General features: G+C 74.2%; 51 protein-coding genes and 1 tRNA gene (2 of these 52 cut by a window edge). 36 read left to right on the forward strand and 16 right to left on the reverse strand.

The annotated features are described in order from the left end of the window. Both ACYVHQ_RS11280 and ACYVHQ_RS11285 read left to right on the forward strand, forming a co-directional pair. Window positions 1-296, forward strand: partial view of a hypothetical protein gene (locus ACYVHQ_RS11280; RefSeq protein WP_460513049.1) — the 3' end only. 1,528 nt of this gene lie to the left of the window's left edge; only the last 296 of its 1,824 coding nucleotides appear in the window; its start codon lies beyond the left edge, outside the window; it ends in the stop codon at window positions 294-296. After that, window positions 293-928: a hypothetical protein gene (locus ACYVHQ_RS11285; protein ID WP_460513051.1), complete on the forward strand. Its 636-nt coding sequence runs from the start codon at window positions 293-295 to the stop codon at window positions 926-928. The genes ACYVHQ_RS11280 and ACYVHQ_RS11285 overlap by 4 nt, the downstream gene beginning before the upstream one ends. 89 nt (window positions 929-1,017) lie before the next feature. On the opposite strand, the gene ACYVHQ_RS11290 is transcribed toward ACYVHQ_RS11285, so the two are convergent. Further along, window positions 1,018-3,561: a glycosyltransferase gene (locus ACYVHQ_RS11290; protein WP_460513053.1), complete on the reverse strand. Its 2,544-nt coding sequence runs from the start codon at window positions 3,559-3,561 to the stop codon at window positions 1,018-1,020. 135 nt (window positions 3,562-3,696) lie between these two features. Here ACYVHQ_RS11290 and ACYVHQ_RS11295 point away from each other — a divergent pair, with 135 nt between their 5' ends. Further along, window positions 3,697-4,461: a polyprenol monophosphomannose synthase gene (locus ACYVHQ_RS11295; RefSeq protein WP_460513055.1), complete on the forward strand. Its 765-nt coding sequence runs from the start codon at window positions 3,697-3,699 to the stop codon at window positions 4,459-4,461. A gap of 54 nt (window positions 4,462-4,515) precedes the next feature. Here ACYVHQ_RS11295 and ACYVHQ_RS11300 read toward each other — a convergent pair whose 3' ends face one another. From ACYVHQ_RS11300 to ACYVHQ_RS11310, 3 genes are read right to left on the reverse strand one after another with little or no spacing between them, the layout of a single operon-like run. Continuing rightward, window positions 4,516-5,817 carry an exopolysaccharide production protein gene (locus tag ACYVHQ_RS11300; protein WP_460513056.1) on the reverse strand — a complete coding sequence of 434 codons (1,302 nt, stop codon included), beginning with the start codon at window positions 5,815-5,817 and terminating at the stop codon, window positions 4,516-4,518. Beyond that, window positions 5,814-7,145, reverse strand: a complete 1,332-nt coding sequence (locus tag ACYVHQ_RS11305) for an O-antigen ligase family protein (protein ID WP_460513058.1) — start codon at window positions 7,143-7,145, stop codon at window positions 5,814-5,816. The genes ACYVHQ_RS11300 and ACYVHQ_RS11305 overlap by 4 nt, the downstream gene beginning before the upstream one ends. A 56-nt stretch (window positions 7,146-7,201) precedes the next feature. Then, complete coding sequence (locus tag ACYVHQ_RS11310; protein WP_460513060.1) at window positions 7,202-8,401, reverse strand: acyl-CoA dehydrogenase family protein; 1,200 nt, start codon at window positions 8,399-8,401, stop codon at window positions 7,202-7,204. Window positions 8,402-8,558: 157 nt separating this feature from the next. Between ACYVHQ_RS11310 and manA the strand changes: the two genes are divergently transcribed. From manA to ACYVHQ_RS11335, 5 genes are all read left to right on the forward strand, one after another. Further along, entirely contained in the window at window positions 8,559-9,725 is a 1,167-nt protein-coding gene (gene manA, locus ACYVHQ_RS11315) for a mannose-6-phosphate isomerase, class I (RefSeq protein ID WP_460513062.1), read from the forward strand. Between the two features lie 97 nt (window positions 9,726-9,822). Next, entirely contained in the window at window positions 9,823-10,794 is a 972-nt protein-coding gene (galE, locus tag ACYVHQ_RS11320) for a UDP-glucose 4-epimerase GalE (protein WP_460513064.1), read from the forward strand. Between the two features lie 173 nt (window positions 10,795-10,967). Continuing rightward, window positions 10,968-11,294, forward strand: coding sequence for a WhiB family transcriptional regulator (locus ACYVHQ_RS11325; protein ID WP_460513066.1), 327 nt, complete (start codon window positions 10,968-10,970; stop codon window positions 11,292-11,294). A gap of 56 nt (window positions 11,295-11,350) precedes the next feature. Further along, complete coding sequence (locus tag ACYVHQ_RS11330) at window positions 11,351-14,185, forward strand: glycosyltransferase (protein WP_460513068.1); 2,835 nt, start codon at window positions 11,351-11,353, stop codon at window positions 14,183-14,185. Beyond that, complete coding sequence (locus ACYVHQ_RS11335; protein WP_460513070.1) at window positions 14,178-15,587, forward strand: DUF5719 family protein; 1,410 nt, start codon at window positions 14,178-14,180, stop codon at window positions 15,585-15,587. The genes ACYVHQ_RS11330 and ACYVHQ_RS11335 overlap by 8 nt, the downstream gene beginning before the upstream one ends. A 42-nt stretch (window positions 15,588-15,629) precedes the next feature. Here ACYVHQ_RS11335 and ACYVHQ_RS11340 read toward each other — a convergent pair whose 3' ends face one another. Further along, window positions 15,630-16,076 carry a hypothetical protein gene (locus ACYVHQ_RS11340; RefSeq protein WP_460513072.1) on the reverse strand — a complete coding sequence of 149 codons (447 nt, stop codon included), beginning with the start codon at window positions 16,074-16,076 and terminating at the stop codon, window positions 15,630-15,632. 36 nt (window positions 16,077-16,112) lie between these two features. Here ACYVHQ_RS11340 and ACYVHQ_RS11345 point away from each other — a divergent pair, with 36 nt between their 5' ends. Together ACYVHQ_RS11345 and ACYVHQ_RS11350 are read left to right on the forward strand one after the other, a co-directional pair. After that, window positions 16,113-16,313 carry a DUF3499 family protein gene (locus ACYVHQ_RS11345; RefSeq protein ID WP_460513074.1) on the forward strand — a complete coding sequence of 67 codons (201 nt, stop codon included), beginning with the start codon at window positions 16,113-16,115 and terminating at the stop codon, window positions 16,311-16,313. 2 nt (window positions 16,314-16,315) lie between these two features. Then, window positions 16,316-17,746: a phosphomannomutase/phosphoglucomutase gene (locus ACYVHQ_RS11350; RefSeq protein WP_460513076.1), complete on the forward strand. Its 1,431-nt coding sequence runs from the start codon at window positions 16,316-16,318 to the stop codon at window positions 17,744-17,746. Between the two features lie 69 nt (window positions 17,747-17,815). Here ACYVHQ_RS11350 and ACYVHQ_RS11355 read toward each other — a convergent pair whose 3' ends face one another. Further along, window positions 17,816-18,697, reverse strand: coding sequence for an RDD family protein (locus ACYVHQ_RS11355; RefSeq protein WP_460513078.1), 882 nt, complete (start codon window positions 18,695-18,697; stop codon window positions 17,816-17,818). 108 nt (window positions 18,698-18,805) lie between these two features. On the opposite strand from ACYVHQ_RS11355, the gene ACYVHQ_RS11360 reads away from it, so the two are divergent. Continuing rightward, entirely contained in the window at window positions 18,806-19,804 is a 999-nt protein-coding gene (locus ACYVHQ_RS11360) for a stage II sporulation protein M (RefSeq protein WP_460513080.1), read from the forward strand. Between the two features lie 41 nt (window positions 19,805-19,845). On the opposite strand, the gene ACYVHQ_RS11365 is transcribed toward ACYVHQ_RS11360, so the two are convergent. The 5 genes from ACYVHQ_RS11365 to ACYVHQ_RS11385 form a co-directional block, all read right to left on the reverse strand. Next, complete coding sequence (locus ACYVHQ_RS11365; RefSeq protein ID WP_460513082.1) at window positions 19,846-21,138, reverse strand: DUF58 domain-containing protein; 1,293 nt, start codon at window positions 21,136-21,138, stop codon at window positions 19,846-19,848. 1 nt (window position 21,139) lies between these two features. Further along, window positions 21,140-22,093 (reverse strand): AAA family ATPase, encoded by a 954-nt coding sequence (locus ACYVHQ_RS11370; protein WP_460513084.1) that lies wholly within the window; start codon window positions 22,091-22,093, stop codon window positions 21,140-21,142. Window positions 22,094-22,171: 78 nt separating this feature from the next. Next, window positions 22,172-23,344 (reverse strand): DUF4350 domain-containing protein, encoded by a 1,173-nt coding sequence (locus ACYVHQ_RS11375; RefSeq protein WP_460513086.1) that lies wholly within the window; start codon window positions 23,342-23,344, stop codon window positions 22,172-22,174. After that, entirely contained in the window at window positions 23,341-23,973 is a 633-nt protein-coding gene (locus ACYVHQ_RS11380; protein WP_460513088.1) for a DUF4129 domain-containing protein, read from the reverse strand. The genes ACYVHQ_RS11375 and ACYVHQ_RS11380 overlap by 4 nt, the downstream gene beginning before the upstream one ends. Continuing rightward, the gene (locus tag ACYVHQ_RS11385) at window positions 23,970-25,232 is read right to left on the reverse strand and encodes a hypothetical protein (RefSeq protein WP_460513090.1); all 1,263 of its coding nucleotides are present in this window, start codon (window positions 25,230-25,232) and stop codon (window positions 23,970-23,972) included. Before ACYVHQ_RS11385 ends, ACYVHQ_RS11380 begins: the two co-directional genes overlap by 4 nt. A gap of 170 nt (window positions 25,233-25,402) precedes the next feature. On the opposite strand from ACYVHQ_RS11385, the gene mtrA reads away from it, so the two are divergent. The 6 genes from mtrA (at window position 25,403) to secA (ending at window position 34,128) form a co-directional block, all read left to right on the forward strand. Continuing rightward, complete coding sequence (mtrA, locus tag ACYVHQ_RS11390; RefSeq protein ID WP_460513093.1) at window positions 25,403-26,083, forward strand: MtrAB system response regulator MtrA; 681 nt, start codon at window positions 25,403-25,405, stop codon at window positions 26,081-26,083. Window positions 26,084-26,091: 8 nt separating this feature from the next. Then, the gene (gene mtrB / locus ACYVHQ_RS11395; protein WP_460513095.1) at window positions 26,092-27,759 is read left to right on the forward strand and encodes an MtrAB system histidine kinase MtrB; all 1,668 of its coding nucleotides are present in this window, start codon (window positions 26,092-26,094) and stop codon (window positions 27,757-27,759) included. Continuing rightward, the gene (locus tag ACYVHQ_RS11400; RefSeq protein ID WP_460513097.1) at window positions 27,756-29,477 is read left to right on the forward strand and encodes an LpqB family beta-propeller domain-containing protein; all 1,722 of its coding nucleotides are present in this window, start codon (window positions 27,756-27,758) and stop codon (window positions 29,475-29,477) included. Before mtrB ends, ACYVHQ_RS11400 begins: the two co-directional genes overlap by 4 nt. 92 nt (window positions 29,478-29,569) lie before the next feature. Then, on the forward strand, window positions 29,570-30,355 hold the full coding sequence (locus ACYVHQ_RS11405) for a phosphoribosyltransferase family protein (RefSeq protein WP_460513099.1): 786 nt from the start codon (window positions 29,570-29,572) through the stop codon (window positions 30,353-30,355). 95 nt (window positions 30,356-30,450) lie between these two features. Then, window positions 30,451-31,152 carry a ribosome hibernation-promoting factor, HPF/YfiA family gene (gene hpf, locus ACYVHQ_RS11410; RefSeq protein WP_460513102.1) on the forward strand — a complete coding sequence of 234 codons (702 nt, stop codon included), beginning with the start codon at window positions 30,451-30,453 and terminating at the stop codon, window positions 31,150-31,152. 147 nt (window positions 31,153-31,299) lie between these two features. Continuing rightward, window positions 31,300-34,128 (forward strand): preprotein translocase subunit SecA, encoded by a 2,829-nt coding sequence (secA, locus tag ACYVHQ_RS11415; RefSeq protein WP_460513104.1) that lies wholly within the window; start codon window positions 31,300-31,302, stop codon window positions 34,126-34,128. Between the two features lie 66 nt (window positions 34,129-34,194). Here the strand turns inward: secA and ACYVHQ_RS11420 are convergent, their stop codons facing one another. Then, complete coding sequence (locus ACYVHQ_RS11420) at window positions 34,195-34,632, reverse strand: Rv3235 family protein (protein WP_460513106.1); 438 nt, start codon at window positions 34,630-34,632, stop codon at window positions 34,195-34,197. Window positions 34,633-34,807: 175 nt separating this feature from the next. Here ACYVHQ_RS11420 and ACYVHQ_RS11425 point away from each other — a divergent pair, with 175 nt between their 5' ends. Next, on the forward strand, window positions 34,808-36,301 hold the full coding sequence (locus ACYVHQ_RS11425) for a sensor histidine kinase (protein WP_460513108.1): 1,494 nt from the start codon (window positions 34,808-34,810) through the stop codon (window positions 36,299-36,301). Between the two features lie 88 nt (window positions 36,302-36,389). Here the strand turns inward: ACYVHQ_RS11425 and ACYVHQ_RS11430 are convergent, their stop codons facing one another. Next, window positions 36,390-36,638, reverse strand: coding sequence for a WhiB family transcriptional regulator (locus tag ACYVHQ_RS11430; RefSeq protein WP_460513110.1), 249 nt, complete (start codon window positions 36,636-36,638; stop codon window positions 36,390-36,392). Between the two features lie 170 nt (window positions 36,639-36,808). Here ACYVHQ_RS11430 and ACYVHQ_RS11435 point away from each other — a divergent pair, with 170 nt between their 5' ends. After that, window positions 36,809-37,270 carry a hypothetical protein gene (locus tag ACYVHQ_RS11435; protein ID WP_460513112.1) on the forward strand — a complete coding sequence of 154 codons (462 nt, stop codon included), beginning with the start codon at window positions 36,809-36,811 and terminating at the stop codon, window positions 37,268-37,270. A 4-nt stretch (window positions 37,271-37,274) separates the two neighbouring features. Here ACYVHQ_RS11435 and bcp read toward each other — a convergent pair whose 3' ends face one another. Beyond that, window positions 37,275-37,754 carry a thioredoxin-dependent thiol peroxidase gene (gene bcp, locus ACYVHQ_RS11440; protein ID WP_460513114.1) on the reverse strand — a complete coding sequence of 160 codons (480 nt, stop codon included), beginning with the start codon at window positions 37,752-37,754 and terminating at the stop codon, window positions 37,275-37,277. A gap of 117 nt (window positions 37,755-37,871) precedes the next feature. Between bcp and ACYVHQ_RS11445 the strand changes: the two genes are divergently transcribed. Further along, window positions 37,872-37,947, forward strand: a tRNA-Lys gene (locus ACYVHQ_RS11445). Between the two features lie 71 nt (window positions 37,948-38,018). Here the strand turns inward: ACYVHQ_RS11445 and ACYVHQ_RS11450 are convergent. Continuing rightward, window positions 38,019-39,539 (reverse strand): amino acid permease, encoded by a 1,521-nt coding sequence (locus ACYVHQ_RS11450; protein WP_460513116.1) that lies wholly within the window; start codon window positions 39,537-39,539, stop codon window positions 38,019-38,021. 433 nt (window positions 39,540-39,972) lie between these two features. On the opposite strand from ACYVHQ_RS11450, the gene ACYVHQ_RS11455 reads away from it, so the two are divergent. From ACYVHQ_RS11455 to ACYVHQ_RS11475, 5 genes are all read left to right on the forward strand, one after another. Continuing rightward, a complete protein-coding gene (locus tag ACYVHQ_RS11455; RefSeq protein ID WP_460513118.1) occupies window positions 39,973-41,289 on the forward strand; it encodes a quaternary amine ABC transporter ATP-binding protein in 1,317 nt (438 codons plus the stop codon). Further along, entirely contained in the window at window positions 41,286-42,158 is an 873-nt protein-coding gene (locus ACYVHQ_RS11460) for an ABC transporter permease (protein ID WP_460513119.1), read from the forward strand. Before ACYVHQ_RS11455 ends, ACYVHQ_RS11460 begins: the two co-directional genes overlap by 4 nt. An 80-nt stretch (window positions 42,159-42,238) precedes the next feature. Continuing rightward, entirely contained in the window at window positions 42,239-43,150 is a 912-nt protein-coding gene (locus tag ACYVHQ_RS11465; RefSeq protein ID WP_460513121.1) for a glycine betaine ABC transporter substrate-binding protein, read from the forward strand. A gap of 220 nt (window positions 43,151-43,370) precedes the next feature. Further along, window positions 43,371-43,604 (forward strand): hypothetical protein, encoded by a 234-nt coding sequence (locus ACYVHQ_RS11470; protein WP_460513123.1) that lies wholly within the window; start codon window positions 43,371-43,373, stop codon window positions 43,602-43,604. 102 nt (window positions 43,605-43,706) lie between these two features. Further along, window positions 43,707-44,951, forward strand: coding sequence for a mechanosensitive ion channel family protein (locus ACYVHQ_RS11475; protein ID WP_460513125.1), 1,245 nt, complete (start codon window positions 43,707-43,709; stop codon window positions 44,949-44,951). 70 nt (window positions 44,952-45,021) lie between these two features. Here the strand turns inward: ACYVHQ_RS11475 and ACYVHQ_RS11480 are convergent, their stop codons facing one another. Beyond that, complete coding sequence (locus tag ACYVHQ_RS11480) at window positions 45,022-45,198, reverse strand: hypothetical protein (RefSeq protein ID WP_460513127.1); 177 nt, start codon at window positions 45,196-45,198, stop codon at window positions 45,022-45,024. Window positions 45,199-45,310: 112 nt separating this feature from the next. On the opposite strand from ACYVHQ_RS11480, the gene ACYVHQ_RS11485 reads away from it, so the two are divergent. From ACYVHQ_RS11485 to ilvD, 11 genes are all read left to right on the forward strand, one after another. Continuing rightward, window positions 45,311-46,489 carry an SLC13 family permease gene (locus ACYVHQ_RS11485; RefSeq protein ID WP_460513129.1) on the forward strand — a complete coding sequence of 393 codons (1,179 nt, stop codon included), beginning with the start codon at window positions 45,311-45,313 and terminating at the stop codon, window positions 46,487-46,489. After that, entirely contained in the window at window positions 46,486-47,256 is a 771-nt protein-coding gene (locus ACYVHQ_RS11490) for a fructosamine kinase family protein (protein WP_460513131.1), read from the forward strand. The genes ACYVHQ_RS11485 and ACYVHQ_RS11490 overlap by 4 nt, the downstream gene beginning before the upstream one ends. 96 nt (window positions 47,257-47,352) lie before the next feature. After that, entirely contained in the window at window positions 47,353-48,840 is a 1,488-nt protein-coding gene (locus ACYVHQ_RS11495; protein WP_460513133.1) for an alpha,alpha-trehalose-phosphate synthase (UDP-forming), read from the forward strand. Continuing rightward, window positions 48,837-49,616, forward strand: a complete 780-nt coding sequence (gene otsB / locus ACYVHQ_RS11500; RefSeq protein ID WP_460513135.1) for a trehalose-phosphatase — start codon at window positions 48,837-48,839, stop codon at window positions 49,614-49,616. Before ACYVHQ_RS11495 ends, otsB begins: the two co-directional genes overlap by 4 nt. A 140-nt stretch (window positions 49,617-49,756) precedes the next feature. Next, window positions 49,757-52,744 (forward strand): Na+/H+ antiporter subunit A, encoded by a 2,988-nt coding sequence (locus ACYVHQ_RS11505; RefSeq protein ID WP_460513137.1) that lies wholly within the window; start codon window positions 49,757-49,759, stop codon window positions 52,742-52,744. After that, the gene (locus ACYVHQ_RS11510) at window positions 52,741-53,262 is read left to right on the forward strand and encodes a Na(+)/H(+) antiporter subunit C (RefSeq protein WP_460513139.1); all 522 of its coding nucleotides are present in this window, start codon (window positions 52,741-52,743) and stop codon (window positions 53,260-53,262) included. The genes ACYVHQ_RS11505 and ACYVHQ_RS11510 overlap by 4 nt, the downstream gene beginning before the upstream one ends. After that, the gene (locus ACYVHQ_RS11515) at window positions 53,259-54,824 is read left to right on the forward strand and encodes a Na+/H+ antiporter subunit D (RefSeq protein ID WP_460513141.1); all 1,566 of its coding nucleotides are present in this window, start codon (window positions 53,259-53,261) and stop codon (window positions 54,822-54,824) included. Before ACYVHQ_RS11510 ends, ACYVHQ_RS11515 begins: the two co-directional genes overlap by 4 nt. Beyond that, window positions 54,824-55,414, forward strand: coding sequence for a Na+/H+ antiporter subunit E (locus ACYVHQ_RS11520; RefSeq protein WP_460513143.1), 591 nt, complete (start codon window positions 54,824-54,826; stop codon window positions 55,412-55,414). The genes ACYVHQ_RS11515 and ACYVHQ_RS11520 overlap by 1 nt, the downstream gene beginning before the upstream one ends. Next, window positions 55,411-55,674, forward strand: a complete 264-nt coding sequence (locus ACYVHQ_RS11525) for a monovalent cation/H+ antiporter complex subunit F (protein ID WP_460513145.1) — start codon at window positions 55,411-55,413, stop codon at window positions 55,672-55,674. Before ACYVHQ_RS11520 ends, ACYVHQ_RS11525 begins: the two co-directional genes overlap by 4 nt. Beyond that, window positions 55,671-56,177 carry a monovalent cation/H(+) antiporter subunit G gene (mnhG, locus tag ACYVHQ_RS11530; protein WP_460513147.1) on the forward strand — a complete coding sequence of 169 codons (507 nt, stop codon included), beginning with the start codon at window positions 55,671-55,673 and terminating at the stop codon, window positions 56,175-56,177. Before ACYVHQ_RS11525 ends, mnhG begins: the two co-directional genes overlap by 4 nt. Before the next feature lie 82 nt (window positions 56,178-56,259). Next, window positions 56,260-56,517, forward strand: the beginning of a protein-coding gene (ilvD, locus tag ACYVHQ_RS11535; protein WP_460513150.1) for a dihydroxy-acid dehydratase. 1,455 nt of this gene lie beyond the right edge of the window; 258 of the gene's 1,713 nt are visible here — the first part of the coding sequence; the start codon lies at window positions 56,260-56,262; its stop codon lies beyond the right edge, outside the window.

The following is a 56,517-nucleotide window of genomic DNA, read 5'->3' on the forward strand; positions in this document are numbered from 1 at the left end:
TCACGAGCACCGCTCCCGGCGTCGTCACCGCCTCGGGCTGGGCGATCGATCCCGACACGGCGTCCTCCATCGTCGTGCACCTCTACGTCGACGGCCGACCCGTCACGGGGACCCTGGCCGATCGTTCCCGGACCGACGTGGCCCGGGCCCGCCCGGGCTACGGAGCCGCGCACGGTTTCTCGGCCGGCCTCACGGGCGTGAGGGCCGGTGACCATCGCGTCTGCGCCTACGGGATCAACGTCGGCATCGGGTCGAACGCGCAGATCGGCACGTGCCGGACGGTCACGGTCCGATGACCCGTCGATCGTGGATCGTCGTCGGTGCGGTCGTCCTGGTCCTGGTGCTCGCCGGCGTGGGGATCGCGGTCGCGAGGTCGGGCGGCGACGACGCGGCTCGAGGGCCCTCCGGTCCGCCGAGCCCGAGCCCGAGCGTGACGGCGGCCCCCGGGTCCGCCGCGCCGGAGGAGCCGGACGAGGAGCCGACGGCGGGGACCGACCCGACGGGAGGCGAGGAGGAGGACGACGCGTCCGCGTCGCCCGAGGAGCCGGTCGTGCCCGAGGAGCAGCCCGCGACCCCTCCGACGGCGGCCGCGACGGCGGCCCCGGACGGTGCTCCCGCGGCGTCGTTGCGCGAGGTCACGGTGACCGTGCCGAACGCGTCCTACGACCCGTCGACGCATGCGATCGCGGCGGCCGGGATCGTGGACGACGTGGTCGAGACCGGAGGGCGTTGCACGCTCGTGGCGACCTCCGGCGGAGCCCGCGCGACGGCGACGGCGACGGCCCGGGGGGACGCGACGGCCACCTACTGCGGCACCGTCAGCCTCTCGACGGCCGATCTGGCCCCCGGGACCTGGAGCGTCGTCGTCGAGTACCTGTCGGCCACCGCCCGGGGCGCCTCGGCTCCCGTGCCGGTGCAGGTCGGCTGATCACGCCCGGGGCGTCCGTCGCCGGGACGACCCTCGTCGGGACGGGCCCCAGGAGGGCTGTCCCGACGGTGGCGAGACCTCGCCGCGGCTCAGCGGGGCGGCAGGAGGCGTCGCTTGACGCGGCTCGTCACCGCTCCGACCCCGCCGTGGCGGAGGTAGAAGACGGCCCTGCCGACGTCGTGCCGCAACCCGTGACGCTGGGGCGGTCGCGTGGTGATCAGCTTCTTCGACGGCGTCGCGGGTCCCGAGGGGGCGGTGCTGCGCCGAGGTGCAGCGTCGGCGGCCTTGACGGGGTGGCGGCAGAACTCGAGCAGGGGCGCGAGCGCCTTCTCCCACTCGAAGCGCGACCGCGCGGCCTCGACGGCGGCCCGGGCCGAGGCGGCGACGTCGGCGTCGTACAGGACGCTCTCCAGGGCGGCGGAGAGGGCGGGCACGTCGAGCTCGGGCACGGCCGCGCCCAGGCCCTCGCTGGCGACGAGGTCGCCGAACGTGTCGCCCTCGGTGCTGACGATCGGCAGGCCCGTCCAGAGGTAGTCGAGGATCCGGGTGCGGAAGGAGAACGTCGTCTCGACGTGCGTGAAGTGGGTGGAGACGCCCGCGTCGGCCTCGAGGAGGTAGTTCTGCCGGTCCTCGTAGTCGACCCACGAGTCGTTGAGGAAGACGTTGACGTCGAGGACGCCGAGCTCCCGTGCCAGCTCCCGGGTCTCCCGGACGATCGCCATCTCGGGGACGTCCGGGTTGGGGTGCTTGGTCCCCATGAAGAAGAGGCGCACGTCGTCGCGGCGCTGCGCCAGGTCGGCGACCGCGCGGACGAGCGTGCCCGGGTCGAACCAGTTGTAGAGCCCGCCGGCCCAGACGAGGACCTTGTCGTCCTCGCCGATGCCCGGCACGACCCCGCGCAGGGCACGGCGCGTGTGGACGGGCTCGACGGCGGGGAGCCCGAAGGGGGCGATGGCGATGAGGCTGTCGAGGCTCTCGTCGCGCGAGTAGTTCCAGGCGTTGATGCGACCCATGGCGGCGAGCTGGCCGAGCCAGAACATGCGCTGGCGGTCGGACGCGCAGAGGAAGAAGTCGCCGAGGCCGATCTGCTCGTTCAGCGAGTCGGCGGCACCGAGGATCTGGTCGTCCCAGTCGTCGCGCGACTTCTCGCGGCCCTGCTCGAGCTGCTCGAGGTGCATCGGGTCGTAGATGTCGACGACGAGGACCTTCTGCGTCGCGGCGAGCACCTCGAACTGCTGCAGCGCGTAGCCCTGGACGACGACGACGTCCGCCCAGGCCTCGTGGCGGGCCATGGCCGCCGGGAAGTGCGGTGAGACGACCTCGATGTCGAAGGGAGCGTGCATCTCTTCTGCGGAGGTCAGGCTCACCACGCGCACGTCGTGCTCGGCGGAGAGCAGCGTGGCCATGTTCCAGACGCGGATCGCGGGCCCGGCCATCTTCTTGCCGAACGAGTCGCCGGTGACGATGAGGATCCGGCGGCGCGTCGAGCCGTCGCGGTCGGCCTGCTGCTCGTCGCCGGCCGCGGCGAAGGCGCCGGTGAGGACGTCGAAGGCGTTCGTGACGGCGTCGTAGCCGTCGAGGTAGCGGGGGACCTCGGCCAGGGGTGCGTCGGTCGTGCCGAAGAGCGGCGCGAGCGCGCGGTCCTCGACCGTGCGGCGGGCCTGCAGGTCCCGACGGGTCTCGGTCAGCGAGGGCAGGTCGTCCACGAACGCGTCGATGGCGAACACGCCGGCGGCGCTCGTCTTGGGCATCGAGAGGTCGGGCTCGGAGTCGTCGCCGGGCACCCGGAGGTCGAGGACGCCGGAGTCCACGCCCCCGCGGGCGAGGGACCGTCGGACCACGAGGGCGAGGGCCGCGGGCAGGGCCTTCGCCAGGGCCTCCTCGCCGAGGTTCTTGTAGATCGTGTAGAGCGCGTTGCGCTCGAGCAGGTACATCTCGCGGAAGTCGCCGTAGGCCTTCATGGAGGCGTGGTGCTTGTGGTACGCGAGCGAGCGGGGCTGGTACCGCACGCGGTGACCGAGGAGGTTGAGCCGCCACCCGAGGTCGACGTCGTCGTAGAACATGAAGAGGCGCTCGTCGAAGCCGCCCACCTCGAGGAACACGTCGGCGCGGACGAAGAGGGCCGCGCCCGTGCCGAAGAGCACGTCGCGCTCGGCGTCGTGCGAGCCGTCGTCGGGCTGCAGGTAGTGCGGCTTGTGCCCCATGCCGAACCAGCTGACGGCCCCGTCGACGAAGTCGACCTTCTCGCCCTCCCAGTCGAGGACCTTCGAGGCGACGGCCGCGACGGCGCGGTGGGCGTGGAAGGTCTCGACCGCGGCACGGACCCAGTCGCGGTGCGGGCGGGCGTCGTTGTTCAGGAAGGCGACGAACTCGCCGCTCGACTTCGCGACGCCCAGGTTGCTGCCCCCCGTGAACCCGAGGTTCTTGCGGGACCTCACGAGGACCACGTCGGGGTGCGCAGCCCGGATGCGGGCGGCGCTGTCGTCGCCCGATCCGTTCTCGACGACGACGATCTCGAGCCGGTCGGCGGGCCAGTCGACCTGCTGCAGCTCGGAGATGCAGGTGATGGTGTCGTCGGCACCACGGAAGTTGACCAGGACGACGGAGACGACTCCGGGACGGCGATCGGTCACGGTGCACCCTTCGGACGATGACGTGGACGGTCCATGCTAGCGGGGCCCGTCCGGGGCGGCGGGGGCGGCGAGCCCGTCCCGACCGCGGCGCATATAGGCTCGACGGGTCTCCGTCCCCGATCAGCGAGGTCGCCCGTGCTCGATCCCCAAGATGCGGCCTGCCTGGCCATCGTCCCCACCTACAACGAGGCCGAGAACCTCGGCCGCATCGTGGCCCGCGTCCTCGAGGCGGTCCCTACGGCGCACGTGCTCGTCATGGACGACGCCAGCCCGGACGGCACGGGCCGGATCGCCGACGAGCTGGCGGCCGCCGACGAGCGGGTCTCGGTCCAGCACCGCGCGGGCAAGCAGGGCCTGGGGGCCGCGTACGTCGCCGGCTTCCGGTGGGGGCTCGACCGTGGGTACCGCGTCCTGGTCGAGATCGACGCCGACGGGAGCCACCCCGCGGACGTCCTGCCGACCATGCTCCGCGTGCTCGATGGCCCCGCCCGCCCGGGGCTCGTCATCGGGTCGCGCTGGGTGCCGGGCGGCTCGGTCGTCAACTGGCCGCGGCGCCGGGAGTTCCTGAGCCGCGCGGGCAACCTGTACAGCCGGCTCGCGCTCCGCATCAGCGTCCGGGACGCGACGGCGGGGTTCCGTGCCTACCGGGCGGACGTCCTCGCGGCCATGCCCCTGGAGCGGGTCGCCTCGCGCGGGTACTTCTTCCAGGTCGACATGACGCTCCGCACCCTCGACGCCGGTCACGCCATCGTCGAGGTGCCCATCGAGTTCCGTGAGCGCGAGGCCGGGGTGTCGAAGATGAGCGGTGGCATCGTCCGCGAGGCGATGCTCAAGGTGACCGTCTGGGGCGCGCAGCGCGCGTGGCGCCGCCTGCGCGGTCGTCCCGTCCGGGCGGACTGAGCGTTCGGCGCCGTCGGGCGGGGCGACCGTCCGCGTGGCGGGGAGCCCCGGCCCTCAGCCGACCTGCGAGGCGGCGAGCCGTGACCGCCACGACCGCTTGCGGGCGGCGATCGTGGCGCAGGCGACGAAGAGCATCAGCGTGCCCTCGAAGAGCACGAAGCTCTCGGCGAGCGACACGACGCCGATGAGCAGCAGCACGAGGGCCGGCCAGGCGTAGGCGACGATGGGGTGGCCGGAGGCCGTGGTCCAGGAGCGCACGAAGGCCAGCGCCCCGGCGACGACGAGCACGAGCACGCCCGCGAGCCCGAGCTGCAGGGCCACGTCCCAGAACGCGTTGAGGCCGGTCTCGTGCGGTCGGCCCTCCGGGCCGGTGAGCACCACGAACGGGAACACGTCGACGGGCCACTGACCGACCCAGCCCCAGCCCTGGATCTCGTGCACGGAGACCAGCCCGCGCATCCTGGCCCAGAGGTCGGTCCGGGTGGTCACGTCGCCCGTGGCCCCGAGGGCGGCGAACAGGCGGCGGCGACCGGCCCAGGCCAGGAGGGCCCCGACCACGACGAGGCCGGCGAGGACGACCTGGAGGACGTCCCGGCGCGGTCCGGGCGTGCGGCGCAGGGCGGCCAGGGCGACGGCGGCGACGACGAGCACGAGGGTGGCGGCCAGGGCCACCGGGCTGCGCGAGAAGCCGAGGGTCACGACGGCGAGGACGAGGCTGCCCGTGGCGACGGGGCGGGGCACCGAGCGCGTGAGCCACTCGACGGCGAAGGTGACGAGGGCGAGGGCCGCGAGGAACCCGAGGGCGTTGCGGGTGCCCGCGATGCCCTGGATGGGTCCGCCGTAGGCCAGGTCGCCGCGGACGCCGAGGAACGGGAAGGGGGCGTCGACGAGGATCCCGCTGAGCACCTCGATCGCGAGGGAGGCGACGAGGAGGATCCGGAGGGCGTCGCCCGCCGCCCGCACGACCTGCACGAGGTCCCGGCCGAGGGCGAGGTAGAGGCCGAGCAGGCCGAACCCGACGGCGTACGCGGTGCCGCCGATCGAGATCCAGGTGTAGCGGCTCCAGAGCACGCTGAGCGCCATGAGGCCGAACAGCGCCAGGAGCGACACCGGGAGGATCCCGTGCCACTCGATGCGGTGCCGCGCGCCGAAGAGCGAGAGCCCGGCGAGGACCACGAGCGACCCGAGCACGGCGAGCGACCCGGGCCAGCCCATGAGGGCGCGCACGGTGTGGGTCGAGAAGCCGTAGAGGACGATCGCGACGGCGAGCGCCTGGCTGAACTGGCCCCCGGCCGAGAAGCCGATCCAGGCCGACAGGTACCGGCGGGCGGGGTCGCGGCGGGTGCCGTCGGTCACGCCGGCGCCCCGGCGCGGTCCTCGGCGGTGACGGGCCGGTCGTGCTCGGTCCAGCCGAGGTGGTCGCGCCGGGTGACGACGACGAGCACCGTGAGCAGGGCCGCGCCCCACTCCATGATGAGCCGCGACTCGCCGAGGCCGTGCACGAGCAGGGCGGTGGTGAGCAGCAGGGGCAGGAGGTCGAGGGCCGTCCAGCGCGTCGCGCGCTCGGCGTCGAGCATGCGACGGTCGGTGGCCCACCACCAGGCGCGCAGGACGAGGCCGACCAGCAGCAGGGCGAAGAGGGCCAGGCCGAGCCAGCCGAGCTGGAACCACACGTCGAGGTAGGCGTCGTGGGCCTGCAGGTACGAGACGCCGTTGCGGTCGGCCAGGCCGTCGAAGGGCGCCACCCACGGCACCCAGTAGCTGACCCAACCCCAGCCGAGCACGGGGCGCTCGCGGCCCAGGCCGAGCACGGCGGACCAGATGTCGAGCCGGCCGGTGAGGTCGCTGCTGCGGCCGGCGAGGGCGAGCAGCGGTCCGCGGGCGACGAGCGCGGCGGCGGCGGCCGCAGCGGCGGTGACGAGGGCGACGAGCACGATCCGGCCCCGGCGCCCCTCGGGTGCCCGCCGCACGAGCAGGGCGACGAGCAGCACGGCGGCGACGGCGACGCCCACGACGCCGACCGTCGCCGAGCGCGTGAGCGCGAGGGCGAGCACGGCGCTGCCGACGCCCACGACGGCGACCGGGCGCGAGATGCTGCGCGAGGCGGCCTCGCAGGCGGTGACGACGAGCGCGAGCAGCGCGACCACGGCCAGGAGGTTCGCGTTGCCCTGCAGGCCCTGGATCCGCCCGCCCTCGAAGAGCAGGTCGCGCGACCAGTAGAAGGCGTCGGGCACGTCGGGGCCGCAGGAGTAGTAGACGGGGCAGAACGGGCGGCGCACGGCGACGGCGACGACCAGCTCGAAGAGCAGGGAGGCCACGACGAGGGCGCGCAGCGCGCGACCGAGCGCGACGACGATCAGCGGCCAGGGCAGGAGGCTCGCCACGGCGAGCGCGCCGGCGAGCGTCGCGAGGGTGAGGACGAGGCCGAGCGCCGTCGCGCCGGGGTAGGCGGACCACGCGATCGACGCGACGAGCACGACGAGGAGGGCCACGCCCCTCCTGCTGACCGGCCTCAGCGCCGCGCGGTGGCGCCACGCGACGACGGCGGAGACCACGGCGAGGACGCCGCAGACGACCCCCCAGCCGACGAAGCCGGTGGCGTTGCGGAGGACGTCCCCGCCGAAGAGCACCAGGAAGGCGAGCGTCGCGAACGCGGTGCCGCGGCGGTGGTCGTCCGGGATCATGCCCACAGGTTAGCGTCCGTGCCCGCGGGCCCCGCCCGCGGACCCTGCCGGTGGCGTCACACGAAGGCGGCGTGCCCGGTGATGCTCCGGCCGACGATGAGGGTGTTCATCTCGCGCGTGCCCTCGTAGCTGTAGAGCGCCTCGGCGTCGGCGAAGTGCCGGATCACGTCGTTCTCGAGCACGATGCCGTTGCCGCCCATGACCTCGCGGGCCCAGGCGACGGTCTCGCGCATGCGGGCGGTGGTGAAGGCCTTGGCGAGCGAGGCGTGCTCGTCGCGCTGCGTGCCCTCGTCGAGCAGCTGCGAGACCCGCACGACCATGGCGATCGACGCGGTGATGTTGCCGAGGCACTTCACGAGGAGGTCCTGCACGAGCTGGTGGGCCGCGATCGGCTTGCCGAACTGCACGCGCTCCTGGGCGTAGGCGAGCGCCGCCTCGTAGGCGCCGATGGAGTTGCCGACGGCGGCCCAGGCCACGTCGGCGCGCGTCAGGCGGAGGACGGCGGCCGTGGCGCGGAACGAGTCCGCCTGCTGCAGGCGGTCGCGCTCGTGCACCCGCACGCCCGTGAGGGTGATGTCGGCGTTCTGCACGATGCGGAGGCTCTGCTTGTCCTCGATCTTGGTCGCCACGTAGCCGGGGGAGTCCGTGCGCACGAGGAACCCCTTCACCTGGCCGTCCTCGGTGCTCTTGGCCCAGATCACGGTGACGTCGCTGAACGTCGCGTTGCCGATCCAGCGCTTGGCCCCGTCGAGCACCCACTCGTCGCCCTCCCGACGGGCGGTGGTCCGGAGCCCCTGGGCCGAGTCCGACCCGGAGAGCGGCTCGGTGAGCCCGAACGCCCCCACGAGCTCGCCGCTGGCGAGGCGCGGCAGCCACTCGGCGCGCTGCTCGGGCGAGCCCCCGACGGCGACCGAGCCCATGGCGAGCCCGTTCTGCACGCCGACGAAGGTCGCGACGCCGGCGTCGACGCGGGCCAGCTCGAGCGCCACCCAGCCACGGAACACCGACGAGTTCTCGAACGGCCGGGTCTCCTCCCACGGCATGCCGAACAGTCCGAGGTCGGCGAGGCCGCGGACGACCTCGTGCGGGAAGGTCGCGTCGCGCCAGTGCTGCCCCACGACCGGTCGGACCTCGCGGTCGAGGTACTCGCGCAGGTCGGCGAGGAGCGTGCGCTCACGGTCGGTGAGCATCCCCTCGAAGCCGTAGAAGTCGCTGGTCAGGGTCGGTGCGCCCTGCGTGGTCGTCGTGGTGGACATTCCTGCTCCGTCGCGGTCGTGTCGGTGGTCCTGCGGAGCCTAGGCAGCTCGCGGCGGCGCGTCGACGGCGTTGGTAGATTCGTGCACCGGCGCCCGGTGCTCGTCCGGGCCCTTTGTAGAGCGGCCCCAAGCGGGCCCCGCACGTGAGGTCTCGCCCATGTTCCTGCCCATCACCAACACGCCCCGCGACTACGCCTGGGGCTCCCGGTCGGCGATCTCGGACCTCCTGGGCCGGACCCCGACGGGGCGGCCGGAGGCCGAGCTGTGGCTGGGAGCGCACCCGGGCTCGCCGAGCGTCGTCGTCGCCCCGGCCAAGGTGGGCGGCGCCGACACCCTCGCCGACTGGATCGCGGCCGAGCCGGCCCGGGCGCTCGGGCGCGGCCGCGACGAGCTGCCGTTCCTGCTCAAGGTGCTCGCGGCGGACGCCCCGCTGTCGATCCAGGCGCACCCCACCCCCGAGCAGGCGCGCGAGGGCTTCGACCGCGAGGAGGCGGCCGGGGTCCCGCTCGACGCCCCGCACCGCAACTACAAGGACCGCTCGGCCAAGCCCGAGATCATCGTCGCCCTGAGCGACTCGTTCGACGCGCTGAGCGGCGTGCGGCCCGTGGCCGAGATCCTCGCCGACCTCGACCTCGTCGACGCGGGCACGGGGCGCCTCGCCGCGCTCCGCGGCAGCGTCGCGGAGAGCTTGTCGGCCACGCTCACCTGGCTCTTCGACGGGGGCGACGAGTCCCGCGGGGTCGTGGCGTCGGTCGTCGAGCTCGCGGCCGCGGTCCCCGAGCCGACCCCTGGCGTGCGCACCGTGTCGGAGCTCGCCGAGCGGTACCCGGGCGATCCGGGCGTCGTCGTCTCGCTCCTCCTGCACCGCGTCACCCTGGCCCGCGGCGAGGCGCTGTTCCTGCCCGCGGGCAACGCGCACGCCTACCTCGGCGGCGTCGGCATCGAGCTGATGGCGCCGTCCGACAACGTGCTGCGCGGAGGCCTCACCTCGAAGCACGTCGACGTGCCCGAGCTGCTGCGCGTGCTCACCACGGAGCCGGGCCCGGTCCCGCGCCTGGAGCCGGTGGCGGTCGCGCCGGGCGTCGAGCGCTTCGCCCCCGACGGCACGGGCTTCGCCCTGCTGCGGGTCGTGCCGCAGCGGCGCGGGGCGGTCGTCGAGATCGACGGCCCGAGCATCCTGCTCGTGACCGAGGGCGAGCTCGAGGTGACGGGCCAGGACGGCTCCCTGCGCCTCGGCCGAGGGGAGGCCGCCTACGTCACCCCGGACGAGGTGCGGCTCACGGTCCGCGGTGGCGGCACGGCCTTCGTCGCCACGCCCGCCTGACCCGGCCCCGGGTCGCGCAGGTCCGGCGCGGGGCCTCCCGTCCGGCCCTCGGAGCGCCCCGTCGGCCCGGGCGGCACGGCGACGCTAGGGTCGGACCATGTCGTGGTTGGTCACCGGCGGTGCCGGGTACATCGGGTCCCATGTCGTCCGCGAGCTGCGGGGGGCGGGCCTCGAGGCCGTCGTGCTCGACGACCTCTCGAGCGGCGTCGGGTCGTTCGTGCCGGAGGGGGTCCCCTTCGTGCGGGGCTCGATCCTCGACCGAGACCTGGTCGTCGACACGATCGACCGCCACGGCGTCACGGGCGTCGTGCACGTGGCCGGGTACAAGTACGCGGGCGTGTCGGTCCAGCGTCCCCTGCACACGTACGAGCAGAACGTGACGGGCACGGCGCGCCTGCTCGAGGCCATGGCCGACCGCGGCGTCGACCGCGTCGTCTTCTCGTCGAGCGCCGCCGTCTACGGCACGCCCAGCACCCCGACGGTGACCGAGGGCACCGCGAAGTCGCCGGAGTCGCCCTACGGCGAGTCGAAGCTGATCGGCGAGTGGCTGCTCCGCGACCAGGGCGTCGCGTCGGGGCTCCGGCACACGAGCCTGCGCTACTTCAACGTGGTCGGCTCGGGGTCGGACGACCTCTACGACGCGAGCCCGCACAACCTGTTCCCGCTGGTCTTCGACGCCCTGCTCGAGGGCCGCACGCCGCGCATCAACGGCGACGACTACGACACCCCGGACGGCACCTGCGTGCGCGACTACGTGCACGTGTCCGACCTGGCCGTCTCGCACGTCGCGGCGGCCCGTCGGCTCGACGCGGGCGAGCCCGTCGAAGCCGCCTACAACCTCGGGTCAGGAGGCGGCGCCTCGGTCCGCCAGATCATGGACGCGGTCGCGGAGGGCACCGGCATCGCCTTCACGCCCGAGGTGGCGCCGCGCCGCCCGGGCGACCCCGACCGGATCGTCGCCGACGGTGCGCTGGCCGCGCGCGACCTCGACTGGGCGATGCGGCACTCGCTGCTCGACATGGTGACGAGCGCGTGGTCGGCGAGGCAGGCCGCCGCAGGACGCTCCTGACCGTCGGCAGGGCGGGTCGGCCGGATCGTACCCCGACACGCCGAGGCGGGCTCCGCTCCCTGAGGGGGAACAGGGTTTATCGCGCTCGACTTGACGTGCACCGAGTGACACCGGTGTAATTACACCGTCGCGGCCGTGCAGGGCGGTCGCCTGGCGACGAGGGGAGATGTGCTGTGGCTGTTCCTGGGAACCGACCCGGAGTGCCCGACGACTGGCACGTCGACCCGATCGCGCTCGGCGTGCCGGGCGTGCGCCGTGCCGTCGACGTGATCGACGACGAGGACCCCTTGGCCTGGCAGGTGGACTCGCTCTGCGCCCAGACCGACCCGGAGGCCTTCTTCCCCGAGAAGGGCGGCTCCACGCGCGACGCGAAGAAGATCTGCGCCTCCTGCGACGTGCGGGCCCAGTGCCTCGAGTACGCGCTGCGCAACGACGAGCGCTTCGGCATCTGGGGCGGCCTCTCCGAGCGAGAGCGCCGCAAGCTCCGCAAACGAGCCTGAGCACCTCGGCGCGGCGGTCGAGCGACCCCTGCGACGCGACCTAGGCTGCACAGGTCATGCAGCCGAGAGTCACCGCGATCCTCGTCGCCCCCGGCGGGGCGACCCACCTCGACACCACCCTGGACGGTCTGTCGCGTCAGACCCGACCGCCCGAGGCGCTCGTGGTCGTCGACACGGGAGGCCCGGGCTCGGCCGCTGGGCGCCTCACGCTCAGCGGTGCGGCCCAGCTCGTCACCGCGCCCTCGGCCCGCACCTTCGGCGCCGCCATCGCGCGCGCCGTGGCCGTGCTGCCGCCGAGCGAGGCGGCCGACGACGAGTGGCTCTGGCTGCTCGGCCACGACAACGCCCCCCGCCCCGAGGCCCTGGCCACCATGATGTCCACGGTCGAGGTGTCGCCGAGCGTCGCCGTGGCCGGCCCGAAGCTCCTCGACCACGACGACCCCGCCGTCATCGTCGGCTACGGCGAGACGGTCACGCGCTACGGCGCGTCCCTGCCCCTCGTCGACGGCGAGCTCGACCAAGGACAGCACGACGCGCGCGACGACGTGCTCGCGGTCGCGGCCGGCGGCATGCTCGTCCGCCGCAGCGCCTGGGCGGCCCTCGGCGGCTTCGACCCCGGCCTGCCGCACGTCGACGCCGCCCTCGACCTCTGCGTGCGCGCGCGGCTCGCCGGGCACCGCGTCGTGCTCGTGCCGGGCGCCCGGGTCCTCAGCGCGGGGCCCGTCGAGGACTTCGGCGCCGAGCAGCCCCTGGGGCACGCCCGCCGTACGACCGTGCACCGTCGGGCCCAGCTGCACCGCCGGCTCGCCTGGGCGCCGACCGCCGCCCTGCCGCTGCACTGGCTCAGCCTCGTGCCCCTGGCGCTGGTCCGGAGCGTCTGGCACCTGCTCGTCAAGAACCCCGGGGCGGTCCCCGGCGAGTTCTCGACCGCGTTCGGCGCCGCCTTCGGACGATCGCACGTCCTGCGGGCCCGCCGCAGCCTCCGGCGCACCCGCACGGTGGGCTGGAGCGCCGTCGAGCCGTTGCGCGCGTCCCTCGCGCAGATCCGCGAGCGACGCGTCACCGAGCGCGACGCCCTCGTGGCCCACGTCGAGGACGCCCCCGACCCCCGCGCGAGCTTCCTGGGCTCGGGCGGCCTCTGGGTCGTGCTCGTCGCCGCGGTCGTCGGCGTCGTGGCGTTCTTCCCGTTCCTCCGCGCGACGCAGCTGACCGGCGGCGGCCTCCTGCCCCTGAGCACGAGCCTCGGCGAGCTGTGGTCCTCCGTCGGCTGGGGCTGGCGCGAGGTCGGCACCGGCTTCACGGGGCCGTCGGACCCCTTCGCGCTCGTGGTCGCCCTGCTGGGCACGCTGACCCCGTGGTCGCCGTCCTTCGCGATCGTGCTCGTCTGGTTCACGGCCCTGCCGCTGTCCGCCCTCGGGGCGTGGTTCGCGCTGCGTCGGCTCGTGCGCCGGACCTGGCTGCCCGCCGTCGGGGCCCTCCTCTACGCCCTCTCGTCGCCCCTCCTGTCGGGCCTCCAGGAGGGTCACCTCGGCGCCGTCGTCGCGCACGTGGTGCTGCCGTTCCTCGCCCTGGCCCTGCTCGGCTCCGCCACGTCGTGGGCCGCGGGGGCCACCGCGTCGCTGCTCTTCGCGGCGGCCGCCGCGGGCGCGCCGTCGCTGCTGCCCGCCCTCCTGGTCTGCTGGCTCGGCGCGATCGCGACGCGACCGCGCGGGACCCACCGCATGCTGGGGGTGCCGCTGCCGACGCTCGTGCTGTTCCTGCCGGTCCTGCTGGTGCAGATCTCGCGCGGCACGTGGTGGGCGGTCCTGGCGGACCCGGGCGTGCCGGTGCGGCACGATCCGGCGAGCCCCTTGCAGCTGCTGCTCACGACGCCCGAGACGGGCCTGCACGGCTGGACGACCCTGCTCGCCGACCTCGGCGTCGACGGGGCCCTCGCCGCGGTGCTGGTCGGGGTCGCCTTCGCCCCGCTCGGCCTGCTCGCCCTGCTGGCCCTGGTGGCCGTGCCGGCGCGCCGCTCGGTGCCGCCGCTCGTCGTCGCCCTGCTCGGCTACCTCACCGCCGTCGCCGCGACGCACGTGTCGGTGACGGGCGCGGGCAGCACGTCGACGTCCATCTGGGCGGGCAGCGGCCTCAGCCTCTACCTCGCCGGGCTGGTCGGTGCCGCCCTCGTCGCGCTCGACCGCGTGCCGCGGGTCGCCCCCGCGGCCGCCACGCTCGCGACGGTCCTCGCGCTCGTCGTCGTCGCGCCCGTCGCCGCCGCGACGTTGCGGGGCACGTCGGCCGTCCGCGAGGGCAGCGGGCGGATCCTGTCGGCCTACGTCACCGCCGAGGCCGAGGCCTCGCCCGACGTGGGCACGCTGGTCGTCACGCCGCAGCCCGACGGCGCCCTCGCGGTGTCGCTCGAGCGCGGCCAGGGCACGACCCTCGACGACCAGTCGACGCTCGACTCCACGGCGCAACGGCTCAGCAGCACCAACCGCGACCTCACCGAGCTGGCGGGCAACCTCGTGAGCCGCAGCGGCTTCGACCCCGAGCCCGACCTGCGCCGCCTCGGCATCGGCTTCGTCCTGCTCTCCGACGTCCGCGACGAGGGCGAGGGCGAGGTGCTCGAGCAGCGTGCCAGCGAGGCGCTCGACGCGGACGCGCTCTTCCAGCCCGTCGGCGAGACCGACAACGGCCTGCTCTGGCGCTACGTCGACGCCGTCGACGAGCGGGAGGTGCGGCCCGCCGCCGGCCTGCTGGGCGTCGTCGTGCCGGTGACCTGGGCGCTCGTGCTCGGCTCGGCGTTCCTGCTCGCCCTGCCCACCACGCCCCGCCGCCGCCGGTCCCGCGCCGGCGTGCCCGAGGCGGAGCAGCCCGCCACGACCTTCGACGAGGAGCGAGATGCCTGACCGGACCGCACTGAGGGCCACCCGTCGAGCCGCGGTGGCCGTGGGGGGCGTGCTCGTGGCGGCGGTCGTCGTCGCCGGAGCGACCGTGCTGCCCCTGCCGGCGCTGGACGCCACGCCCGCGGGGCGCCTGGTCGAGCCGGTGCCCGTGGACCAGGTCCGCGTCTGCCCGGGATCGGTGCTGCGGCTCTCCGACGAGGACGGCGGGGCGGCGACGACCAGCAGCGCGCTCGGCGAGGCGAGCGTGACGTCGTCGTCGAGCCTCGGCGACGTCGACGAGGAGGTCCTCGCCGGGGCGGACGGCGCCTCGTCCCGCCCGACGGCCCTGACCGCACCCGTGGAGGACGGCGAGGTGCCGTTGCTGTCCGGGGCGCAGTCGCAGCTCGTCGACGAGGGGGACCTGTACGGCTTCACGGCCGCAGCGTGCGCCGAGCCCACCAGTTCGACCTGGCTCGTCGGCGGCTCCACCCGCACCGGTCGCGTCACGCTCGTGACGCTCGTGAACCCCACCGACGTCAACAGCACCGTCGACCTCGGCATCGTCGCCGAGCAGGGGCAGGTGCAGGGCCCCGGCATCGACGGGATCGTCGTCGCCCCGCGGACCCAGAAGGTCGTGCCCCTCGCCGGCTTCGCCACGGGGCTGTCGTCGCCGGTCGTGCACGTCACGAGCCGCGGCGGGCCGATCGTGGCGAACCTGCAGGAGTCCATCGTGCGGACCCTCCAGCCCGGCGGTGCGGACGTGGTGAGCGCCTCGGCGGGACCGGCCCGCACCACCGTCGTGCCCGGCATCGTCGTGCGCGACGGGGAGCGGCTCGAGTCCGTCGTGGAGCCCGACGAGGCCGACGACGCCTCGAGCGTGCTGCGGGTCCTCGTGCCCGGTGCCGAGGCCGCCGACGTCACGGTGACGCTCGCCGGTCCGTCGGGGGACGGCACGACCTTCGACGTGCGCGCCGAGGGCGGCCGCGTGACCGACCTCCCCGTCGACGGCCTGCCCGACGGCCGCTACACGGCGACGCTGCGCTCGTCCGTCCCCGTCGTCGCCGGTGCCCGCACCTCCACCGCCACGCCCGACGGGCAGGTGGACGTGGCCTGGGCCCCGTCGGCCGCCGCCCTGACCGGCGACGTGCAGGTGAGCGTCGGCGAGGGCGAGGGCGCCGCCCTCACGCTCGCCAACCCGGGCGAGCAGCCCGTCACGACGACGCTCGTGCGCGGCGACGACGAGACCGAGGTCGCGGTCGCCCCGGGGTCGTCGGTCGACGTCCGGGTCGGGGCGGACGACGCCTTCGTGCTCCGCGACCCCCAGGGGCTCCGGGCGGCGGTCAGCTGGTCCGGCGACGGGCGCATCGCGGCGTGGTCGGTCGTGGCTCCGCTGCCGGCCTCCACGCCGGTCGTCGTCCACCCCTGACGGGCGAGCGCCGTCGCGCGGGCGTCGCGGCGGGCTGCGACGTCAGTCGTCGTGCCAGCGGTCGGAGAGGTCCCACGGGTCGCGGCCCAGGAGCTCCGCGAAGGCCCGCAGCACGTGCCCCTCGACCGAGGCGCGGTGGCGCCACTCGTCGTCGGTCTCGTCCCGTCGCTCGCGGGCGGCGCCCAGGCGCTCGATCGGCAGCCTGAAGAGCACGACCTTGCGGGCCGCCCGGTCGGCCGACCAGCGGGGGACGTGGTCGGCCTCGGGCAGGTCGGGCAGGGGAGCCACCTCGACCACGACGTCGGTGAGCTCGTCCGGCCACGTCTCGCGGAGGTGGTCGACGGTGGCCGCGACCAGGTCGTCGAACTCGTCGGACCTCGTGCGCAGGAACGGGAGGTGCGGACCGGCGACCGACGAGCGCGGACCCCTCCCGTGGCGGTCGCGGCGCCCGGCACGGGCCGAGCCGTGGGGGCTGCGAGGAGGGGGCACGGCCCCATGCTAACCGCGCTCGGTAGACTGCCCGCGATGATCGAGCGGCCCTGCAGCAAGGTCTCGTGCCCGGACGAGGCGCGGGCCACGCTGACCTACGTCTACGCCGACTCGATGGTGGTCGTGGGTCCGCTGAGCGACGTCGTCGAGCCCCACGGCTACGACCTCTGTGCCCGCCACGCGGACTCCCTCTCCGTGCCGCACGGGTGGGAGGTCGTCCGACGGGTAGCGTGGTGACCATGAGCCCTTCGCGTCCCGTCGACCTGTCCGCCTTCGTCAAGACGTACGACGTCCGGGGCCTGGTCGGCAGTCAGCTCACCGACGAGGTGGTCGAGGCCTTCGGAGCCGCGTTCGTGGACGAGATCGGCGCGGCCGGCCGGGAGGTCGTCGTCGGGCACGACATGCGCGACTCGTCGCCGGCCTTCGCCGAGGCCTTCACGCGCGGCGCGGTCGCACGAGGGGCCGACGTCGTGCAGCTCGGCCTCTGCTCGACCGACGAGACCTACTTCGCCTCCGGCTCGATGCAGGCACCGGCCGCCATGTTCACGGCGAGCCACAACCCGGCCAGCTACAACGGCATCAAGCTCAGCCGGGCCGGCGCCCAGGGCATCAGCCTCGGCACGGGGCTCGCCGAGATCCGCGACCGCGCCGCCGCGTACCTGGCGGACGGCCGCGTCGAGCCGGTGCCCGAGCCCGGCACCGCACGGCGCCACGACGCCCTGCCGGGCTATGCCGCGCACCTCCGGTCGCTCGTCGACCTCAGCGGGATCCGCCCGCTGAAGGTCGTCGTCGACGCGGGCAACGGCATGGGCGGCCTCACGGTCCCGGCCGTCCTCGGCGGGGCCGCGGGCCTGGGCGAGCTGCCGCTCGAGATCGTGCCGCTCTACTTCGAGCTCGACGGCACGTTCCCCAACCACGAGGCCAACCCGCTCGAGCCCGCCAACCTCGTCGACCTGCAGCGCGCGGTCGTCGAGCACGGGGCCGACCTCGGGCTCGCCTTCGACGGGGACGCCGACCGCTGCTTCGTCGTCGACGAGCAGGGCGAGGCCGTGACCCCCTCGGCCGTGGCCGCGATCGTCGCCGTGCGCGAGATCGCCCGCGCCAGGGCCGCCGACCCGACCGCCGAGGTCACCGTGCTCCACAACCTCATCACCTCGCGGGCCGTGCCCGAGGCGATCGCCGCGGCCGGCGGCGTCCCCGTCCGCACGCGCGTCGGCCACTCGCTCATCAAGGACGAGATGCGCGCGACGGGTGCCGTCTTCGGGGGCGAGCACTCCGCCCACTACTACTTCGCGGACTTCTGGGGCGCCGACAACGGCATGCTGGCCGCGATGCACGTGCTCGCCGAGTTCGGCGCGCAGGCCGAGCCCCTGTCGGTGCTGACCCGGCGCGCGACGCCCTACGCGGCCAGCGGCGAGGTCAACTCCGTCGTCGACGACGTGCCCGCGGCCTACGCCCGCGTCGTCGAGGCGTTCGCGAGCCGGGGCGACTTCGACGAGCTCGACGGGCTCACGGTCTCGGGCAGCAGCGCCGACGGCGGGTTCTGGTGGTTCAACGTGCGTCCGTCGAACACCGAGCCCCTCCTGCGGCTCAACGCCGAGGCGCAGACGGCCGGCGAGATGGAGCGACTGCGGGACGAGGTGCTCGGCCTCATCCGCGGCACGGGCTGAGCGCCCGCCGGCACGGCCTGAGCGCCCGCCGGCACGGGTTGAGCGCCCGCCGGCCCGCGGGTCGCCGCGTCACCGCCGGGGGAACCCCCGCGGCACGGCCGTGAGGGCCGGCGCGAGCCGGTCGACGAGGGCCTGCTCGCGGGCCAGCGCGACGCCCTCGCGGTCGCGGCGGAGGGCCGCGACGGCCTCGAGGAACGCCTCGGCCGGGGCGTCCGGCACGGGGGAGACGACGACGGCGACCTCCGTGGCCAGGGCGACGGCCAGGCGGTGCCGGCTGGCGGGGTCGAGCGCCGGAGCCTGCTGCACGTAGGAGGCCACGCGGCGGGCCAGCCGGTCGGGCAGCGGGCCGACGTCGGCGACGGCGGCCCAGGCCTCGAGGCCGGGCGGCACGACCGCCAGGCGCCGGGGCCGGGCGGGCACGCGCTCGTTCCGGCTGTACGTGCCGGCCAGCAGGTCGCCGAGGCGCCGCGACGACGTGTCGAGCAGGGCGACGACGACGGCGAGGCCGCCCGTCGTGAAGACGATCTCCAGGAGCCCCACGAGCGACCTCACGAGCGCCTGGCGGAACCCGGCGGCGCCGCCGTCGCGCCGCACGATGCGCGCCCCCACCGCCAGTCGGCCGAGCGAGCGCCCCCCGCTGGCGGTCTCGACGACGGCGGGCACGACGACGAAGCTCGTGACGAGGGCGACGATGACGCCCCCGGCGGCGAGGGGCTCGTCGACGACGCCCTCCTCGACGAGCTGCACGACGAGCAGCACGAGCCCGACGAAGAGCAGCGCGTAGGCCAGGTAGTCGAGGAGGGCGCCGGCGACGCGGAGCACGAAGCTCGTGGGCCGCAGCTCGAGCGCCACGGCCTCGCCCGTGACCAGCTCGTCGTCGGGGCCCAGGAGGTCGTCCACCTCGCCCGGGCGCAGGGTCGGCGCGGGGCGGCTCCCGGTACGTCGCGGCATGCCCCGATCCTCGCACGCCGGGCCTCCTGGCGGGCCCGGCCCGGTCCTCCTGCGCCGGTCCCCGGGCGGCTCGACGGACGGCAGGCCCGTCCGGCTAGGCTCGCACGCGTGGACCTCGACGCGTACGAAGCCGCCCGCGCGGCCGACTGGGCCCGCCTCGACCAGCTCGCCCGCAGCCGACGACGGCTGACCGGTCCCGAGGCGGACGAGCTCGTGGAGCGCTACCAGGCCGGCGCCACCGACCTCTCGGTGCTGCGCACGACCAGCGGTCCCTCCGCGATCGGCGACCGGCTCTCGCTCACCCTGAGCCGGGCGCGCCTGCGCTTCACCGGCACGGGCCGCTCGCTGGCGTCGCAGGTGCCCGTCTTCTTCGTGGTGCACCTCCCGGCGGCGCTCTGGCGCCTCCGCTGGTCGACCCTCGCCGTGGCGCTCGTCACGGCCGTCGTCAGCACGGTCGTCGGCGCCTGGGTCGCGCAGTCGCCCGAGGTCCTGGCGGCGCTCGGCACGGAGGAGTTCCGTCGGCAGTACGCGAGCGAGGACTTCGTCCGCTACTACGACGAGAGCTCGTCGGCGACCTTCACGGGCCAGGTCTGGACCAACAACGCCTTCATCGCCGCCCAGTGCGTCGCGTTCGGCATCACGGGCGTCTGGGTGCCCTACGTCGTGATGCAGAACGCCGTCGGCGTCGGCCTGTCGGGCGGGCTGCTCGCCTCGGAGGGGCGGCTCGACCAGTTCTTCCTGTACATCGCGCCGCACGGTCAGCTCGAGCTCTACAGCGTGTTCGTCGCGGCGGCGGCCGGGCTGCTCATCTCGTGGTCGTGGATCGCCCCGGGGGCGCGCACGCGCGGCCAGGCCCTCGCGGAGGACGGCCGCGCGCTCGTCACGGTCGCCGTGGGCCTCGTGCTCGCGCTGCTCGTCTCGGGCGTCATCGAGGGCTTCGTCACCCGCCAACCGTGGCCGTGGCCGGTCAAGATCGGCATCGGCACGGTCGCCCTGGCGGCGTTCCTCGCCTACCAGTGGGTGCTCGGCGGTCGGGCGGCCCGGGCGGGCCACCGCGGCGACCTCGACGACTTCGAGGCGGGCGCGAAGAGGCTCGTCGCCGGCTGAGCAGGCCCGCTCCGCTGCGCGCGCGAGGTCCCGCCACCCCCTCAGAGCCGCCCGGCGGCCTTGAGCGCGAGGTAGTGGTCGGCCAGGGCGGGCGGCAGGTCGGCCGGGCTCCCCGTCACGACCTCGGCCCCGAGCTGCCGCACGGCGGCGGCCACCCGGGCCCGGTCCAGGCGAGCCCGCTCGGCGGCGGCGGCACGGTAGACGGTCGTGCTGTCGCCGCGGCCGAGCGCGGCCTCGTCGACGGTGGGGTCGGTGACGGCGGCCACGACGACGAGGTGCCGCCGCGTGAGCTGCGGCAGCGCGGCCAGGAGCCCGCGCACGGCGCCGGGCGACTCGGCGGGCGTGGCCAGCACGACGAGGCTGCGCTGGGTGGTGACGCCCCGCACGAGCCCGGGCACGAGCGACCAGTCGGTCTCGACGAGCTCGGGGTCGACCGGGGCCATGACCTCGACCATCGCCGAGAGCAGGGCCGGACCGGAGGCGCCCTGGACCCGGCCGCGCACGCGCCGGTCGGTGACGACGAGGTCGACGTGGTCGCCCGCGCGCGAGGCGAGCGCGCCGAGCAGCAGCGCGGCCTCGAAGGCCGTGTCGAGGCGGGGCTCGTCGCCGACGCGCGCCGCCGAGGTGCGCCCGGAGTCGACCACGACGACGACGCGGCGGTCGCGCTCGGGCCGCCAGGTGCGGACGACGAGGTCGCCGCGCCGGGCCGTGGCGCGCCAGTCGAGCGAGCGCACGTCGTCGCCGCGCACGTACTCGCGCAGGCTGTCGAACTCGGTGCCCTGGCCGCGCACCTGGACGCTCGTGCGGCCGTCGAGCTCGCGGAGGCGCGCGAGCCGGCTGGGCAGGTGCCGGCGCGATGAGAAGCGCGGAAGCACGGTGAGGTCGCCGGGCAGGGCGATGGTCGCCTGCCGTGCGGCGAGCCGGAGCGGACCGACGGACCGGACCGTCACGGAGTCCGCCCGGCGCACGCCGCGCCGGAACGGCACGAGCACGGTCGTGAGCACGACGCCGCCGCCGGGGCGCAGCGAGACGCGCCGCCGGGTCGCGGTCGCCCCGGCGGAGGGCTCCCAGGCGTCACGGACGACGCCGCGGAGCCTCCTGCGCCCGCCGTGCACGAGTCGCAGGCGGGCCTCGACCGACTCGCCCAGGCGCACCGCGCCGGGCAGCTCGCGGGTCGCCCGCACGAGCCGGGGCGACGCGGCGAGGGCGAGGTCGACGGCGACCAGCACGACGACGAGCAGGAGCCACGCGGGCAGCACCCGCGGATCGCCCGTCACGACGAGGGGCACGGCCCCGAGGGCGACGAGGAGGACGGTCCAGCCGGTGACCGCCATGTCAGAGCGGGACCCTGACCTGCTGCAGCACCGAGCGCAGGACCGCGTCGGCGTCGACTCCCTCGAGCTCGGCCTCGGGGCGCAGCTGCAGGCGGTGGCGCAGCACGGGCAGGGCCATGGCCTGCACGTGGTCGGGCGTGATCCGGTCGAAGCCGGTGAGCCAGGCCCAGGCCTTGCTCGCGGCGAGCAGCGCCGTGGAGCCGCGGGGGCTCACGCCGATGCGCACCGACGGGCTCTCGCGGGTCGCGCGAGCGAGGTCGACGACGTACGCGAGCACGTCGGGGGAGGCGCCGACCCTGCCCACCTCCTCCTGCGCCCTGGCGAGGTCCTCGGCACCCAGCACCGCGGTGACCCCTGCGGCGCGGAGGTCGCGGGGCGAGAAGCCGGCCGCGTGGCGGACGAGCACCTCGACCTCGGCGTCGCGCGGCGGCAGCTCGACCGTGAGCTTGAGCAGGAACCGGTCGAGCTGCGCCTCGGGCAGCGAGTAGGTGCCCTCGTACTCGACGGGGTTCATGGTCGCGGCGACGAGGAACGGCGTCGGCAGCGGCCGGGAGGTGCCGTCGACCGAGACCTGCCGCTCCTCCATGGCCTCGAGCAGCGCCGACTGCGTCTTCGGCGGCGTGCGGTTGATCTCGTCGGCGAGCAGCACGTTCGTGAAGACCGGCCCGGGGCGGAACTCGAAGGCGCCCGTGCCCGAGTCCCACACGAGCGAGCCGGTCACGTCGCCCGGCATGAGGTCGGGCGTGAACTGCACGCGGGTGGTGCCGAGCGACAGGCTCGCGCTCAGCGCCCGGACGAGCAGGGTCTTGGCGACGCCGGGGACGCCCTCGAGGAGCACGTGCCCTCCGGCGAGGAGGGCGACGATGAGCCCGGTGACGACGCCGTCCTGGCCGACGACGGCCTTGCCCACCTCGGCGCGCACGCGGGTGAAGGTCTGCTGCAGGTCACTGGTCACGGGGGCTCCTGGGAGAGGGGATCGGCGGTCGGCGGGTCGTGGTGGTGCGCGGGCCAGGGGGCGTGCGGGGCGGCGGCGTCATCGTGGTCGCACCACCTCGGCGACGGCCGCCTCGAGGTCGCGCAGGGAGTCCCCGAGCCGCACGAGCTCGGCGTCGTCCCGGGGCAGGGCGTCGACGAGCACGTGCCGCACGCCGCGGGCGTCCGCGCCGAGGAGCTCCACCGTGCGCCCGACGACGTCGTCGACGCCCGCCGTGGAGGAGAGGCCGAGGGCCCGTCCGAGGCGACCGATCGCGCCGAGGCGCAGCTGGTCGAGGGCGTGCGCGCGGGCTCCTGCCCGCTCGTAGAGCCTCGCGCGCCCCTCCCGGGTCTCGTCGGCGGCGACCACGACGGGCAGGCGCTCGACCACGAGCGGTCCGAGCCGCCGGCCCTGCCAGAGCCCGGCCGTGAGGGCCGTGACGGCGGCGAGCACGAGCACGGGGGTGACCCAGCGCGGCGTGAGCGAGGCGAGGCTGCCCGTGCCGCCGACCGGCAGGTCGTCGGCGCCCGGCTGGTACCAGACGACGCGGTCGGTCCGGCCGAGCAGCGTGAGCGCCATCGCGGCGTCGTCGTGCCGGGTGATCGTGCCGTTCGTGAGCGCGTCGGTGAGGCCCAGCACGGTCGTGACGTGGTCGCCGTCGTCGACCTCGACGAGGCCGTGCCCGTCGACCACCGGCAGGCAGGCGACGACGTCGTCCGCGTCGTCGTCGACCGCGTAGGCCGTCCCGGTGGCCGTGACCTCGCCCACGCGGTCGAGGGCGGGGAGGGCGCAGGAGGGGGTCGTCGTGCCGCCGGAGGCGGCGGGGCCCGTCGAGACGCCCGGGGCGAGGGCGGCCAGGGCGACGTCGTCCGGTCGCAGCAGCACGGTCGTCGCCGATGCCGCGCCGACGCGCGTCCAGGCGTCGTCGTCGAGGAGGCCGAGCGCGTCGTGGGCGACGACCGTCGTGTCGTCGGGAGCCACCGCGGCGAGCTCGAGGGTGCGGTCGAGGGAGTCGCTCACCCGCACGTCGACGCCCGAGTCGCGCAGCACCTCGACGAGCGCGGCGGTCCCGGCGGTGCGCGGGTCGGTCGGGTCGAGGGGCCGCCCGGCCGTGGCACCGCTGCCCACGACGAGCAGGGAGCCCACCGCCCCGACCAGGGCGACGCCCGTCAGCACGAGCCAGGGGCGGGCCCGTCGGGCGAGGGCGCCGAGGCCGGGCGTCGTCACGGTCACGCGGGCACCGCCGTGCGCGCGAGCCGCTCGTCGAGGGCGCGCACCTGGTGCCAGGCCGTTTCGGTGCCGTCGCGGTCGAGGTACCGCACCTCGTCGAAGGCGCGGGCCGCCGCCGTCAGCGCCTCGGCCTCGGCGGGCACGACCGTGGCGGCGCGGCGCGCGGTCTCGTGCGCGGTGGTGCCGGGGGAGGCGGGCACGAGCCCGCGCTCGTCGAGGGCACGGGCCACGGCGCGGAACTGCTCCGCGACGGCCGTCGTGTGGTCGCCGGCCCGGGCCGCGGCCGAGGCCGCCCGCCGCAGGGCCTCGGCGTCGCGGTCGTCGGAGGCGCCGAAGACCGCGTCGGGCGCCGCCGACCGGCGCGTGAGCCGGGGCACGCCGAAGCGGACCAGCAGCACGACGACGACGACGCCGACCACGATCAGCAGCACGAGCAGGCCGAGGCCGCCGGCGCCGTCCACCCCCGCGAAGCGGAGGCCCTGCAGCCATTCCCAGACGGCCTGTGCCGCCCGGTCGAGCAGGGTGGGCCGCGCCGCGTCGTAGCGCGGGTCGGCGAGCTCGCGCAGCAGGGCGCGGCGGGCCTCGTCGGCGTCGGGCGTCAGCGGTGCGGCGAGGGCCGCGACGGGCGTCACCGGCCGCCGGGGGCGTCGGGCGCGCCGGGGCGGCCCGCGCCTCCTGACGCCCAGGAGGCCTCGGCCGGCCCCGCCCCGGGCGTGCGGTAGGGATCGGGCAGGTCGGTCGCCCCCGCCTCGTGCAGCTCGACGTGGCGCGCGAGCTCGAGGTCGAGGCCCTCGCGCCGGATCCGCAGGTCGACGTAGAGCAGGGCCGTCGAGGCGGTCTGGACGACGCTGCCGACCGCTCCCACGACGCTCGCGACGACGACCGTCACGAGGTAGAGCGCGGCGGTGACGACGACGGCGACGGTCGGGTCGTCCGTGCCCGTGGGCAGGAAGAGGCCGAGCACGACGGGCGTGAGGAACGAGAACGGAGCCGTGACGACCTGCGCCGCGACCTGGATCATGACGAGGACGAGGAGGAGGATCCCGAAGGTGCGCCAGAAGCCGCCCCGGGTCAGGGCCCACGACCGGCGCACGGCCGCGCCGACCGGTGCGCGCTCGAGCACGACCACGCTCGGCACGAAGGCGGTCCTCGTGAGCAGCCACGCCGCGAGGACCGCAGCCCCGAGCCCGAGCACGAGGGCGGCGAGGACTCCGACGACGCCGCCCACGTCGCCGCCGAGCACGACGCCCAGGACGACGACGCCGACCACCAGTGCCGTGACGAGCACCCCTGCGAGGGCCAGCAGGGCCGTCCAGCCGACGAGGGCGGCGAGGCGGCCCCGGACCAGGCGCCACAGGCCGCCGAGGCGGAGCCGTCGGCCGAGCACCTGGTGCGAGGTCTCCAGCGCGAACAGGCCCTGCAGGAGCGCCGAGACGACGAGCGAGAGGGCGACGGGCACGAGGGCCGCGGCGACCGTGATCGCGACCGCGCCCGCGGTGGCCGCCTCGCGGTCCTCGGGCAGGACGCTGTCGACGCGCAGGAACGCCAGCGCGGCCACGCCGCCCGTGACGACGACGGCGACGACGAGCACGACGACCTGGGCCAGCAGGGCGGTGCCGAAGGTGGTGCGCGGGTTGCGCCGCAGCACCGTGAACGCGCCGCCGAGGATCTCGCCGAGCGTGAGGGGGCGCAGCGGCACGATGCCGGGCGAGGTCGGGCGCGTCCAGCCCCCGGTCCCTCGCGGTGCGGCAGGAGGCGCGGGAGCGGGCCACGGACCGCCGGCAGGAGGACCACCGGCAGGAGGCCCGGCGACGGGCGACGGGGCGGGTGCGGCGGGGCCGTCGGAGCGCGGGCTCCCGGTCGGCGGCTGCCACGCGTGCGGATCGGTCATGGTCCCCCCGGGAGTCGCACCGGTCGTGGTGCCTCGAGCGCGTCCATGCTTCCACACGGAGGCACCGGCGGGCCAGCCGGGGCGGTGGCCGCTGGGTCGACGAGCACTGCTCGGCTACGCTGGGCCCGACGTGCCGCGACGACGAGGCGGCCCCGCACGAGACGGAGACCATGAGCCCGCGCATCCTGGTGGTGGACGACGACCCGGCGCTCGCCGAGATGATCGGCATCGTGCTCCGCGCCGACGGCTTCGAGCCGTCCTTCTGCGGCGACGGCGACGCCGCGCTCGACGCGTTCCACGACGCCTCGCCCGACCTGGTCCTGCTCGACCTCATGCTGCCCGGCGTCGACGGCATCGAGGTCTGCCGCCGCATCCGCGCCGAGAGCGGGGTCCCCGTGATCATGCTCACCGCGAAGGGCGACACGGCCGACGTCGTGCTCGGCCTCGAGAGCGGCGCCGACGACTACGTCGTCAAGCCCTTCGACCCCAAGGAGCTCGTGGCGCGCGTCCGCACGCGCCTGCGGCCCGCGCCCGCGACGACGACCGAGGTGCTCACGGTGGGCGACGTCCGCATCGACGTCGCGGCCCACGAGGTCCGCCGCGGCGACCAGGTCGTGCCGCTCACGCCGCTCGAGTTCGAGCTGCTGCACGCGCTCGCCGCGAAGCCGCAGCAGGTCTTCACGCGCGAGATGCTGCTCGAGCAGGTCTGGGGCTACCACTACAAGGCCGACACCCGACTCGTGAACGTGCACGTCCAGCGGCTCCGCGCGAAGGTCGAGCACGACCCCGACCGGCCCCGCGTCGTCACGACGGTGCGCGGCGTGGGCTACCGCGCCGGCCAGGGAGCCTGAACCGCGCCGTGACCTGGCTGCGCTGGCGGACCCTCCTGCCCCGGGTGGCGACGTCCTGGCGGTCGTCGCTGCTGTTCCGCACCGTGGCGATCACCGTCGTGCTCTCGGGGGTCGCCGTGACCCTCATCGGCACCCTCATCTCGGTGAGCATCGGCGCGAACCTCACCGAGCAGCGGCGCGAGCAGGTCGAGGCGGAGTCGCAGCGCGCGACCCTGCTCGCGCAGAACATCTTCGACTCCGCGACCGCGACCGAGGGCAGCGACCAGGCCGAGCTCGAGGCCCTGCAGAACGAGGCCCAGGCGGCCGTGCTGGGCTCGACCACGAGCCCCGGCGGCACGAGCATCGCGATCCTGCGGACGCCCGGCCAGCAGACGGCGCGCGCGATCCAGAACGTCGCCAGCGCCGGGTTCCCCGACACGGTGGTCACGTCCGAGATGCGCGAGGCGGTCGCGGCGTCCGACGGCACGCTGTCGCTGCAGTCCGTCTCGCTGCCCTCGGGGGACGACGAGGTGCCCGGCCTGGTCGTCGGCTCCACGCTCGAGGTGCCCACGGCGGGGCGGTACGAGCTCTACCTCGTCTACGACCTCTCCGACGCGCAGCAGACGCTGGCGTTCGTGCAGCAGACCCTCGCGGTGGGTTCGCTGGCGCTCGTGCTGCTCATCGGCGTCGTCACGTACGTCGTGGTCCGGCTCGTCGTCGGGCCCGTGCGCGTCGCCGCCGAGACGAGCCAGAAGATCGCCGCCGGGCACCTCGAGGAGCGCATCCCCGAGCGCGGCCAGGACGTCGTGGCCACCCTCGGCAGGTCGTTCAACGAGATGGCCGACGCCATGCAGCGGCAGATCACGCAGCTCGCGGAGCTGAGCCACGTGCAGCAGCGCTTCGTGAGCGACGTCTCGCACGAGCTGCGCACCCCCTTGACCACGATCCGCCTCGCGGGCGACGTGCTCTACGACCAGCGCGGGTCGTTCAGCCCCACCGCGGCCCGGACCGCCGAGCTGCTGCACGACCAGGTCGGGCGCTTCGAGCTGCTGCTCGCCGACCTGCTCGAGATCTCCCGCTTCGACGCCGGGGCGGCCCGCCTCGACGTCGAGCCGGTCGCGGTCGTCCGGCTCGTGCAGGGCGTCGTCGACGAGTACGCGCCCCTCGCGGCCGGCACCGGCAGCCGCGTCACGGTCCTGGCGCCGGGGGGCTGGGCCGAGGCCGAGGTCGACCCGCGGCGGCTGCGCCGGGTCGTCCGGAACCTCCTGGGCAACGCCCTCGAGCACGGCGAGGGCCGGCCCGTGTCCGTCGAGGTCGACAGCGACGCGCACGCGGTGGCCGTGGCGGTGCGCGACCACGGCGTCGGCATGACCGCCGAGGCCACGGAGCGGGTCTTCGACCGGTTCTGGCGCGCCGACCCCTCGCGGCGGCGCACGATCGGCGGGACCGGCCTGGGCCTGGCCATCAGCCAGGAGGACGCGGCGCTGCACGGTGGCAGGATCGACCTGTGGTCGCGCCCCGGCGAGGGCTCGCGCTTCGTCGTGACGCTGCCGCGGCGGGCGGGCGACATCGTGACGTCCACCCCGCTGTCGGCCCTGCCGGACGACGCCCGCGAGGCCCAGGACGGGGTCCCGCCGCTCGGCCAGTGGGGCGCCGCCGAGTCCTCGACCGACGTGACCCCCAGGAGGCCCGCGTGACCGATGCGACGGCTCCCACGCCCGGCACGTCCCGGCGCTCGTCCGGCGCCTGGCGGCGCCGCCTGGGCGCGCTGCTGGCCGTGGTCGCGGTCGCGGCGACCGTGGGATGCGTGTCCATCCCCGACGCCGGCCCGGTGCGCGCCGGCGGCCCGGTGCGCGAGGACGTCGTGGGGGACTTCGAGTACCGCCCGTCCGGGCCCGCCGTCGACAGCACGCAGGACCAGCTGCTGCGCGACTTCGTCGAGGCGGGCACCGGCTCCGCCGACGACTACGCCGTGGCCCGGCAGTTCCTCAGCCGCGACTTCGCCCGCGAGTGGGACCCGCGCTCGGGCGTCGTGGTGCGCTCCGGCCCCGGCACGATCACGCGCGCCGGCGGGTCCCGGCTCGACTACACCGTCGTCGGCGCCGCGACGATCGACGCCGACGGCCGCTACGCGCAGGCGCTCACGCCCTCCACGACGACCCTCGGCTTCGAGTTCGTGCGCGAGGGCGACCAGTGGCGCATCAGCTACGCCCCCGACGGCATCGTGCTCACCACGACGAACGTCGACGTCGTGTTCCGACCGCACTCGCTGTACTTCTACGACCCCACCTACTCGGTGCTCGTGCCCGACGAGCGGTGGTTCCTGGCCCGGTCCTCGACGAGCACGCGCATCGCCGCGGCCCTCCTCGCGGGCCCCTCGCCCTGGTTGCAGGGCGCGCTCGTGTCGGCGTTCCCCGAGGGCACGCAGCTCTCGCTCGACGCCGTCACGGTCGTGGGCGGCCGGGCGCGCGTCGACCTCACGGCCGAGGCGTTGGGCGCCGACCCCGTCGAGCGTGCGAGGATGCGCGCCCAGCTGCTGGCGAGCCTGTCCTCCGTCGCGGCCGTCACGGCCGTCGACCTCAGCGTGCAGGCCGCGGTGCTCGAGGTGCCCGACCCGTCGAGCGCCTCGAGGCTCCGCGACCCCGCCGTCGACCCCCGGCCCCTCGTGGTGGTCGACGGGGTCCTCGGGCACGGGACGTCCTCCGGGCCGGAGGCCCTCGGGACGTCCCCGCAGGTCACCGCGCTGGACCCGACGTCCGTCGAGGCGTCCGTCGACGACGACCGTGCCGTGGTCGGCGCGGCGGGCGGGGCGTGGCTCGTCCAGGGGGACGCCGAGGCGGTGCGCGTCGACGCCCGGCCCGGCCTCGCGCCTCCTGCCCTCGACGGGGACGGGTACGCCTGGACGGCCCCCCGCGACGACGCCCGGTCGCTGGTCGCGACGGGGCGCGACGGCGTGGCGCACCAGGTGGCGTCCAAGCTGCCCGTGGACCAGTCGCTCGTGTCGTTCCGCGTCTCGCGCGACGGCACGCGGGCGCTCGTCCTCCTCGACGTCGCCGGCGAGGCGCGGCTGCTCGTCACGAGCGTGCTGCGCGACGCCCGGCGCGTGCCGCTGTCGCTGGGCGACCCGGTCGAGCTGTCGCCGCCGGCGGGGGTCCCGATCGGGGCGACCTGGGCCGACGAGAACACCGTGGCGGTGCTCACCGACGTCGAGGGCGCCTCCGAGGTCTCCCTCCGCGAGCTGGGCGGCGAACCGGGTGCCCCGAGCAGGCCGACGGGCCGGGCGGTCACCGTCGTCGGCGGTGACGGGCGCGACCACCTGCACCTGCTCACGGCCGACGGCCGGGTGCTCGAGCCCCGCGGGACGGGCTGGCAGGACACGGGCGTGCGGGCCGACCTGCTGGCCACGCAGCGCTGACCCGCCCTCCCCATCGGGCCGGGTCACCGGCGCGTCCCCAGGAAGCACGGGCCGGGCAGCGCGGGCACCGCGCCGGGGCGCACCCTCGCCCGGTGACCCCTCCGCCCCTGCCGCTGCCCTCGAGCCCGTCCTCGCCCCTGCCACCGCCTCCGCGCCCGGCCTCGCTCCGGGACCGGCTCGTGCCGCACCTCCTGGCGGCCGCGGCCGTCGCGTCCCCCGTCGACTGCGTCGGCTGCGGGGCCGCCGACGTCGAGCTCTGCACGGCCTGTCGCGCGCGGCTCGCGCCCGCGCCCGTGATGGCCGCCCTGCCCACCGGGCCGCCCGTCGCCGTCGGCCTGCGCTACGAGGGCGTCGTGCGCGACGTCGTCCTCGCCTGCAAGCAGGGCGGGCGCACCCGGCTCGCGAGCGCGCTGGCCCCGGCGCTCGCCGCGGCCCTCGACCTCGCTCTCGACGGTCGCGGCGTCGAGCCCCCCGGGCAGGGCGGCGGGCCCGACGTGCTCGTCGTGCCCGTGCCGCCCTCCGCGGCGGGCTCGCGCCGGCGCGGATGGGACCCGGTGGCGCTGCTCGCCGCCCGGGCCGGCGTGCCGCTGCACCCGGGCCTCCTGCGCGTCGGCGGCGCCCCGGGGCCGCAGAAGGGCCGGGACCGCGCCGGCCGGGCCCGGGCCGCGCGAGGGGGGCTGCTCGGCAGGAGGACCGTGCTCGGCCGCCGCGTCGTGGTCGTCGACGACGTGCTCACCACCGGCAGCACGGTCGCCGAGGCCGTCCGGGCGCTCGACCTGGCGGGTGCCGACGTCCTGGGGGCGGCGTGCCTCGCGGCGGTGCCGCTCCTCGCCGACCGCGGGGCGACCTCGGCTGAACGCGCGGTGGACGTCCCGTGACAAGCAGGGGTCGAGCTGGCAGGGTGGGGTCACGAAAGGCGTGGGACGAACACCGCCTGGACCACGGGCGGCACGCCGAGAGCCAGGAGGTCGTCATGGACATCACGGTCACGGGACGCAACGTCGGGATCACGGACCGGTTCCGGGAGTACGCCACGGAGAAGGCCGACAAGGTCGCCGGGCTCGCCCCGAAGGCGCTCGCCCTCGAGGTCAGGCTCTCCCGCCACTCCGAGAAGTCGTCCGGTCAGGGTGGCGACGACCGGGTGGAGCTCACGCTCGTCGGCCCCGGCCCGCTGGTGCGCGCGGAGTCCTCGGGCTCGGACAAGTACGTGGCCTTCGACCTCGCGGTCGGTCGCCTCGTCGAGCGCGTGCGCCGGGCGAAGGACCGCAAGAAGGTGCACCGCGGTCAGCACCGGCCCACGTCGCTGCGCGAGGCCGCCGAGGCGGACTTCGCGGGCACGGGCGTCGTGCCCGCCTCCGCGGAGGCGATCGAGGCGGTGCGCACGGGCAGCGTGCCCGTCCAGGCCCCGGCCGGCGACGACGAGGCCTTCGAGGAGTACTCGCCCGTCGTCATCCGGCAGAAGGTCTTCGCGACGAGCCCGATGACGCTCGACGACGCCCTGTACTACATGGAGCTCGTCGGCCACGACTTCTACCTCTTCATCGACGCCGAGACGCAGCGCCCGAGCGTCGTCTACCGCCGCAAGGGCTGGGACTACGGCGTGATCGGCCTCGACCCGACCGCCGACGAGCGACAGGAGCAGGCCACGCAGGCCCGGGCCGGCCTCGCCGGTTGAACCCCCGGGGGGCGGTCCGGGCACCCCGGGCCGCCTCCCAGCGGGCGGTGCCGATAGGCTTGGTAGCATCGCGGGCCGGTCCAGGCAGGACCGCTGCGTGCCGCGGCGTGGACCGCGGCCCGACCGGACGAACACTGGGAGTGATCCGTGGCCAACGTTCTCGAGAAGGTACTGCGCGTCGGCGAGGGGCGGACGCTGCGCAGGCTCAAGGCCTACGCGAAGGCCGTGAACGACCTCGAGGACGACTTCACCGGGCTCAGCGACGACGAGCTGCGCAACGAGACCGTCGAGCTGCGCGAGCGGTACGCCGCGGGCGAGTCGCTCGACGACCTGCTGCCCGAGGCCTTCGCCGCGGTCCGCGAGGCGAGCAAGCGCACGCTGGGCCTGCGCCACTTCGACGTGCAGATCATGGGCGGCGCCGCCCTGCACCTCGGCAACATCGCCGAGATGAAGACCGGTGAGGGCAAGACCCTGGTCGCGACGACGGCGGCCTACCTCAACGCGATCGCGTCGCGCGGCGTGCACGTCATCACCGTCAACGACTTCCTCGCGAGCTACCAGTCCGAGCTCATGGGCCGCGTCTTCCGCGCCCTGGGCATGACGACGGGCTGCATCGTGTCGGGCCAGACGCCCGCCCAGCGCCGCGAGCAGTACGCGGCCGACATCACGTACGGCACGAACAACGAGTTCGGCTTCGACTACCTGCGCGACAACATGGCGTGGCAGGCCTCCGACATGGTCCAGCGCGGCCACTTCTTCGCGATCGTCGACGAGGTCGACTCGATCCTGATCGACGAGGCGCGCACGCCGCTCATCATCTCCGGTCCCGCCTCGGGCGAGGCGAACCGCTGGTTCACCGAGTTCGCCACGATCGCCCGTCGGCTCACGTCGGGCGTCGACTACGAGGTCGACGAGAAGAAGCGCACCGTCGGCGTGCTCGAGCCCGGCATCGCCAAGATCGAGGACTACCTCGGCATCGACAACCTCTACGAGTCGGCGAACACCCCGCTGATCTCGTTCCTCAACAACGCCATCAAGGCCGACGCGCTCTTCAAGCGCGACAAGGACTACGTCGTCATCAACGGCGAGGTGCTCATCGTCGACGAGCACACCGGCCGCATCCTCAGCGGGCGCCGCTACAACGAGGGCATCCACCAGGCCATCGAGGCGAAGGAGGGCGTCGAGGTCAAGGCCGAGAACCAGACGCTCGCCACGGTGACGCTGCAGAACTACTTCCGCCTCTACAAGAAGCTCTCGGGCATGACCGGCACGGCCGAGACCGAGGCCGCCGAGTTCATGAGCACCTACAAGCTCGGCGTCGTCCCGATCCCCACCAACCGCCCCATGCAGCGCCTCGACCAGACCGACCTCGTCTACAAGAACGAGAAGGCGAAGTTCGACCAGGTCGTGGAGGACATCGTCGAGCGGCACGCGAAGGGCCAGCCCGTCCTCGTGGGCACGACGAGCGTCGAGAAGAGCGAGTACCTCTCGCGCCTGCTGGCCAAGAAGGGCGTCAAGCACGAGGTCCTCAACGCGAAGAACCACGCGCGCGAGGCCGCGATCGTCGCGCAGGCCGGTCGCCACGGCGCCGTCACGGTCGCCACGAACATGGCCGGTCGCGGCACCGACATCATGCTGGGCGGCAACGCCGAGTTCCTCGCCGTGGCCGAGATGCACTCGCGCGGGCTCAGCCCCGTCGACACGCCCGACGAGTACGAGGCCGCCTGGGACGAGGTCTTCACCGCCAAGAAGGCCGACGTCGAGACCGAGGCCGAGAAGGTGCGCGAGGCCGGCGGCCTCTACGTGCTGGGCACCGAGCGCCACGAGTCGCGCCGCATCGACAACCAGCTGCGGGGCCGTTCCGGTCGTCAGGGCGACCCGGGCGAGAGCCGTTTCTACCTCTCGCTGACCGACGACCTCATGCGCCTGTTCAACTCGGGCGCGGCCGAGAGCCTCATGGGTCGCGGCAACGTGCCCGACGACCTCGCCATCGAGAACAAGCTCGTCGGTCGCGCGATCCGCTCGGCGCAGTCGCAGGTCGAGTCGCGCAACGCCGAGATCCGCAAGAACGTCCTCAAGTACGACGACGTCCTCAACCGCCAGCGCGAGGCCATCTACGGCGACCGCCGGCACATCCTCGAGGGCGACGACCTGCAGGACCGCGCCCAGTCGTTCCTCACCGACGTCATCGACGAGGTCATCGACCAGCACACGGGCGAGGGCAGCCCCGACGACTGGGACCTCGACGCGCTCTGGACCGAGCTGCGCACGCTCTACCCCATCTCGATCACGATCGACGAGGTGCTCACCGAGGCCGGCTCGAAGGGGCGCGCCACCCGGGCGTTCCTCGGCCAGGAGATCCTGAGCGACGCGCGCGTGGCCTACGCGAAGCGCGAGGAGGAGCTCGGCGAGTCGGCCGTGCGCGAGCTCGAGCGGCGCGTCGTGCTCAGCGTCATCGATCGCCGGTGGCGGGACCACCTCTACGAGATGGACTACCTCAAGGACGGCATCGGCCTGCGGGCCATGGCGCAGCGCGACCCGCTGGTCGAGTACCAGCGGGAGGGCTACGCGCTCTTCCAGAGCATGATGAGCCAGATCCGTGAAGAGAGCGTGGGCTTCCTCTTCAACCTCGAGGTCGAGGTGCAGCGCAAGGGCGCCGAAGAGGCCCCGACCGTGCAGGCGAAGGGTCTCGGGCAGTCCGCCGAGCAGCCGGAGCTCGCGTACAGCGCCCCCACGATCGACGGCGAGGTCGAGGTGCGCGACCAGCGCGGGCGCGTCGAGCAGGCCGCCACGGCCCGTGCCCAGCGCAAGCAGGCCGAGGCCGAGGGCGACCAGGCCCCTGAGGTCGCGGCGGCCCGGGCCTCGACGCCCGCTGCGGCGGGTCGGGGTGCCTTCGGCCAGCGTGCCGAGGGCGAGACCGCGGCTGATCCCGTCAACCGTGCCGAGCGGCGTGCGGCGGGCAAGAAGCGCAGCTGACCCCGCGGCAGCTCTCCGGAGCCCACGGCGACCCGGTCGCCGTGGGCTCCGCCGCGTCCCGGGCGGTCACAGGACGTGGACCGACGACGCCCGCCACCGTCGGTCGTGACCCTCGAGGCGCAGGGCGACCGCCCGGCTCCTGCCCTGCGTGTGCGCCACGACGACCGCGTCGACGACGCCCTCGGTGCCACCGCTGAGGACGACCCGCCCGAGGCGCACGGCGGGTCGTGCCGGACGTCGCCCGTGGGCCGTCCGGGCCCGGGCCGCGAGGACGACCCGCGCCTCGAGGTGGCGGTAGACGTCCTCCGTGACCCAGCGGGCCACCTGGTCGAGGTCCCTCGCGCCGGCCAGGATCTCGACGACCGAGCGTGCCAGCGCCTCGACGGTCGGCGTCGGTGGCGGCAGGTCGGCCGTGCGCGGTCGGCGGGGGAGCGACGAGGGCGCACGGGCCGGGCGAGGGGCGGCGCGGAGGTCGGCACGAGCGAGGGCGGGGGAGGGGGACATGGCGGTCGGTCCTCTCGACGGGGTCAGGGTCGTGCTCAACATATGACATGTCGGTGCACCACCGACAGGGGCGTCCTCCCTTGTGGACACCGGCTTCCTGCCCTCCTGGGGGGAGGGGCGGTGGGCCGTGGCCCGCCCGTCCGACCGGCCCGTCGGGCCGACCTAGACTGGGGCGGTGTCGACGCTCAGTGATCTCGTGCTCGCCCAAGGCCGTTCCGACGAGGCCGACGTCGAGTGGTTGCACCTCCTCGTCGGCGACTGGCAGCTGCTCGCCGACCTGGCCTTCGCCGACATCGTGCTCTGGGTCCCCACCGACTCGGGGTCCTTCGTCGCCGTCGCCCACGCCCGGCCCTCGAGCTCGGCCACGCTCTTCTACCGTGACTTCGTGGGGCAGGAGGTCCGCCCCGAGTGGCGCGAGCAGGTCCAGGAGGCCTTCTCCGCCGTGAAGATCGTCGACTCGGCCGCCCCCGACTGGTACGAGGAGACCCCGACCAGGGTCCGCGCCGTCCCGGTGCTGCGGCGGCTCGGGGCGAGCCGTCCGGACGTCACGGAGGCGCCGGTCGCCGTCATCACCCGGCACACGAACCTCAGCGAGGCCCGGACCCCGAGCCGCCAGGAGCTGACCTTCAACCAGTGCGCCAACGACGTCTTCGCGATGATCGCGGCCGGCGACTTCCCCGACCTGGGAGCACCGACGGGTCCGCGGCGCGGTGCGCCGCGGGCGTCCGACGGCCTGCTCCGGCTCGACGTCGACGGCACGGTGACCTTCGCGAGCCCGAACGGCCTGTCGGCGTTCAACCGCATGGGCTTCGCGGGCGAGCTCGAGGGCGAGTCGCTCGCCGAGGTGACCACGAGCCTCCTGCAGGGCAAGCTCGTCATCGACGAGTCGCTGCCGCTCGTCGTCACGGGGCGGGCGCCGTGGCGCACCGACATCGAGGCGCGCGGCGTGACGGTGTCACTGCGGGCGATCCCGCTGCGCGACCGCGGTCAGCGCGTCGGGGCGATCGTGCTGTGCCGCGACGTGACCGAGGTCCGGCACCAGGAGCGCGAGCTCATCACGAAGGACGCCACGATCCGCGAGATCCACCACCGGGTCAAGAACAACCTGCAGACGGTGGCGTCGCTGTTGCGCATCCAGGCGCGGCGCACCCACTCCGACGTGGCGCGCGACGCGCTGACGCAGGCCATGCGCCGCGTCGCGTCGATCGCCGTCGTGCACGACACCCTCTCGGAGGGCCTCAACCAGAACGTCGACTTCGACACGGTCTTCGACCGCGTGCTCAAGCTCATCGCCGAGGTCGCCTCGAGCCACACGACGACGGTGCGCCCGGTCTTCACGGGCAGCTTCGGCGCCCTGCCGAGCGAGTACGCGACGCCCCTCGCGCTGGCCCTCACCGAGCTGGTGACGAACGCCGTCGAGCACGGCCTCGACGGCCGCGACGGCCAGGTCGAGATCACGGCCGAGCGCGACGACGAGCAGCTCACCGTCAAGGTGCGCGACGACGGCGTGGGCCTGCCCGAGGGCAAGGTCGGGTCGGGCCTGGGCACGCAGATCGTGCGCACGCTCATCCAGGGCGAGCTGGGCGGCACGATCGACTGGCACACGCTGGTCGACGCGGGCACCGAGGTGACCATCGAGGTGCCGTTCCGCTGGCTCACGATGGTCTGAGCCCGGGGCGGGGCCCCGCGCACGACGAACGGCCGGTCCCGTGGGACCGGCCGTTCGTCGTCCCGGCCTCGGCCGGGGGTGGTTCAGGTCAGGAGGCGCGACGCGCGCGGGCGGCGCGGCGCTTGAGCGCACGGCGCTCGTCCTCGCTGAGGCCGCCCCAGACGCCGGAGTCCTGGCTGGTCTCGAGCGCGTACTGGAGGCAGGTCTCGGTGACGGTGCACCGACCGCAGACGGCCTTGGCCTTCTCGATCTGGTCGACGGCGGGACCGGTGTTCCCGACCGGGAAGAACAGCTCCGGGTCAGCGGTCAGGCAGGCGGCTTTGTCACGCCAATCCATCGATGGGTGCTCCTTAACAGACGGGACCCCGGCACGTCGAAGAGCCAGGTCCTTGATGGGGGTGGGGGAGAATTCGGGAGGCGCGCACCACCATGTGCCCGTCACTTCGACCTCAGACATGCTCGCATACTGGTAGTGCCAGGGCAAGGATTTTCTCGGGAGGACACAGCGTGACGACAGGCTCGCGGGACGACCACGACCACCCCTCGACCGACCCTGCCGAAGGGCGTCCGACGGGGCGTCGGCCCCTCGGCCTCTGGGTCGTCATCACCCTCCTGACGGCCGAGTTCCTGCTCGTCGTGGGCGTCTCGGCGTTCCTGCTGATCGAGCTGCTCACCGTCCGCCCCGACAGCTACCCGTCGGCCGTCGCCCTGCTCGTGCTGAGCCTCGTGGCCGCCGCCTGGCTGGGTGCGGTCGTGCTCGGCGCCCTGCGCGGACGGGCCTGGATCCGGGGCGCGGCGGTGACCTGGCAGGTGCTGCAGATCGCCGTCGGCGTCGGCAGCCTGCGCGGCCAGTTCGCCGAGCCCGCGATCGGCTGGGCGCTCGTCGTGCCGGCCGTGCTCGTCGTCGGCCTGCTGCTCACGCCGCGGGTCGTCGCGGCGACCGCCGCGCGCGACGACCCGCGCGCCTGACGCGCTACGCCGCCGCGTCGATGCCGAGCTTCTTGCGCAGCGACGCGACGTGGCCGGTGGCCTTGACGTTGTAGAGCGGCAGCTCGACGCGGCCCTCCTCGTCGATGACGAACGTCGAGCGGATGGTGCCCGTCACGATGCGGCCGTAGTTGTTCTTCTCGCCCCACGCGCCGTACGCCTGGTGCACGACGAGCTCGGGGTCGCTGAGCAGCGGGAAGGTCAGGCCCTGCTCGTCCTTGAACCGCACCAGGGCCTCCGGGGCGTCCTTCGAGACGCCGAGCACGGTGTAGCCGGCGCCCTGCAGGCTGGACATGCTGTCGCGGAAGTCGCAGGCCTGCGTCGTGCAGCCGGGCGTCGAGGCGGCCGGGTAGAAGTACAGCACCACGCGCTGCCCCGCGTGGTCGGCCAGGGAGACCTCGCGGCCCGTCTCGTCGGGCAGGGTGAACGACGGCGCGACGGCGCCCTTCTCGAGCTTCGTGGTCATGGTGGTGCTCCGTTCCGCGGCGCCCGCGGCGCCGGTGGTGGTGGGTGCTCGACGGTGGTCGTCGGCGGACGGATTCCATGCTAGAGTCGTTCCTCGTTGCGGAGAGATCCGCGGCACGCACCTCTAGCTCAATTGGCAGAGCAACTGACTCTTAATCAGTGGGTTCTCGGTTCAAGTCCGAGGGGGTGCACCACGGAACGAAGGCCCCGGCGCACTGCGCCGGGGCCTTCGTCGTTCTCGCGACCCGCCCGCGGGCACCGGGGCTCAGCCCTGGTCGTCGTGTTCCTGGAGGGCGTCCGGGTCGCGGCCCGTGACGGGTAACGGCCCCGTGGGTCCCTCGCGCAGCTGCGCCAGCGCGAGGATCCGGTCGCGCTGCAGGTGCCAGCCGAGCACGAGCAGGGGCACGACGACGGCGAGCGACAGCACGGTGAGCGAGCCGATGGGCCAGTCGACGGCCATGAGCACCACGACGGCGACGAGGAACGCCAGGGTCAGGTAGCTGGTGGCGGGCGCACCGGGCAGGCGGAACGAGGGTGCGGCGGCCCTGCCCTCCTTCGCCCGACGGCGCAGTCGTAGCTGGCACAGGATGATCGTGCCCCAGGCGCTGAGGATCCCCAGCGAGGCGACGTTGAGCACGATCTCGAACGCCGTGCTGGCACCGACGAGCGCGTTCAGCCCGACGCCGAGGAGGGTGGTCGCCGCGGTGAGGAGGATGCCGCCGTAGGGCACGCCGCCCTTCGACATGACGGCGGTGAAGCGCGGCGCGGAGCCGGCCATGCCCATCGAGTGCAGCACGCGACCGGTCGAGTAGAGCCCGGCGTTGAGGCTCGACAGGGCGGCGGTGACGACGACGAGGTTCATGACCGAGCCCGCGACCTCTCCCACGTCGGGCCCGCCGATGCTGCTGAAGAACGTCACGAACGGGCTCTCGCCGGCCCGATAGGCGGTGGAGGGCAGGAGGAGCGAGAGCAGCACGAGCGACCCGACGTAGAAGAGCCCGATGCGCACGATCACGGCGTTGATCGCGCGGGGCACGACCTGCTCGGGGTGCTGCGTCTCGCCTGCGGCGGTGCCCACGAGCTCGATCGAGGCGTAGGCGAAGACGACGCCCTGCACCACGACGACGGCGGGCAGGAGGCCGTTGGGCAGGATCCCGCCGGAGGCGACGAGCGACCACCCGGTGCGCACGGTCTCGCCGTCGTGCTCGACCGGGAACGCCGCGGCCAGCCAGACGACGCCGACGACGAGGAACGCCACGAGCGCCACGACCTTGACGAGGGCGAACCAGAACTCGAGCTCGCCGAAGACCCTGACGGCGAGCAGGTTGACGCAGAGCACCACCGCGAGGGCGACGAGCGCGAGCAGCCAGTCGGGTGCCGCAGTGAACGCCGACCAGTACTGCAGGTAGAGGGCCACGGCCGTGACGTCGACGATGGCGGTCATGGCCCAGTTGAGGAAGTACATCCACCCGGCGACATAGGCGGCCTTCTCGCCGAAGAACTCGCGGGCGTACGACACGAACGACCCGGAGGAGGGGCGGTGCAGCACGAGCTCGCCCAGTGCACGGAGGATGAAGAACGCGAAGAGGCCGCAGACGGCGAACACGATCGCCAGGGCGGGCCCGGCGCTGGCGAGGCGACCGCCGGCGCCGAGGAAGAGCCCCGTGCCGATCGCGCCCCCGATCGCGATCATCTGCAGCTGCCGAGGGCCGAGCCCGCGCTCGAACCCGGCCTGCTCGTGCGAGAAGTCACGGGCCGCCGCGCGCCCGTCCGCAGTGTGTGACATGGTCCATGACAGTAACGCCAGGGGTCGCCGACAGGGAAGACCCAGGGGTCCGTCGGTGTCCCGGGTCACGAAGACGTCACGATCACGATCCGCGCAGGCATGGGCGACACGCCGTCGCGACCGGTGCGCGGCGCCCGATCTCGGCACCCTCGCGCCGGAGATCGCCGACGAGTCCCCGCTATGGTCGACGAGGCCCGGGAGACCGGGCCGCCCGACATCAGGACGCGTCGGCGGACCAGCACCAGGTCGCGTCGCCGTACGGTCCTGAGGTGCCGGTGCCGCCCCCGAGGGTGGCCCTGCGAGGGGAGCGTGCCGCCCGGCCAGGATCGGGCTCGAGCCGCCCTCCGCGCACGTGCCTCGACCCGTCCGCCCGACCCAGACGCCGTGCGCGGCGACCGGCCCGAGCGCGGCCGTCGCTGCCGTGCGCCAGGAGATGCCCGTGACCACCACCCCACCCGCCGTGAGGGCCCTGAACCTCTTCAAGGTGTTCGCCCGTCGACCCCGTGAGGTCGTCGACCGCCTCCGGGACGGTGCCGACCGCGCCGAGGTCCCCGGCACGGCCGCCGTCATCGACGCGTCCTTCGACGTGCAGCCCGGTGAGATCTTCGTCGTCATGGGGCTCTCGGGCTCCGGCAAGTCGACGCTGATCCGCATGCTCAACGGCCTCCTGGAGCCGACGTCGGGCTCCGTGGAGATCGCCGGGGAGGCCATCAGCGACGTGTCGCCGGCCCGCCTCCGCGACGTGCGCCGCCGCAGCGTGTCGATGGTGTTCCAGCACTTCGCCCTCCTGCCGCACCGCACGGTGCTCGACAACGTGGCCTACGGGCTCGAGATCCAGGGCGTCGACAAGGCCCGCCGGCTGACCCGGGCCCGCGAGGTGACCGAGCTGGTCGGGCTCGCGGGCTGGGAGGAGAAGCTGCCGAGCGAGCTGTCGGGCGGCATGCAGCAGCGCGTGGGGCTGGCCAGGGCGCTCGCGGCCGAGACGGACATCCTGCTCATGGACGAGGCGTTCAGCGCCCTCGACCCGCTCATCCGCCGCGAGATGCAGGAGCAGCTGATCGAGCTGCAGGCGAAGCTCGGCAAGACGATCGTCTTCATCACGCACGACCTCAACGAGGCGATGTTCCTCGGCGACCGCATCGCCGTCATGCGCGACGGACGGATCGTGCAGATCGGCACGCCGGAGGAGATCCTCACCGACCCGGCCAACGACTACGTCGCCCAGTTCGTCCAGGACGTCGACCGGGCCCGCGTGCTCACGGCGGCCAGCGTCATGGAGCCCGCCCGGGCGGCCGTCCCGCTCACGGTCGGCCCGCGCGGCGCCCTGCGCGTCCTCCGCGACCTGCAGGCGGGGGCGCTGTTCGTGCTCGGCCGGGAGCGGAAGCTCCTCGGCTGGGTGCGGGACGCCCACGTCCTGCGGCAGGTCAAGGCCGGCGACACCGACCTCGCCGCGGTGGTCAACCCCGAGCACGCCCGGGTCTCCCCGGACGCCGCGCTCGTGGACCTGTTCGAGCTCGCCGTGGAGAGCCCCCTGCCGATCGCCGTCGTCGACGACGAGGGGAGGCTCCTCGGGGTTGTCCCGCGGGTCACGCTCCTGGCCGCGCTCGGCAACGTCGACACGACGACCTCGCCGATCCCCGTGCTCGAGCCCGCCACGCGCATCTCCGACGTCGAGCTCGACGCCACGCTCGCCACGGGCGAGGTGCCCGCGGCCGGATCGACCGCCACGACCGAGGGAGACGCCCGATGAACGAGTTCCTGCGCATCCCCTTCGGCTCCTGGGTGTCCGACGGCGTCGACTGGGTGACCACGCACCTGGGCGGCTTCTTCGACCTGGTCAAGGTCGTGCTGGCCTTCTTCTACGACTGGCTCGAGTTCCTGCTCTCCGCGCCGCCCTTCTGGGTGGTCGTGGTCGTCGTCGCGGTCCTGGCGTTCCTCGCCCGCGGCTGGGTCTTCGCGGTCGGGTCCGCGCTCGGGCTCCTCTTCATCGGCAGCGTCAACCAGTGGGACAACGCCATGGCGACGCTCGCGCTCGTCCTGGTCGCGAGCGCCCTGGCGATCGTGCTCAGCGTGCCGCTCGGCGTGCTCGCCGCGAAGTCGCGCACGGCCAGCGCGATCCTCCGGCCGGTCCTCGACTTCATGCAGACCACCCCGGCCTTCGTCTACCTGATCCCGGCCCTGCTGCTGTTCCGGCTCGGCGTCGTGCCCGGGATCGTCGCGACCGTCGTCTTCGCGATGGCCCCCGGCGTCCGGCTCACCGAGCTGGGCATCCGGGGCGTCGACAGCGAGGTCGTCGAGGCCGGCCAGGCCTTCGGCGCGTCGCCGTGGCGGATCCTCCGACAGATCCAGCTGCCGCTGGCGAAGGCCAGCATCATGGCCGGGATCAACCAGGTCATCATGCTGTCGCTGTCCATGGTCGTCATCGCCGGGCTCGTCGGGGCCGGTGGCCTCGGCGGCGACATCATCGCGAGCCTCAACCGCATCGACGTCGCCCTGGGTGCCGAGGCCGGGATCTCGGTCGTGATCCTCGCGGTCGTCCTGGACCGCCTCACCGCCTCGCTGGGCGTCGACCGCTCGGCCCGACGCCGCGCCCGGACCGCCGCGCGCGCCGGCGCCTGACCCGCGCCTCCTGAACCCGTGGGCCACGCCCGTCGTGGCCCGCACCTCCCTGCACCACACGCTGTACCGGAAGGAACACCATGAAGAAGCGCACCATCATCGCCTCCCTCGCCCTCGGGGCCTCCGCCGCCCTCGGCCTCGCGGCCTGCTCGCCCCCCGGCAGCTCGTCCGGCTCGGGCGACGCGCTCGACAACGGCGACCGCGACACGCTGGAGCTGGCCGTCTTCAACGGCTGGGACGAGGGCATCGCCGCCTCGTGGCTCTGGAAGGAGATCCTCGAGGACGAGGGCTACACCGTGAACATGCGGATGGCCGACGTGGCTCCCGTCTACGTGGGCCTGAGCGGGGGCGACTACGACCTCGTGCTCGACACCTGGCTGCCGACGACGCACGCCGAGTACATCGAGGAGTACGGCGACGACCTGACCGACCTGGGCGCCTGGAACGAGGACGCGAAGCTCGCGGTCGCCGTCAACGAGGACGCCCCCATCGACTCGCTCGAGGAGCTGGCCGACAACGCCGACCTGTTCGGCGAGCGCATCGTGGGCATCGAGCCCGGGGCCGGCCTGACCTCGGCCGTGCAGGACGCGACGATCCCGACCTACGGCCTGGAGGCGCTGCCGCTGCAGACGTCCTCGACCGCCGCCATGCTCACCGAGCTCAAGGCGGCCACGGACGCCGGCGAGGACATCGCGGTCACGCTGTGGAGCCCGCACTGGGCCTACGACGCCTTCCCGATCAAGGACCTCGCCGACCCCGAGGGCACCCTGGGCGACGCCGAGGGCATCCACTCGTTCGGCGGCGCCACGTTCACCGAGGACTTCCCCGACCTGAGCGAGCGCCTGCAGGACTTCACGATGGACACGGCGACGCTGTCGTCCCTCGAGAACGCCATGTTCAACGACGCCGAGGTCGACGGGGACGACTACAGCGAGGTCGTCCGCGCGTGGATGGACGAGAACCAGGACTACGTCGACGGCCTCACGAGCTGACGACCGTCCCCCCGGCGACGCCCCGCCCGAGCAGCCGCTCGGACGGGGCGTCGTCGTGCACTGCTCCTCCACAGGCTCTCCGGGGTGCGCGTGCAGTCCACCCCCAGGTGCCGGGACCCGGGTCGCGGGTACGGTCGAGGACGACGTCGCCCCCGGTGGCGTCGCGCTCCACCCGCACCAACCCGCGACGACCGTCGCGGCGCACGAAAGGCTCCACCTCGTGACCACCGCCCTCGAACCCCTCCGCCGCGCCGCCCGTGTCATCACGACGACGGTCTCGGCCGACCTCGTCCGCGTCTCGACGCCCGAGCGCGTGCTCGGGCACGTGCGGAGCGAGCAGGGCGGCTTCGTGGCGCTGCGCGGCGGCGACCCCAGGGCGGCCGACGTCGTGGGCCGCTATCCCTCCCAGGGTCTCGCCCTCGAGGCCCTCCGCCAGCGCCGCCGGTCGCTCTGACCCGGGGCCGGCCACCGGCGACACCTGTCGCACAGCTGAGCATCCGCTCCCCGTCGCGGCCCGCAGGCGACCCTCGCCCCGAGGACCGTGCAAGCTGGCGGGATGCCCTGGATCCAACTCGTCATCTCCGTCGTCGCGGCCGTCGCGCTCACCTTCGTCGTCTCGGCCGTCGTCGGCTACGCCGTCGGCGTGGTCGCCAAGCGCAAGTCGTGGGCCGAGTCGCTCGTGCAGCGCATGCGCCGCCCGTTCCGCGCCACGTTGCTCGTCGTCCTGCTCATCGTCGCGCTGACCACCAGCTTCGACGCGCTCTGGCCCGACGGCTGGCCCGCCCAGGGCCTCCTGCAGCAGGTCTTCCGCTGCGTCGGCATCGCCGTCGTGGCGTGGCTCGTCGGGGCCCTGCTGATCTTCTTCGAGGACCTCGGCCTCTCGCGGTGGCGCACCGACGTCGCCGACAACCGGGTCGCGCGGCGCGTCCGCACCCAGGTGCTCATCCTCCGTCGACTGACGGTCGCCGTGGTCGTCATCATCGGTGCCGGGGCGATCCTCCTGGGCTTCCCCGGGGTCGAGGCGCTGGGGGCGAGCGTGCTCGCGAGCGCAGGCCTCGTGTCCGTCGTCGCCGGCCTCGCCGCCCAGTCCACCCTCGCCAACGTCTTCGCGGGCATCCAGCTCGCCTTCAGCGACGCCATCCGCGTCGACGACGTCGTCGTGGTCGAGGGGCAGTGGGGGCTGATCGAGGAGATCACGCTCACCTACGTCGTGGTCCACGTGTGGGACGACCGGCGCCTCCTGCTGCCCTCGACCTACTTCACCACGACGCCGTTCGAGAACTGGACGCGACGCTCGAGCGAGCTGCTGGGCGCCGTCGAGCTCGACGTCGACTGGCAGGTCTCGCCCAGCGAGATGCGCGGCGAGCTGGACCGCATCCTCGCGACGACCGACCTGTGGGACGGTCGGACCAAGGTGCTGCAGATCACCGACGCCACGAACGGCTACGTGCGCGTGCGGGTGCTCGTGAGCGCCAAGGACTCCGCGGCGTTGTTCGACCTGCGCTGCCTCGTCCGCGAGGACCTCGTGACGTGGATCCACGAGCAGGGCAGGGCGGGCCTCCCGCGCACCCGCGTCGACATGGTGTCGCCCGAGGCTCCCGCCCCGCGCCACCGTCCCGCGGCCTCGACCTCGGGCCAGTCGGGCCTGTTCTCGGGCGACTACGCCGACTCGGAGCGCACCCAGGCGTTCACGCAGGCCCTGCCGATCCAACGGCAGGTCGACGCGGGAGCCGAGCCCGACGCCGACGCACCCGCCGACGGCGGTGCGCACCCGGCCCCGCGGCGCCCGCTCGGCGACTGACGACGCCGCCACGGACGACAGGAGGCGCGCACCCGGCCGGGTGCGCGCCTCCTGTGGTCGTCGGGCGGGCCTAGTCGTCGTTCGCGGCGTCGACGACGTTGCCGATCGCGATGGCGGTCGTGGCCGCCCAGGCGACGACGTTCAGCAGCAGTCGCCAGTCGCGGGGGCCGGCGGCCACGTGCTTGAGCAAGCTGAAGCCGGAGAAGGCGCTGCTGAGGATCGCGCCGTTGAAGAGGAATTTGCGCACTGTTCTGCTCCTGTGGGTCTCGGTCCTGCCACGGTACCCGTCGAGGGCGCGAGGGGCCGACCGGTCGTAGGGTGAGCTGCCCCGGTCGCCCGGCCGGGCCCGAGGAGGCCCCGTGCGCACTGCCGTCCTGGGGGCCGTGCTGCTCGTGGCGGGCCTGGCCGCCGCGCTGCTCGGCGTGCTCCCGTGGGCCGAGGTCGGTGCGCTCGTCGAGCGGGTCGCGCCCGTGCTGGGCTTCGTCGTCGCCCTCACGGTCGTCGCCGGGCTCTCGGCCGAGGCAGGGCTCTTCGCGGCGCTCGCCGGTCTCGCGGCCCGTCTCGCCCGCGGGCGCACGGTCCTGCTCTGGCTGCTGGTCGTCGTGCTGGCGCTGGCCTGCACGGTCGCGCTCTCGCTGGACACGACGGCCGTGCTGCTCACGCCCGTGGTCGTCCTCGTGGCGCGGCGGGCCGGGGTGCCGCCCCTGCCGTTCGCGCTGACGACGGTCTGGCTGGCCAACTGCGGTTCGCTCCTGCTGCCCGTCTCGAACCTCACGAACCTGCTCGCCCTCCACGAGCTGGGCGACCCGGCGCCGCTGGCCTTCGCGGGCCTCGTGCTGCCCGCCGCCGTGGTCGCCGCCGCCGTGCCCGTCGTCGCGGTGGGCCTGCGGTACCGGCGCGCGCTCACCGGGCGCTTCGTCGCCGGGCCCGTCGAGCCCCCGGCCGACCGCGTGCTCTTCGTCGTCGCCGCCGTGGTCGTCGGCCTGCTCGTGCCCGCCCTGGTGGCCGGGCTCGAGGCGTGGCTCCCCGCATCGGTCGCCGCCGTGCTGCTCGTCGCCGCGACCGCGTGGCGGCGCCCGGGGGCGCTCCGGCTCGGCGTCGTGCCGTGGGGCACGGTGCTGCTGGCGGGCGGGCTCTTCCTCGTCGTCGAGGCCGCGCACGCGCTGGGGCTCTCGGAGCTCCTGGCCGTGGTCGTCGGCGACACGGGGGAGGGGCTGCCCGAGCTGCTGCGCCTCGCGGGCGGCAGCGCCCTGGCCGCGAACCTCGTGAACAACCTGCCGGCCTACCTCGCGCTCGAGCCGGTCGCCGGATCGCCCCTGCGCCTCGTCGCCGTCCTCGTCGGCGTCAACGTGGGCTGCCTCGTGACCCCCTGGGCCTCGCTCGCCACGTTGCTCTGGCACGCGCAGCTCGTCGACCTCGGCGTCGACGTCTCGTGGCGGCGGTTCGCGCTGGCAGGGCTCGGGGTCGCCGTCGTCGCCGTGCCGCTCGCCGTCGTCGCGGTCGCGCTCGGGGGGAGCGGGGGCATGCTGGTCCCGTGAGCAGCTGGCGCAAGGACCGGACCGGGGCCCCCGAGGGCTTCTTCGAGGCCGAGGCGGCGGGCCTGGCCTGGCTCGCCGCGGCCGTGCCGCGGGGCGGGGCCGCCGTCGTCGACGTCCTCGACGTCGGCCCCGGGCGCATCGAGCTGGAGCGCGTGCAGGAGGCGCGCCCCACCCGGGACGCCGCGCGCGCGTTCGGGCGGGCCCTCGCCGCGACGCACGGGACCGGCGCGACCGCGTTCGGCGCGCCTCCTGAGGGCTGGGACGGGCCCTGCTTCATCGGCAGCCGCCCGATGACGACGCGACCCGACGCCTCCTGGGGCCGGTTCTGGGCCGAGCAGCGCGTGCTCCCGTTCGCCCGGACGGCCGTCGACGCGGGCTCCCTCGACCGGTCCGGCCTCGGTGTCGTGGAGCGCGCGTGCTCCCTCGTCGCCGGTGGGGCGTTCGACGACGACGAGCCGCCGGCGCGCCTGCACGGCGACCTCTGGACGGGGAACGTGCTGTGGTCGCCGAGCGGTGCGACCCTCATCGACCCGGCCGCCCACGGTGGCCACCGCGAGTCCGACCTGGCCATGCTCGAGCTCTTCGGCTGCCCCTACCTCGACGAGGTGCTGGCGGGCTACGACGCCGCGGCGCCCCTCGCGCCCGGTCGTGCCGAGCGCGTGCCGCTGCACCAGCTGCACCCCCTGGCGGTGCACGCCGCCGGGCACGGGCCGGCCTACGGCGCGGCCCTCGTCCGCGCGGCCGAGGCCGTCCTGCGGCTCGCCTGACGGACGGGCCCCGGCCCCGATCGCGCGTGCGGGCCCGCTGCTAGCCTGGGGTCCCCGTCGTCGCGGCGGGGAGGACCTCCGGAGTTGATCTGCCGCATGCCTGACGCCCCCGACCAGTACGCCTTCGTCGTCGTCTCGAACCGCCTCCCCGTCGACAGGGTCGTCGACGAGGACGGCGGTGGCAGCTGGCGGCACTCGCCCGGTGGCCTCGTCACCGCGCTCGAGCCCGTCATGAAGGCCAACGACGGTGCCTGGGTCGGGTGGGCGGGGCAGCCCGACCTCGAGTTCGAGCCCTTCGAGGACGACGGCATCGAGATCGTGCCGGTGCCGCTGAGCGCCGACGAGGTGCAGAAGTACTACGAGGGCTTCAGCAACGACACGCTGTGGCCCCTCTACCACGACGTCATCGCGGCCCCGACGTACCACCGCGTCTGGTGGGAGACCTACGTCACGGTCAACCAGCGCTTCGCCGACCGGGCGGCCGAGATCACGGCCGAGGGCGGCACCGTCTGGGTGCAGGACTACCAGCTGCAGCTCGTCCCCAAGATGTTGCGCGAGGCCCGGCCCGACCTCACGATCGGCTTCTTCAACCACATCCCGTTCCCGCCGCTCGGCATCTTCTCGCAGCTGCCGTGGCGGTCGCAGATCCTCGAGGGCCTGCTCGGTGCCGACGTCATCGGGTTCCAGCGCGCCGACGACGCGTCGAACTTCTCGCGGGCGGTGCGGCACCTCCTGGGCTGGTCGACGACGCGTCCCTACATCGAGGTGCCCGTCGACGACGAGGACGCCGTCGTGTCGAAGCGCGGCAAGAAGGTCCGTCGCGTCCTCGCCAAGCACTTCCCGATCTCGATCGACGCCGCCAGCTACGAGGAGCTGGCCGCGCGGCCCGACATCCAGGCCAGGGCGCGCGAGATCCGCGAGGGCCTCGGCAACCCGAAGACGATCATGCTGGGCGTCGACCGGCTCGACTACACCAAGGGCATCCGGCACCGCATGAAGGCCTTCGGCGAGCTCCTCGCCGACGGCCGCCTCAGCGTGGAGGACGCCACGCTCGTGCAGGTCGCGAGCCCCAGTCGCGAGCGGGTCGAGACCTACAAGCAGCTGCGCGACGAGATCGAGCTCACCGTGGGCCGCATCAACGGCGACCACGGCACCATGAGCCACACGGCGATCAGCTACCACCACCACGGCTACCCCCGCGAAGAGATGGTCGCCCTCTACCTCGCGGCCGACGTCATGCTCGTCACGGCCCTCCGCGACGGCATGAACCTCGTCGCGAAGGAGTACGTCGCGGTGCGCCGGGACGGCGACGGCGTGCTCGTGCTGAGCGAGTTCGCCGGGGCCGCCGACGAGCTGCGCACGGCCCTGCTCATCAACCCGCACGACATCGGCGGGCTGAAGAACACCATCATGCGGGCCATGGAGATGCCCGAGCGCGACCGTCGGTCGCGCATGCGCTCGCTGCGCCGCCGGGTGCTCGAGCACGACGTCGCCGCCTGGTCGGCGTCGTTCCTCACCGCCCTCGAGGGCGCCCGACCGGGCCAGCAGATCGCGGCCCCCGACGACGAGAGGGGCACCGCGTGACCGACGCCGACGCCCGGACCCTGAGCGACGCCCTCGGGCGGCTCGCCACCACCCCGCGCCTGCTGGTCGCGCTCGACTTCGACGGCACCCTGGCGCCCGAGGTCGACGCGCCGCAGGCCGCCCGGGCCCTGCCCGAGGCGACCGAGGCGATCAGGAGGCTCGAGGCCCTGGCCGACACGCACGTCGCCCTGGTCTCCGGCCGCGACCTCGCGAGCCTCACCGCGGTCGCCGAGGTGCCCGGGTCGGTGCTCCTCGTCGGCTCGCACGGGGTCGAGGTCCGCATCGACGGGCACGAGACCGCCCTCACCGAGGCCGAGCTCGAGCTCCGTGCCGCTCTCAGCGACGTCGTGCACGCCGCGGCCGCGGGCGTCGAGGGCGTCCTCGTCGAGGAGAAGCCCGCGGGGCTGTCGCTGCACACGCGTACGGCCGATGCCGAGGCGACCGCGGCCGCCGAGGCGGCGGCCCGCGCCGGCGTGGCGGACCTCGACGGCGTCACCGAGCGTCGCGGCAAGAACGTCCTCGAGTTCGCCGTCCGGCCGACCGGCAAGGACGACGGCGTCCGGCGCCTCCGCGAGGCGACCTCGGCGACCGCCGTGCTCTACGCCGGCGACGACGTCACCGACGAGGACGCCTTCCGGGCCCTCGTCGAGGGCGACGTCGGCATCAAGGTGGGGGAGGGCGCCACCCTCGCCGGGCACCGCGTGGCCGACGCGGCCGCCGTCGCGCGCCTCCTGCACGACCTGGCCGACCTCCGCTCGCATCTCGGCAACGCCTGACGCCGATGGCTCCGGGCCGCCCCTCCCAGGGTCGTCCGTAGCGATTCCCAGGTACCCCTAGGTATTCTGGATTCCCCGCCCCTGACCCGACGACCTCGAGCCCGAGGCTCCGTCGCGAGTCACCTGACGACGGAGGTGCCATGCTCATCGCACTCTCGGTCCTCGCCGTCGCCAGCGTGCTCGTCGCCCTCGTCGGTCGCAGGGCCACCACCCGGCTGTTCCCGCTCGCGGCGCTCGCCCCCGCCGGCGTCTTCGTCGCGACGGCCCTGCAGGGGCCCGCGGTCCTCCGCGGTGACGTCCTCGTCGAGAGCGTGCCGTGGGTGCCCCAGCTCGACATCGCGCTGAGCTTCCGCCTCGACGTGCTGTCCTGGGTGCTCGCGCTCGTCGTCACCGGCGTCGGGGCCCTCGTGCTCGTCTACTGCACGCGCTACTTCCGGCGCGACGAAGCCGGCATCGCACGCTTCGCCGCCGTGCTGGTCGCCTTCGCCGGGGCCATGTACGGCCTCGTCGCGAGCGACGACGTGTTCCTCCTCTTCGTCTTCTGGGAGGCCACGAGCGTCTTCTCCTACCTGCTGATCGGGCACTACACGACGAAGCAGGCGAGCCGCGCGGCCGCGCTCCAGGCCCTCATCGTGACCACCGCCGGTGGTCTCGCGATGCTCGTGGGCCTCGTGCTGCTCGCCGTGGCCGGGGGCACGACGTCGCTCAGCGCCCTCGTCGCCGAGCCCCCGACGGGCCCCGTCGTCACGGTCGCCGTCGTGCTCGTCCTCGTGGGGGCCCTCTCGAAGTCGGCGCTCGTGCCGTTCCACTTCTGGCTGCCCGCGGCCATGGCGGCACCGACGCCGGTCAGCGCGTACCTGCACGCGGCCGCGATGGTGAAGGCCGGCATCTACCTCGTGGCCCGGCTGGCCCCCGGCTACGCCGAGAGCCCGGGCTGGCGCGAGATCGTCGTCCTGGTCGGCGTCGCGACGATGCTGCTCGGCGGCTACCGCGCCCTGCGCCAGCACGACCTCAAGCTCGTGCTCGCCTACGGCACCGTCAGCCAACTGGGCTTCCTGACCGTCGTCGTCGGGTACGGCACGCGCGACGCGGCCCTGGCCGGGCTGACCCTCCTCGTCGCGCACGCCCTCTTCAAGTCGACGCTCTTCCTCGTGGTGGGCATCATCGACCACCGCACGGGAACGCGCGACCTGCGCAAGCTGTGCGGCCTGGGCCGACAGGCGCCCCTGCTCGTCGGCATCACCGTGCTGGCGCTCGCGTCGATGGCCGGCGTGCCCCCGACGCTCGGCTTCGTCGCCAAGGAGGCCGTCCTCACGGCCCTGCTGCACGACGCCGAGACCGGGTCGGTGCTGGGCTGGGTGGCCCTGGTCGGCGTGGCCCTCGGCAGCGTGCTCACGATGGCGTACAGCCTGCGGTTCCTCTGGGGGGCCTTCGGGCGCAAGCCCGGGGTCGAGCCCGCGAGCTTCGTGCACGAGCACGTCGACTTCCTCGCCTCGCCCGCCGTCCTCGCGGTGCTCGGGGTCGTGCTGGGCCTCCTGGCGCACCCGGTGGGCGACGCCCTCGCCGGGTACGCCGACACCGTGCCCACCGGGGCGAGCGAGGCCGAGCCGTACTACCTCGCCCTCTGGCACGGGCTCGAGCCGGCGCTCTTCATCACCCTGGGCACGCTCGTCCTCGGTGCCGTCCTGTTCTGGCTGCGCGAGCCCGTCGCCGCCCTCCAGCGGGCCCTCTCCGGGACGCCCCGCGCCTCGGACGCCTACCTGCGCCTCATGGCGGGCGTCGACTGGACCGCGTCGCGGACCACGGCGGCGACGCAGCGCGGTTCGCTGCCGTTCTACCTCGCGACGATCCTCCTCGTCTTCGTCGTCTCGTCGGCCGTGACTCTGACGCTGAACCGCACCTGGCCCACCGAGGCCGTGCTCGCCGACCACCCCGGCCAGCTGGCGATCGGGGCGCTCATGATCATCGGCGCCATCGGCGCCACACGCTCGAACAAGCGGTTCCAGGCGGTCGTGCTCGTCGGCGTGACGGGCTACGGCATGGCCGGCCTCTTCGCCCTGCACGGCGCACCCGACCTCGCGCTCACCCAGGTGCTCATCGAGACGATCACGCTCATCGCCTTCGTGCTGGTCCTCCGACGCCTGCCGGCACGGCTCGGCGATCGCAACGGGAGCAGCCACAAGCGCATCCGGGCGTTGCTCGGCATCGGCGTGGGCGCCGCCATGGCGACCATCGCGGTCGTCGCCCTCGGGGCGCGCGACGTCCCGCTCATCTCCGACGCGTTCCCCGAGCTCGCCGTCACGGGCGGCCACGGCAAGAACGTGGTCAACGTCACCCTCGTCGACATCCGCGGCTGGGACACCATGGGCGAGATCGCCGTGCTCATCGTCGCCGCGACCGGCGTCGCGAGCCTGGTGTTCCTCACCTCCCGCACCGACGTCCTGCCCCGTCCGGCCCGGACCAACCGGGCGCAGCGCTTCCTGGCCCGCGTCCGGCCGGTGCGCGAGCCCGCCCCCGTCGTGCTCGACGGCGACGGGCAGCCCGCGACCGCTCCGACCCCCACGGCCGGCGACAGCGACGACGTCGCCGACGACGGCGTCGACCGCCGGGCGTGGCTGCTCGCCGGGCGCAAGCTCGCCCCGCAGAACCGCTCGATCCTCCTGGAGGTCGTCGTCCGACTGCTCTTCCACGCGATCATGGTCGTGTCGATCTGGCTGCTCTTCGTCGGTCACAACCTGCCTGGCGGCGGCTTCGCCGGGGGTCTCGTGGCGGGCATGGCCTTCGTGGCGCGCTACCTCGCCGGAGGGCGCTACGAGCTGGGCGCGGCCGCACCGCTCGACGCGGGCAAGGTGCTGGGCACCGGCCTCGCGGCGATCGTCCTCACGGCCGTGGTGCCCCTCGCGCTGGGCGCCGACGCCCTGACCTCGACCTGGTTCGAGGCCGAGGTGCCCGTGCTGGGCCACCTCGAGTTCGTGACCTCGACGTTCTTCGACGTCGGCGTCTACCTGGTCGTCATCGGGCTCGTCCTCGACGTCCTCCGCAGCCTCGGCGCCGAGGTCGACCGTCAAGAGGAGGCCGACCAGCGCGAGCTCGAGTCGGCCGACGCCCGAGGAGGTGGCGCCTCGTGAGCGTCTCGCTGGTGCTGCTCGTCGTCATGGCGGCGCTCTACTCGTGCGGGGTGTACCTGCTCCTCGAACGGAGCATGACCCGCGTGCTGCTGGGGTTCCTCCTGGTCGGCAACGCGACGAACATCCTCATCCTGATCATGACCGGGCGCGCCGGGACGGCCCCCGTGGCCGACGGCCAGGACGACCCCTCGACCTTCACCGACCCGCTGCCGCAGGCCCTCACCCTCACCGCGATCGTCATCACCTTCGGGGTCTCCGCGTTCCTGCTCGCGCTCATCTACCGCTCCTGGCGGCTGGCCCGCGAGGACACCCTGGCGGACGACGTCGAGGACCGCGAGGTGGGCCGCCGGCCCATCCCCACGGAGTCCCGCTCGGGCGACCAGGACGACGACGCGGGCGACACCGAGTTCGGCGAGTACGCCGAGGCCGCCGTGCCCGGCAGCCACGAGCCCGAGCCCGACCCCGACGAACCGGCCACCTCGGCCTCTGAACGACACGACGGAGGGAGCGTCTCATGAGCGTCCTCGTGCCCCTCGTCGTCCTGGTGCCGCTGCTCGGCGCCGCGTCGACCCTCGTCGCCGGTCGCCGCCCGCGCCTGCAGGGCTGGTTGACCATCGGCTCCCTCGCGGTCGTCGTCGTGATCAGCGCCGTCCTGCTCGTGGTCGTCGACCGTGACGGCTCCCTCGCGGTGCAGGTGGGCGGCTGGGCCGCCCCCTTCGGCATCGTGCTCGTCGTGGACCGGCTCGCGGCGCTCATGCTCACGATCTCGTCGATCGTGCTGCTCGCCGTGTTCGTGTTCTCGGTGGGGCAGGGGGCCGCCGACGGCGACGACGGCGACACCCCGGTCTCCATCTACAACCCGACCTACCTGATCCTGGCGACCGGCGTCTTCAACGCGTTCATCGCGGGGGACCTCTTCAACCTCTACGTGGGGTTCGAGATCCTGCTCGTGGCCAGCTACGTGCTCATCACGCTCGGGGGCACCGAGCAGCGCATCCGGGCCGGCGTGACGTACATCATCGTCAGCCTCGTCTCGAGCGTGCTGTTCCTCGCCGCGATCGCGATGATCTACGGCGCCCTGGGCACCGTCAACATCGCGGACATCGCGCAGAAGATGGACTCGATCCCGTCCGACGTGCAGGCCGTGATCCACGTCATGCTCATCACCGCCTTCGGCATCAAGGCCGCGGTCTTCCCGCTGTCGTTCTGGCTGCCGGACAGCTACCCGACCGCACCCGCGCCGGTCACCGCGGTCTTCGCGGGCCTGCTGACCAAGGTCGGCGTCTACGCCATCATCCGGACCGAGACGGTGCTGTTCGTCGAGAGCAACGTCAACGTCTACCTGCTGGTGATCGCGCTCTGCACGATGATCGTCGGCATCCTGGGCGCCGTCGCGCAGGCCGACATCAAGCGGTTGCTGTCGTTCACCCTGGTCAGCCACATCGGCTACATGATCTTCGGCATCGCCCTCGGCACCGTCGCGGGGCTCGCCGCGACCATCTACTACGTCGTGCACCACATCACCGTGCAGACGACGTTGTTCCTCGCCGCGGGGCTCATCGAGCGCCGGGGCGGCACGGCCAGCGTGCTCCGCCTCGGCGGGCTGCTCAAGGCGTCGCCCGTCATCGCCGTGCTCTTCTTCGTCCCGGCGCTCAACCTCGGGGGCATCCCGCCGTTCTCGGGGTTCATCGGCAAGGTGGCGCTCTTCGACGCCGGCGCCCGCGTGGGCACCCCCCTCGTGTACGTGCTGATCGGTGCCGGGGCCCTCACGAGCCTCCTGACCCTCTACGCGCTCATGCGGGCCTGGAGCCTGGCGTTCTGGCGGAAGAAGGAGGAGGTCGCCGACCACTCCTCGCCGCTCACCTCCCGCCTGGAAGAGGCCCCCGGCCGCACCGACGTGGTGCAGCGCAGGGCCAACCCGCGCACCATGGTCGGGGCCACCACCGGCATGGTCCTCGTGTCGCTCTCGCTCACCGTGTTCGCCGGGCCGCTCTACGGCGTCGCCGAGCGTGCCGCGGGCAACGTCTACGGTGCCGACGCCTACGTCCAGCTGGTCTTCCCCGACGGGGAGGTGCAGTGATGACGGAGCGTCCCTCCGGCCGCGAGATCGGCCGCAGCCTGGCCCGGCAACTGCCGCTGCTCGTGGGGCTCGTCGTGCTCTGGATGTTCCTCTGGAACCAGGTCACCGTGCTCGCCGCCGTCACCGGCGTCGTCGTCGCCCTGCTCGTCACGCGGGTGTTCCCGCTGCCGCCCGTCGAGCTCAGCGGGCGGTTCAGCCCGTGGCACGCCGTCGTGTTCCTCGTCGTGTTCCTCCGCGACCTCGTGGTCGCCTCCGTGCAGGTCAGCTGGCAGGCCGTGCGCCCGCGCGGGGTGCGGCACAACGCCATCGTCGCGGTGCAGCTGCACACGCGCTCCGACTTCATCATGACGCTCGTGGGCCTGGCCGTGTCGCTCGTCCCCGGGTCGCTCATCGTCGAGGCGGACCGCGAACGGTCCATCCTCTACCTGCACTCGCTGTCGGTGGACGACGACCAGGCCGTCGAGACGGTGCACCGCAACGTCCTCGCCGTCGAGCGACGGCTCGTGCGCGTCCTCGGCAGCACCGACGACCTGCGTCGCATCGAGGCGGGCACCCCCGTCGCGGCCGGGGGAGCAGGAGGAGCCTCATGACCGTCGTCTTCTGGATCGTCGGCGCGATCTTCGCCTTCGCGGGGCTCGCCTCGGTGTGGCGCATCGTGCGCGGCCCGAGCATCCTCGACCGCATGATCGCGAGCGACATGCTGCTCACGACCCTCATCTGCGTCGTCGGCGCCGACATGGTCATCAACCACCACACCCGGACCCTCCCGGTCATGATCGTGCTGGCGCTCACCGCCGTGCTCGGCTCGATCACGGTCGCCCGCTACGTCTCGAAGCAGGACCCCTCATGAGCGAGACCGTCTACGACGTCGCCGCCGTCGTCATGCTCGCGGCCGGGTCGCTGCTCTCCCTCGCGGCCGGCATCGGCCTCCTGCGCTTCCCCGACACGCTGTCGCGCATGCACGCGGCGACGAAGCCACAGATCTTCGGGCTCATGCTCATCCTGTCCGCCATCGCGCTCGACCAGCACACCTGGGGCACGATCGCGTCCCTGCTGGTGGTCCTGCTCTTCCAGATGCTCACGGCACCGATCTCCGCGCACATGATCGGGCGCGCCGGGTACCGCAACGGCGACGTCGACCGCGACCTGCTCGTCGCCGACGAGCTCGAGGAGGCGGTCGAGCGCGCCGGCGCCGAGCTCGAGGACGTCCCCGACGACGAGCTCGACGCCGAGCGGCTGCCCGTGGGCAGCGCCGACGCCCTGGCCGTCGAGATGCGCCACGACGACGAGGCCCGCCACGAGGGCGGTCGGCCCGACCCGGGTCACGAGCCGGAGGTCCCCGCCGGCCCCTGAGGTCGGCCCGGGTCCGCCGCGCACCGCGCGGGGCGGCCGCCGCCCGTCCTCCGGCGCCCGTCACGGGGCCTACACTCGACCCATGCCAGCGAAGGACGCGCAGACCCCGATCGACATCAAGCCCCGGAGCCGCGACGTCACCGACGGCATCGAGGCCACCACCTCGCGCGGCATGCTCCGCGCCGTGGGCATGGGCGACGAGGACTGGTCCAAGCCCCAGATCGGCATCGCCAGCAGCTGGAACGAGATCACCCCCTGCAACCTCTCGCTCGACCGCCTCGCGCAGGGCGCCAAGGAGGGCGTGCACGCCGGCGGTGGCTACCCGCTGCAGTTCGGCACC

This window comes from Frigoribacterium salinisoli (assembly GCF_054781095.1).

Bases quoted from the DNA above. Each gene is read 5' to 3' on its own strand.
- ACYVHQ_RS11285 (WP_460513051.1), top strand. From the start codon at position 293: ATGACCCGTCGATCGTGGATCGTCGTCGGTGCGGTCGTCCTGGTCCTG.
- ACYVHQ_RS11305 (WP_460513058.1), bottom strand. From the start codon at position 7,145: ATGATCCCGGACGACCACCGCCGCGGCACCGCGTTCGCGACGCTCGCC.
- ACYVHQ_RS11310 (WP_460513060.1), bottom strand. From the start codon at position 8,401: ATGTCCACCACGACGACCACGCAGGGCGCACCGACCCTGACCAGCGAC.
- manA (WP_460513062.1), top strand. From the start codon at position 8,559: ATGTTCCTGCCCATCACCAACACGCCCCGCGACTACGCCTGGGGCTCC.
- galE (WP_460513064.1), top strand. From the start codon at position 9,823: ATGTCGTGGTTGGTCACCGGCGGTGCCGGGTACATCGGGTCCCATGTC.
- ACYVHQ_RS11330 (WP_460513068.1), top strand. From the start codon at position 11,351: ATGCAGCCGAGAGTCACCGCGATCCTCGTCGCCCCCGGCGGGGCGACC.
- ACYVHQ_RS11335 (WP_460513070.1), top strand. From the start codon at position 14,178: ATGCCTGACCGGACCGCACTGAGGGCCACCCGTCGAGCCGCGGTGGCC.
- ACYVHQ_RS11345 (WP_460513074.1), top strand. From the start codon at position 16,113: ATGATCGAGCGGCCCTGCAGCAAGGTCTCGTGCCCGGACGAGGCGCGG.
- ACYVHQ_RS11350 (WP_460513076.1), top strand. From the start codon at position 16,316: ATGAGCCCTTCGCGTCCCGTCGACCTGTCCGCCTTCGTCAAGACGTAC.
- ACYVHQ_RS11355 (WP_460513078.1), bottom strand. From the start codon at position 18,697: ATGCCGCGACGTACCGGGAGCCGCCCCGCGCCGACCCTGCGCCCGGGC.
- ACYVHQ_RS11365 (WP_460513082.1), bottom strand. From the start codon at position 21,138: ATGGCGGTCACCGGCTGGACCGTCCTCCTCGTCGCCCTCGGGGCCGTG.
- ACYVHQ_RS11385 (WP_460513090.1), bottom strand. From the start codon at position 25,232: ATGACCGATCCGCACGCGTGGCAGCCGCCGACCGGGAGCCCGCGCTCC.
- mtrA (WP_460513093.1), top strand. From the start codon at position 25,403: ATGAGCCCGCGCATCCTGGTGGTGGACGACGACCCGGCGCTCGCCGAG.
- hpf (WP_460513102.1), top strand. From the start codon at position 30,451: ATGGACATCACGGTCACGGGACGCAACGTCGGGATCACGGACCGGTTC.
- ACYVHQ_RS11420 (WP_460513106.1), bottom strand. From the start codon at position 34,632: ATGTCCCCCTCCCCCGCCCTCGCTCGTGCCGACCTCCGCGCCGCCCCT.
- ACYVHQ_RS11430 (WP_460513110.1), bottom strand. From the start codon at position 36,638: ATGGATTGGCGTGACAAAGCCGCCTGCCTGACCGCTGACCCGGAGCTG.
- bcp (WP_460513114.1), bottom strand. From the start codon at position 37,754: ATGACCACGAAGCTCGAGAAGGGCGCCGTCGCGCCGTCGTTCACCCTG.
- ACYVHQ_RS11450 (WP_460513116.1), bottom strand. From the start codon at position 39,539: ATGTCACACACTGCGGACGGGCGCGCGGCGGCCCGTGACTTCTCGCAC.
- ACYVHQ_RS11455 (WP_460513118.1), top strand. From the start codon at position 39,973: ATGCCCGTGACCACCACCCCACCCGCCGTGAGGGCCCTGAACCTCTTC.
- ACYVHQ_RS11460 (WP_460513119.1), top strand. From the start codon at position 41,286: ATGAACGAGTTCCTGCGCATCCCCTTCGGCTCCTGGGTGTCCGACGGC.
- ACYVHQ_RS11465 (WP_460513121.1), top strand. From the start codon at position 42,239: ATGAAGAAGCGCACCATCATCGCCTCCCTCGCCCTCGGGGCCTCCGCC.
- ACYVHQ_RS11475 (WP_460513125.1), top strand. From the start codon at position 43,707: ATGCCCTGGATCCAACTCGTCATCTCCGTCGTCGCGGCCGTCGCGCTC.
- ACYVHQ_RS11495 (WP_460513133.1), top strand. From the start codon at position 47,353: ATGCCTGACGCCCCCGACCAGTACGCCTTCGTCGTCGTCTCGAACCGC.
- ACYVHQ_RS11505 (WP_460513137.1), top strand. From the start codon at position 49,757: ATGCTCATCGCACTCTCGGTCCTCGCCGTCGCCAGCGTGCTCGTCGCC.
- ACYVHQ_RS11515 (WP_460513141.1), top strand. From the start codon at position 53,259: ATGAGCGTCCTCGTGCCCCTCGTCGTCCTGGTGCCGCTGCTCGGCGCC.
- ACYVHQ_RS11520 (WP_460513143.1), top strand. From the start codon at position 54,824: ATGACGGAGCGTCCCTCCGGCCGCGAGATCGGCCGCAGCCTGGCCCGG.
- ACYVHQ_RS11525 (WP_460513145.1), top strand. From the start codon at position 55,411: ATGACCGTCGTCTTCTGGATCGTCGGCGCGATCTTCGCCTTCGCGGGG.
- mnhG (WP_460513147.1), top strand. From the start codon at position 55,671: ATGAGCGAGACCGTCTACGACGTCGCCGCCGTCGTCATGCTCGCGGCC.